The sequence below is a fragment of the Streptomyces sp. NPDC102278 genome (assembly GCF_044766345.1).
In the GTDB taxonomy this organism is placed as follows: Bacteria; Actinomycetota; Actinomycetes; order Streptomycetales; family Streptomycetaceae; genus Streptomyces.
Map to the genome: position 1 here is coordinate 1 of NZ_JBIWLV010000025.1, position 55,953 is coordinate 55,953.

At 71.4% G+C, this 55,953-nt stretch carries 53 protein-coding genes and 1 pseudogene; 20 read left to right on the top strand and 34 right to left on the bottom strand.

Going from position 1 to position 55,953, the window contains the following annotated elements; all coding sequences use genetic code 11:
* Positions 1-166 (top strand): annotated as a pseudogene (locus ACIRO3_RS33945) (2-oxoacid:ferredoxin oxidoreductase subunit beta); the annotation flags it as partial.
* Positions 167-208: 42 nt separating this feature from the next.
* Here ACIRO3_RS33945 and ACIRO3_RS33950 read toward each other — a convergent pair.
* The 6 genes from ACIRO3_RS33950 to ACIRO3_RS33975 form a co-directional block, all read right to left on the bottom strand.
* A complete protein-coding gene (locus ACIRO3_RS33950; RefSeq protein ID WP_404143259.1) occupies positions 209-1,174 on the bottom strand; it encodes an SRPBCC family protein in 966 nt (321 codons plus the stop codon).
* Positions 1,175-1,262: 88 nt separating this feature from the next.
* The gene (locus ACIRO3_RS33955) at positions 1,263-1,526 is read right to left on the bottom strand and encodes an actinorhodin polyketide synthase (protein ID WP_361787351.1); all 264 of its coding nucleotides are present in this window, start codon (positions 1,524-1,526) and stop codon (positions 1,263-1,265) included.
* 314 nt (positions 1,527-1,840) lie between these two features.
* Positions 1,841-2,662 (bottom strand): AfsR/SARP family transcriptional regulator, encoded by an 822-nt coding sequence (locus ACIRO3_RS33960; protein ID WP_361787354.1) that lies wholly within the window; start codon positions 2,660-2,662, stop codon positions 1,841-1,843.
* Between the two features lie 296 nt (positions 2,663-2,958).
* Positions 2,959-3,783 (bottom strand): BTAD domain-containing putative transcriptional regulator, encoded by an 825-nt coding sequence (locus ACIRO3_RS33965; RefSeq protein WP_404143261.1) that lies wholly within the window; start codon positions 3,781-3,783, stop codon positions 2,959-2,961.
* Positions 3,784-4,039: 256 nt separating this feature from the next.
* Positions 4,040-4,708, bottom strand: a complete 669-nt coding sequence (locus ACIRO3_RS33970) for a ScbR family autoregulator-binding transcription factor (RefSeq protein ID WP_404143263.1) — start codon at positions 4,706-4,708, stop codon at positions 4,040-4,042.
* Between the two features lie 105 nt (positions 4,709-4,813).
* Positions 4,814-5,488, bottom strand: a complete 675-nt coding sequence (locus tag ACIRO3_RS33975; RefSeq protein WP_404143265.1) for a ScbR family autoregulator-binding transcription factor — start codon at positions 5,486-5,488, stop codon at positions 4,814-4,816.
* 414 nt (positions 5,489-5,902) lie between these two features.
* On the opposite strand from ACIRO3_RS33975, the gene ACIRO3_RS33980 reads away from it, so the two are divergent.
* Entirely contained in the window at positions 5,903-6,895 is a 993-nt protein-coding gene (locus tag ACIRO3_RS33980) for a ScbA/BarX family gamma-butyrolactone biosynthesis protein (protein ID WP_404143266.1), read from the top strand.
* Between the two features lie 31 nt (positions 6,896-6,926).
* Here the strand turns inward: ACIRO3_RS33980 and ACIRO3_RS33985 are convergent, their stop codons facing one another.
* The gene (locus ACIRO3_RS33985) at positions 6,927-7,895 is read right to left on the bottom strand and encodes an NAD-dependent epimerase/dehydratase family protein (RefSeq protein WP_404143267.1); all 969 of its coding nucleotides are present in this window, start codon (positions 7,893-7,895) and stop codon (positions 6,927-6,929) included.
* A 141-nt stretch (positions 7,896-8,036) separates the two neighbouring features.
* On the opposite strand from ACIRO3_RS33985, the gene ACIRO3_RS33990 reads away from it, so the two are divergent.
* Positions 8,037-8,516 carry a GNAT family N-acetyltransferase gene (locus ACIRO3_RS33990; protein WP_404143269.1) on the top strand — a complete coding sequence of 160 codons (480 nt, stop codon included), beginning with the start codon at positions 8,037-8,039 and terminating at the stop codon, positions 8,514-8,516.
* 41 nt (positions 8,517-8,557) lie between these two features.
* Here the strand turns inward: ACIRO3_RS33990 and ACIRO3_RS33995 are convergent, their stop codons facing one another.
* The 4 genes from ACIRO3_RS33995 to ACIRO3_RS34010 form a co-directional block, all read right to left on the bottom strand.
* Positions 8,558-9,553 carry an AraC family transcriptional regulator gene (locus tag ACIRO3_RS33995; protein ID WP_404143271.1) on the bottom strand — a complete coding sequence of 332 codons (996 nt, stop codon included), beginning with the start codon at positions 9,551-9,553 and terminating at the stop codon, positions 8,558-8,560.
* Between the two features lie 25 nt (positions 9,554-9,578).
* A complete protein-coding gene (locus ACIRO3_RS34000; RefSeq protein WP_404143272.1) occupies positions 9,579-10,439 on the bottom strand; it encodes an NAD(P)H-binding protein in 861 nt (286 codons plus the stop codon).
* Between the two features lie 89 nt (positions 10,440-10,528).
* Positions 10,529-10,741 (bottom strand): DUF4287 domain-containing protein, encoded by a 213-nt coding sequence (locus tag ACIRO3_RS34005; RefSeq protein WP_404143274.1) that lies wholly within the window; start codon positions 10,739-10,741, stop codon positions 10,529-10,531.
* 57 nt (positions 10,742-10,798) lie between these two features.
* On the bottom strand, positions 10,799-11,395 hold the full coding sequence (locus tag ACIRO3_RS34010) for a dihydrofolate reductase family protein (protein WP_404143276.1): 597 nt from the start codon (positions 11,393-11,395) through the stop codon (positions 10,799-10,801).
* A gap of 407 nt (positions 11,396-11,802) precedes the next feature.
* Between ACIRO3_RS34010 and ACIRO3_RS34015 the strand changes: the two genes are divergently transcribed.
* Positions 11,803-12,348: a flavoprotein gene (locus ACIRO3_RS34015; RefSeq protein ID WP_404143277.1), complete on the top strand. Its 546-nt coding sequence runs from the start codon at positions 11,803-11,805 to the stop codon at positions 12,346-12,348.
* A gap of 62 nt (positions 12,349-12,410) precedes the next feature.
* Here the strand turns inward: ACIRO3_RS34015 and ACIRO3_RS34020 are convergent, their stop codons facing one another.
* The 6 genes from ACIRO3_RS34020 to ACIRO3_RS34045 all read right to left on the bottom strand — a co-directional run bounded on the left by ACIRO3_RS34020 (position 12,411) and on the right by ACIRO3_RS34045 (position 18,141).
* Complete coding sequence (locus ACIRO3_RS34020; protein ID WP_404143279.1) at positions 12,411-12,917, bottom strand: DinB family protein; 507 nt, start codon at positions 12,915-12,917, stop codon at positions 12,411-12,413.
* A 41-nt stretch (positions 12,918-12,958) separates the two neighbouring features.
* A complete protein-coding gene (locus ACIRO3_RS34025; protein ID WP_404143281.1) occupies positions 12,959-14,146 on the bottom strand; it encodes an epoxide hydrolase family protein in 1,188 nt (395 codons plus the stop codon).
* Between the two features lie 347 nt (positions 14,147-14,493).
* Complete coding sequence (locus ACIRO3_RS34030) at positions 14,494-15,315, bottom strand: BTAD domain-containing putative transcriptional regulator (RefSeq protein WP_404143283.1); 822 nt, start codon at positions 15,313-15,315, stop codon at positions 14,494-14,496.
* Between the two features lie 97 nt (positions 15,316-15,412).
* A complete protein-coding gene (locus tag ACIRO3_RS34035; RefSeq protein ID WP_404143285.1) occupies positions 15,413-16,234 on the bottom strand; it encodes a TetR family transcriptional regulator in 822 nt (273 codons plus the stop codon).
* A gap of 224 nt (positions 16,235-16,458) precedes the next feature.
* Entirely contained in the window at positions 16,459-17,310 is an 852-nt protein-coding gene (locus tag ACIRO3_RS34040; protein ID WP_366148657.1) for an AfsR/SARP family transcriptional regulator, read from the bottom strand.
* A 237-nt stretch (positions 17,311-17,547) separates the two neighbouring features.
* Positions 17,548-18,141 carry a ScbR family autoregulator-binding transcription factor gene (locus ACIRO3_RS34045; RefSeq protein ID WP_361785107.1) on the bottom strand — a complete coding sequence of 198 codons (594 nt, stop codon included), beginning with the start codon at positions 18,139-18,141 and terminating at the stop codon, positions 17,548-17,550.
* A gap of 300 nt (positions 18,142-18,441) precedes the next feature.
* Between ACIRO3_RS34045 and ACIRO3_RS34050 the strand changes: the two genes are divergently transcribed.
* The gene (locus ACIRO3_RS34050) at positions 18,442-19,218 is read left to right on the top strand and encodes a glucose 1-dehydrogenase (RefSeq protein WP_361785198.1); all 777 of its coding nucleotides are present in this window, start codon (positions 18,442-18,444) and stop codon (positions 19,216-19,218) included.
* Positions 19,219-19,357: 139 nt separating this feature from the next.
* Here ACIRO3_RS34050 and ACIRO3_RS34055 read toward each other — a convergent pair whose 3' ends face one another.
* On the bottom strand, positions 19,358-19,906 hold the full coding sequence (locus tag ACIRO3_RS34055; RefSeq protein WP_404143288.1) for a GNAT family N-acetyltransferase: 549 nt from the start codon (positions 19,904-19,906) through the stop codon (positions 19,358-19,360).
* A 128-nt stretch (positions 19,907-20,034) separates the two neighbouring features.
* Positions 20,035-20,796, bottom strand: a complete 762-nt coding sequence (locus tag ACIRO3_RS34060; RefSeq protein ID WP_404143290.1) for a TetR/AcrR family transcriptional regulator — start codon at positions 20,794-20,796, stop codon at positions 20,035-20,037.
* Between the two features lie 144 nt (positions 20,797-20,940).
* Between ACIRO3_RS34060 and ACIRO3_RS34065 the strand changes: the two genes are divergently transcribed.
* From ACIRO3_RS34065 to tpg, 6 genes are all read left to right on the top strand, one after another.
* A complete protein-coding gene (locus ACIRO3_RS34065) occupies positions 20,941-22,173 on the top strand; it encodes an FAD-dependent monooxygenase (protein WP_404143292.1) in 1,233 nt (410 codons plus the stop codon).
* Between the two features lie 177 nt (positions 22,174-22,350).
* Positions 22,351-23,025 (top strand): ScbR family autoregulator-binding transcription factor, encoded by a 675-nt coding sequence (locus ACIRO3_RS34070; protein WP_404143294.1) that lies wholly within the window; start codon positions 22,351-22,353, stop codon positions 23,023-23,025.
* Between the two features lie 179 nt (positions 23,026-23,204).
* Positions 23,205-24,482 carry a ParA family protein gene (locus ACIRO3_RS34075; RefSeq protein WP_404143296.1) on the top strand — a complete coding sequence of 426 codons (1,278 nt, stop codon included), beginning with the start codon at positions 23,205-23,207 and terminating at the stop codon, positions 24,480-24,482.
* Complete coding sequence (locus ACIRO3_RS34080; RefSeq protein ID WP_404143297.1) at positions 24,479-25,441, top strand: ParB/RepB/Spo0J family partition protein; 963 nt, start codon at positions 24,479-24,481, stop codon at positions 25,439-25,441. The genes ACIRO3_RS34075 and ACIRO3_RS34080 overlap by 4 nt, the downstream gene beginning before the upstream one ends.
* 128 nt (positions 25,442-25,569) lie before the next feature.
* On the top strand, positions 25,570-27,747 hold the full coding sequence (tap, locus tag ACIRO3_RS34085; protein WP_404143299.1) for a telomere-associated protein Tap: 2,178 nt from the start codon (positions 25,570-25,572) through the stop codon (positions 27,745-27,747).
* A gap of 5 nt (positions 27,748-27,752) precedes the next feature.
* A complete protein-coding gene (gene tpg, locus ACIRO3_RS34090) occupies positions 27,753-28,316 on the top strand; it encodes a telomere-protecting terminal protein Tpg (protein ID WP_404143300.1) in 564 nt (187 codons plus the stop codon).
* A 197-nt stretch (positions 28,317-28,513) separates the two neighbouring features.
* Here tpg and ACIRO3_RS34095 read toward each other — a convergent pair whose 3' ends face one another.
* From ACIRO3_RS34095 to ACIRO3_RS34105, 3 genes are all read right to left on the bottom strand, one after another.
* Entirely contained in the window at positions 28,514-28,891 is a 378-nt protein-coding gene (locus ACIRO3_RS34095; RefSeq protein ID WP_267801927.1) for a DUF6009 family protein, read from the bottom strand.
* Positions 28,892-29,070: 179 nt separating this feature from the next.
* Entirely contained in the window at positions 29,071-30,645 is a 1,575-nt protein-coding gene (locus ACIRO3_RS34100) for a phage/plasmid primase, P4 family (RefSeq protein WP_361785135.1), read from the bottom strand.
* Complete coding sequence (locus ACIRO3_RS34105) at positions 30,642-31,670, bottom strand: bifunctional DNA primase/polymerase (protein ID WP_404143357.1); 1,029 nt, start codon at positions 31,668-31,670, stop codon at positions 30,642-30,644. Before ACIRO3_RS34105 ends, ACIRO3_RS34100 begins: the two co-directional genes overlap by 4 nt.
* A 1,790-nt stretch (positions 31,671-33,460) precedes the next feature.
* Between ACIRO3_RS34105 and ACIRO3_RS34110 the strand changes: the two genes are divergently transcribed.
* The 6 genes from ACIRO3_RS34110 (at position 33,461) to ACIRO3_RS34135 (ending at position 39,489) form a co-directional block, all read left to right on the top strand.
* Positions 33,461-34,564, top strand: coding sequence for a bifunctional DNA primase/polymerase (locus ACIRO3_RS34110; RefSeq protein ID WP_404143302.1), 1,104 nt, complete (start codon positions 33,461-33,463; stop codon positions 34,562-34,564).
* Entirely contained in the window at positions 34,561-36,078 is a 1,518-nt protein-coding gene (locus ACIRO3_RS34115; protein WP_361785138.1) for a phage/plasmid primase, P4 family, read from the top strand. Before ACIRO3_RS34110 ends, ACIRO3_RS34115 begins: the two co-directional genes overlap by 4 nt.
* Positions 36,075-36,446 (top strand): DUF6009 family protein, encoded by a 372-nt coding sequence (locus ACIRO3_RS34120; RefSeq protein WP_404143304.1) that lies wholly within the window; start codon positions 36,075-36,077, stop codon positions 36,444-36,446. Before ACIRO3_RS34115 ends, ACIRO3_RS34120 begins: the two co-directional genes overlap by 4 nt.
* A gap of 312 nt (positions 36,447-36,758) precedes the next feature.
* Complete coding sequence (locus tag ACIRO3_RS34125) at positions 36,759-37,943, top strand: ParA family protein (RefSeq protein ID WP_404143306.1); 1,185 nt, start codon at positions 36,759-36,761, stop codon at positions 37,941-37,943.
* A complete protein-coding gene (locus ACIRO3_RS34130) occupies positions 37,940-39,022 on the top strand; it encodes a ParB/RepB/Spo0J family partition protein (RefSeq protein ID WP_404143308.1) in 1,083 nt (360 codons plus the stop codon). Before ACIRO3_RS34125 ends, ACIRO3_RS34130 begins: the two co-directional genes overlap by 4 nt.
* Before the next feature lie 329 nt (positions 39,023-39,351).
* Complete coding sequence (locus ACIRO3_RS34135) at positions 39,352-39,489, top strand: hypothetical protein (RefSeq protein WP_404143310.1); 138 nt, start codon at positions 39,352-39,354, stop codon at positions 39,487-39,489.
* A 362-nt stretch (positions 39,490-39,851) separates the two neighbouring features.
* Here ACIRO3_RS34135 and ACIRO3_RS34140 read toward each other — a convergent pair whose 3' ends face one another.
* Positions 39,852-40,445 carry a hypothetical protein gene (locus tag ACIRO3_RS34140; RefSeq protein WP_404143312.1) on the bottom strand — a complete coding sequence of 198 codons (594 nt, stop codon included), beginning with the start codon at positions 40,443-40,445 and terminating at the stop codon, positions 39,852-39,854.
* 511 nt (positions 40,446-40,956) lie between these two features.
* Here ACIRO3_RS34140 and ACIRO3_RS34145 point away from each other — a divergent pair.
* Positions 40,957-41,160 (top strand): cold-shock protein, encoded by a 204-nt coding sequence (locus ACIRO3_RS34145; protein ID WP_267801583.1) that lies wholly within the window; start codon positions 40,957-40,959, stop codon positions 41,158-41,160.
* On the opposite strand, the gene ACIRO3_RS34150 is transcribed toward ACIRO3_RS34145, so the two are convergent.
* From ACIRO3_RS34150 to ACIRO3_RS34160, 3 genes are read right to left on the bottom strand one after another with little or no spacing between them, the layout of a single operon-like run.
* Positions 41,147-41,386: a hypothetical protein gene (locus ACIRO3_RS34150; protein WP_404143314.1), complete on the bottom strand. Its 240-nt coding sequence runs from the start codon at positions 41,384-41,386 to the stop codon at positions 41,147-41,149. The genes ACIRO3_RS34145 and ACIRO3_RS34150 overlap by 14 nt on opposite strands.
* Entirely contained in the window at positions 41,383-41,763 is a 381-nt protein-coding gene (locus ACIRO3_RS34155; protein ID WP_404143316.1) for a hypothetical protein, read from the bottom strand. Before ACIRO3_RS34155 ends, ACIRO3_RS34150 begins: the two co-directional genes overlap by 4 nt.
* Positions 41,760-42,263: a hypothetical protein gene (locus ACIRO3_RS34160; protein ID WP_404143318.1), complete on the bottom strand. Its 504-nt coding sequence runs from the start codon at positions 42,261-42,263 to the stop codon at positions 41,760-41,762. The genes ACIRO3_RS34155 and ACIRO3_RS34160 overlap by 4 nt, the downstream gene beginning before the upstream one ends.
* Before the next feature lie 162 nt (positions 42,264-42,425).
* Between ACIRO3_RS34160 and ACIRO3_RS34165 the strand changes: the two genes are divergently transcribed.
* Both ACIRO3_RS34165 and ACIRO3_RS34170 read left to right on the top strand, forming a co-directional pair.
* Positions 42,426-43,604: an ALF repeat-containing protein gene (locus ACIRO3_RS34165; protein ID WP_404143320.1), complete on the top strand. Its 1,179-nt coding sequence runs from the start codon at positions 42,426-42,428 to the stop codon at positions 43,602-43,604.
* 257 nt (positions 43,605-43,861) lie between these two features.
* Complete coding sequence (locus ACIRO3_RS34170; protein ID WP_404143322.1) at positions 43,862-44,785, top strand: CDP-diacylglycerol diphosphatase; 924 nt, start codon at positions 43,862-43,864, stop codon at positions 44,783-44,785.
* Positions 44,786-44,914: 129 nt separating this feature from the next.
* On the opposite strand, the gene ACIRO3_RS34175 is transcribed toward ACIRO3_RS34170, so the two are convergent.
* From ACIRO3_RS34175 to ACIRO3_RS34210, 8 genes are all read right to left on the bottom strand, one after another.
* Positions 44,915-46,456 (bottom strand): NADase-type glycan-binding domain-containing protein, encoded by a 1,542-nt coding sequence (locus ACIRO3_RS34175; protein WP_404143323.1) that lies wholly within the window; start codon positions 46,454-46,456, stop codon positions 44,915-44,917.
* Positions 46,453-47,025, bottom strand: a complete 573-nt coding sequence (locus ACIRO3_RS34180) for a phage tail protein (protein ID WP_404143324.1) — start codon at positions 47,023-47,025, stop codon at positions 46,453-46,455. Before ACIRO3_RS34180 ends, ACIRO3_RS34175 begins: the two co-directional genes overlap by 4 nt.
* Positions 47,022-48,980 (bottom strand): putative baseplate assembly protein, encoded by a 1,959-nt coding sequence (locus ACIRO3_RS34185; protein WP_404143325.1) that lies wholly within the window; start codon positions 48,978-48,980, stop codon positions 47,022-47,024. The genes ACIRO3_RS34180 and ACIRO3_RS34185 overlap by 4 nt, the downstream gene beginning before the upstream one ends.
* Entirely contained in the window at positions 48,980-49,411 is a 432-nt protein-coding gene (locus tag ACIRO3_RS34190) for a GPW/gp25 family protein (protein ID WP_361785183.1), read from the bottom strand. The genes ACIRO3_RS34185 and ACIRO3_RS34190 overlap by 1 nt, the downstream gene beginning before the upstream one ends.
* 61 nt (positions 49,412-49,472) lie before the next feature.
* Positions 49,473-51,389, bottom strand: coding sequence for a VgrG-related protein (locus ACIRO3_RS34195; protein WP_404143327.1), 1,917 nt, complete (start codon positions 51,387-51,389; stop codon positions 49,473-49,475).
* On the bottom strand, positions 51,389-52,114 hold the full coding sequence (locus ACIRO3_RS34200; protein WP_404143329.1) for a LysM peptidoglycan-binding domain-containing protein: 726 nt from the start codon (positions 52,112-52,114) through the stop codon (positions 51,389-51,391). The genes ACIRO3_RS34195 and ACIRO3_RS34200 overlap by 1 nt, the downstream gene beginning before the upstream one ends.
* Positions 52,115-52,145: 31 nt before the next feature.
* The gene (locus ACIRO3_RS34205; protein ID WP_404143331.1) at positions 52,146-52,568 is read right to left on the bottom strand and encodes a phage tail protein; all 423 of its coding nucleotides are present in this window, start codon (positions 52,566-52,568) and stop codon (positions 52,146-52,148) included.
* A gap of 166 nt (positions 52,569-52,734) precedes the next feature.
* A complete protein-coding gene (locus ACIRO3_RS34210) occupies positions 52,735-53,436 on the bottom strand; it encodes a hypothetical protein (protein ID WP_404143333.1) in 702 nt (233 codons plus the stop codon).
* Positions 53,437-55,953: the final 2,517 nt, after the last annotated feature.

Here is a 55,953-nt window from a genome sequence, read left to right on the forward strand (position 1 = left end):
CGACACCCTCCACCACACCCCCATCGGAGTCCTGCGCAGCGTCGAACGACCCGTCTACGACACCCTCATGGCCGACCAACTCGACACCGCGATCGCGCAGCAGGGCAAGGCGGACCTCTCCGGCCTCCTCGCCGGCAACGACACCTGGACGGTCCTGGGCGGCTGACCGGTGCGCACGGGCGCCGGACCTCCGCTCGCGGTCCGGCGCTCAGAGCGCCCGCAGGCCCCTGACCGAGGTCAGCGCGTAGGCGCGGGCCTGCTCGAAGGTGGCCGCGCTCTCCCGGGCCAGGGTCTCGCGGACGTACCGGCGCGCCTGCGACAGGTCGGCGTCGGGGCCGAGGACGCGTTCCACCCCGCGCTCGTCCAGCAGCACGTGGTGCAGGGAGAGCACGGTGACTCCCGTCTCGTCCGGGACGACCGACCACTCCCCCGTGTGCGCGGCCAGCAGGGCCGACGGCACGGTCTCCTTGTAGACGGTGCGGCCGGCCGCCGGGAACGACACCCGTACGGACTCCGTCGTGTGGACGGAGCCGTCGGCGGTCAGCGTGTGGACGGTGGCGCGCTGCACCCCCGGGCGGTCCTCGACGACGTCGGCCCCCGCGATGTGCGGTACGCGGCCGGGCCAGGAGGCCACGTCGTACAGGAAGGCACCGACCGGTTCGCCCGGCCCGTCGAACCGTACGGAGTCCTCGAAGCTCATCGTCAGCGCGTCGAGCCGCTCCCAGCGCTCGGCGGCCTCGCGCATCCGGTCGAGCATGGCGCGAGCGCCGCGTTCGACGTCGGCGCGGGCCCGCTCGACGTCGGAGCCCCGGTTGCCGGCGACGGTGAAGTCCTGTTCCAGGGTCAGCCGCGACCAGCCCGGGGCGAGCTGCCGTACCGTCCAACTGCCGCCCGCGGAGGTGACGGGAGCGGCGGGGACCTCTTGGCGGAAGTCGATCCGCCGCCGTTCGGGATCCAGGGTCCGCCGCCACAACGACGATCGCACGGTCCCGTCGCGGGTGTCCCACAGGGAGAACCGTTCCCGGCTGCCGTCGAAGTCCCACGGCTCGACATGGACGGTGTCGGGTACCAGCAGCGGCCACTGGGCGGTGTCGGCCACCAGCGCGTACAGGACGCCGGCCGGTGCGGCCGCGTCCACCGCGTGTGACATCCGGTGCACTCGTTCGACAGACATCAGACACCCTCTCTCAAAGCTTGATGCAGAGCCTGTCCGTATCCGCAGGAAGCTTCCTGGACTCCGGGTGGAGTTCCGGGGCGCGGTCTCAGACCGCGGCGCGGGAACCCAGCACGTGGTTGACCAGGTCGAGGTAGCGGCGCGGGGTGTCGGCGTACTCCACGGCCTCCTCGTCGAAGGCGATGTCGAACCTCTGCTCCAGGTAGCCGGTGGTCTGCAGGACGGAAAGGCAGTCGTAGCCGAGCTCCACCCAGTACAGGTCGCGGACGTCGTCGTCCAGCTCGACGCCCTCCTCCTCACCTCCCCAGGCGCGCAGGATCCGCGTCAGATCGGTGAGTTCCAGCCGGTCCATGGGTGTACCCCTCTCCTCGTCCGCGAGCACGCGAACGCGTCCCGGGTCCCCCGAGCCTGACCACCCTCCCTGGAGCACGACTCAACGCCCGCCCGGACCACTCCGGCCCCGCGTTTGAGGCGCGGGGCCCGTCCAATCCAGCCCCGCCGGCGTTTGAGGCGCGGGGTCCGGCCAATCCAGCCCCGCCGGCGTTTGAGGCGCGGGGTCCGGGGCGGAGCCCCGCAACCCGGCGGGCGGCGGCCGGCCCACCCGCACTGCACCGCGCCACCCGCACCGCGCCACCCGCACCGCGCCACCGCACAACCCCCGGAGGCCTACGCCGCGTACAGGTCGAACGTCGAAGACCTCCGCGGCCCCGCCACCACGTCCAACGCCGGGTCCACCTTCAGCATCGCCTGGTGCAGCCGTTGCAGCTGCTGCGACGGCTCCACGCCCAGTTCGTCGATGAGCCGCGTCCGCAGCCGCCGGAAGACGTCCAGCGCCCTCGCCTGCCGCCCCGACCGGTACAGCGCGACCATCGCCTGCGAGTGCAGGCCCTCGTGCTGCGGGTGTCGGGCGATCAGTTCGGTGAGTTCGGCGAGGAGTTCCGTGTGCCGTCCCAGCCGCAGGTCGACGTCGATCCGTCGTTCGGTGGTGACGAGCCGGCTCTCGGCGAGTCGCAGGACCTCGATGTCGAGGATCGGGCCCACCCGTACGTCGACCAGCGCCGGCCCCTGCCACAGGGCGAGCGCCTTGCGCAGCAGGTCCGCCGCGGTCTCGTCGTCGCCCTCGTCGAAGGCGCTCTGGCCGCCGGCCACGAGGGTCTCGTAGGTGTGGACGTCCACGGACTCCGGGGGGATCTGGAGCAGGTATCCGCCGTGCCGGGTCGCGAGGATGTCCTTCGCCGAGCCGGGGGCCCCCGGCCCCATGGCCGTGCCCAGCCTGCGGCGCAGTTGGAGGATGTACGTCTGCAAGGTGGTGAGCGCGCTCTGTGGCAGGTCGGTGCCCCAGATCTCCTCCATGAGGGTCGGCACGGGCATCACCCGGCCCGGGTAGAGCGCGAGAAGCGCCAGGATCTGACACGGCTTGCCCGCCGTGGGAACGATCGATCCTCCGTTGACCTCGGCACTCAAAGGTCCCAGAACCTGAATCTTCACGGTCTCCCGTCTCCCCTCCGCAATTCGTCGCGCCACACTCGGATTTCAGCATTCGACCCGGTAACGGTAACGGCGCCCCCGGCCATGTCCCCGAATTCTTGAGCCTGCATCGAGCAGCCCTCCGCACTGGTGCTTTGTCGGACGGGTTTCTGCTGGTGGGAGCCCCTTAACCAGTGGTGATGACCCTTTTCCGGGGGCTCCCGTGGCAGTTTTTCCGCGGTGGTGTCCGGTCTTTTTCACAGTGGGGGTCCGGCGGCCGTGGGGAAATGAGCGCGCAAAGACCGTGCGATGACCCGTCAGCCCACCGGTGCCAGTCGCCTGCGGGGCGTCTCGGTGGATTCCAGGGGGCGTTCGGGCCCGGTCATCAGGATCGAGCGCTGGAGCCGGCGCAGGGCGGCCGAGGGCTCTATGCCGAGCTCGCGCACCAGGGTGGTGCGCAGCCGCTGGTAGACGCTGAGGGCCTCGCCGCGGCGGCCGGAGCGGTGGAGGGCCAGCATGAACTGCCCGTGCAGGTTCTCGTGAGTGCGGTACCGACTCACCAACACCGTCAACTCCGCCAACAACTCACGATGGCGACCCAACCGCAGATCCGCCTCGATCCGCTGATCCAACGCACACAACCGCGTCTCCTCCAACCGACGGATCTCCATGTCCAACTGCACCCCACCCTGAACATCCGCGAACGCCGGCCCCGACCACAACGCCAACGCCTCCCTCAACAACCGCGCACCACCAGGATGATCACCGGCATCCACCGCCCGATACCCCATCCCAGACAACCGCTCGAACTCCCGCACATCACTCGTCCCACCACCACTGCTCAACAAGTAACCCCCCGGCAACGTCACCAACACGTCCTTCGGAGTCCGGGTGGCGTCCTCGCCGCCGGCGAGCGCCGTGGCGATGAGCGCGCGGAGCTGGAGGATGTACGTCTGCAGCGTGGTGCGGGCGCTGCGCGGCGGTCGCTCGCCCCACAGTTCCTCGATCAGCGCGGCGACGGGGACCGTCTGGTCGGCGTGCAGCGCCAGGAGCGCGAGCACCTGACGGGGTTTGGCCGCGGTCGGCGTGATGGAGATCCCGTTCTCCCGTACGTCCAGTGCGCCCAGTACATCGATGTCCACGCCGTACTCCCCTGCTTCGTTGGATGAGCCCTCGACTTTCACCGGAATGAGCAAAAAACAGCATCAGCGGTTTGTCAATACCAAACCGGCCGGGCCGTTTTTTTGGGAACATGCGCCATGGGCACCCCAGCACAGCACCTGACCTGCGCATTTGCCAGAAAATAGCGGCTCTGGAGAGCCGCCGGCGTACGCAAAAAACACCCCTCAGAAACCTTCCTGAGGGGTGCTTCAAGACCGGAACAGACCATTCAGTTTGCTAGTCGCGGACGCCGCTCGGAACGGCACCGGCCACGCACATCGTGTCCGAACCGTCGGCGCGCAGCACTCCGAGCGAGCCGTCCGCGGCGATCCGGGGCAGCATCAGGGCCCAGTAGCGGGCGAGCGAGGGCTCCGCGAGCCATGCCCCCTCGTCGGCCCCGAGGGCCTCGAAGCCGACGATCGCCGCCACCACGGCGGCCGTCGCGTCCTGCGCCGAGACGCCGTCGGCCAGTTCCCCGTTCCGGGCGGCGGTACGGAACATCGCCTCGACCCAGCGCTGCCACTGGCGGCGCACGCCACACGTGCCGGCCCCCGCGTCGCGGCCGGTTCCGGCCGTCACGCAGAGCCCGAATCCCGCGCTGACCACGGGATCGTGCGCCAAGAGGGCCATCAGGTCGTGCGTCGAGTCGACGAGCGCCTGGAGCGCGTTCCCCCCTGCCAGTCGGGACACCGTGATCACGCGCACGGATGCCGCGGCGCGGTCCACCACCGCCTCGGCCAAGGCCGTCTTGCTGCCGAAGTGGAAGTGCAGGCCGCCGGCGCTGACTCCGGCCCGTTTGCTGATCGCGCCGATCGAGGCGGTGGCGAAACCCTCCTCGACGAACACCTCCGCGGCGGCGCGGACCAGAACCTCACGCGTGCGGGCAGCACGTTCCTGCTTGACCATGCGATCTCCACAAACCGCCTCGGCGGTTTGCCCAGGGGGGTACACAGCATCGCAGGCACGATCCGACGCCTCGACGGAGCCGTGCCCGAGAAACGCTGGAGCGAGTCAGGAGGCGACCTGGCCGCCGGCCACCTCCGCGGCCTCCAACCGTTCCATCTCGGCCACCACCTCGGCCCCGCGGGTCCGCCCCATCTCCAGCCGGGCCAGGACCGCGGGCGTCGCGATGCTCGGATAGACGTGCTCGAAGAGCACCGAGACCCGGTGTTCGATGTCCTCGCGGTTGACGAGCGTCTGCGAGTAGATCTGGACCCCGGTCCAGCAGGCGGAGAGGGTCCAGGCCGTCTCCGCCGTGTTGACGTGCGGCAACAACTCGCCGCGCGCCTTGGCCTGGATCAGCATCCCCTCGGTCACCTTGATCCAGCCGGGGACGGATCCGCCTCCGAAGATCTCCCGCATGTCGGGCCCGAGCGAGAGCCGCGCACCGGCGCTCAGCATGGGGTCGCGCTGCATGCGATGGGCCATCACCATCGACGTGTCGACGAGTTCCTGCAGCTTGCTCTGGCGCGGTGGTACGCCCCCCTCGGCGAATTGCTCGTCGAGGACTCCTCGCGCCAGATCCTGCTTGGACGAGAAGTGGAAGTACAACGCACCCTTGGTCACGCCGGCACGGGTGAGGATGTCCGCGATGGTCGCAGCCTCATATCCGCGCTCGTCGAAGACCGAGGCCGCCGCTTCCAAGATCGCACGACGCGTGCGTACTGCACGCTCTTGACGTGCCACGATGCCTCCGATGTCCACGGGCCCACACGGACGGAACCCTTCGGGTTCCGCTCCCCCCACGTAAAACCAACCAGAAGGTCCGTATTTTATCAAGACGGAAACAATAAACCGTGACCTTCTGGCCACCGCAGTCAAGTCCGTCTCAGGGAACGGAAGAAGTTCTCGCGTTCGTCGAGCGCGCGCACGATCAACTTCGCTGAGCAGCCAAGAATGAACAGGCTGTAACAGCCCTTTGCAAACCATCCACCCGGTTTGTTTTAACCTATCGGTGATACCGACACCCTCACATCGGCCCCGTGGCGACATCTGCGCCAAGTGGAGGCCAGAACATCCTTGCAAACAAAACCGGAGAGTACGTATCTTACGACTTCAAGTGCTCGTCCCATCCGTCAACTCGGCTCTGCGGAGAGGTCCATGACCCTGCTCACGTTCGAGAACAACACCCCCGCGCCGTCCATGAAGGAAGCCGGCGTGCGGCGGACGACGCGCTGTGACGAGCTTCCCCGGCTCACTAGCACCGTCCCCCGGGAGTACGTGCATCGCAGCTCGGTGGCGGAGGTGTTCCTGACCGGCTACGAGCGGATCGGTGACGACACCTTCCTGCTGACCGGCCAGTGGCCGCGGGCCCATACTTTCTTCATCAGCGCGGACGGTACCGGACACGACCTCGTCCAAGTGGGGGAGACCGTCCGTCAGGCCGGCCTTTTACTGTGCCACGCGGAGTACGGGGTGCCCCTGGGACACAACGTGCTGCTGTGGAGCCTGGGCTTCAAGGCCGACCTGGAACAGTTGCTGATCGGCGCCGGCCCGACCGACCTGGAACTCATCGCCACCTGCCGGGACTTCGGCTGGAAGGGCAACCGGTTCTCCGGTTTCCTGGAGGTGAGCGTCCGCCGGGACGGACGGATCGCGGCCACCGGCTCCGGGCTCTTCAGTTTCGTTCCCCCGGCGGTCTACCGCCGGCTGCGCGGTGAGTACGGGAGGCTTTCCACTGCCGCTCCCGCGCAGCTCCCGCCGCGTCCGGCCCCGATCCAGCCGGCGACGGCGGGCCGGTTGCTGCCCTTCGACGTGGTCCTCGCCCCGGGCGACCGGCCCGGCCGCTGGTTGCTCTCGCCGGACCTGACGCACCCGATCCTCTTCGAGCACGCCAACGACCACCACCCGGGCATGGTCCTGGTGGAGGCGGCCCGGCAGGCCGCCTGCGGGACGCTCCACACCCGTTCCTTCAGACCCACGGCGGTGGAGTCCTCGTTCCACAACTACGCGGAACTGGACGCCCCGTGCTGGATCGACACCGAGGTCCCCCACTCCATGGATCCCGGCGTCCGCACCGTGCACGTCACCGGACGCCAGGGCGACGCCCGGATATTCGAGGCGACCGTCACCGGAACCATAGCCTCCGACTGATTCGGCCCCTTCGGCCGGGAGCCGCGGCCGGTCATCGGGCCGAGTTCTCCCGGTACCACGGCGCGTACCGGGCGAACCCCTGCGGCAGCCCCGGTCCGGGCTCCGCGCCGACCAGCTTCCACAAGCGGCTGCCGTCGTACCAGTGATCGACCGCCAGCAGCGAGATCCTGCGGCGGGTGACCGGGTCGCCCGCCGCACCCAGCCGTTCGCACGCCTCCTCCAGGGTGATGTCCCGTTCCGGCAGCGGCACCCCGAGGGCCTGCCCCACGGTGGTGACCAGTTCCCGGGCGGACACCGGCTCCGGGTGGCAGGCGTGCAGTACCTGTCCCGCGAGCCTTCCGGGCAGCCGGGCCAGATCCGCCAGCGCGTCCGCCAAGGCGTCCGCGGAGATCATCGAGAGCCGTGCGCGCCCCCCGTCCACCCAGTACGGCAGGCGCCCCATCAGGTCGACCAACGCGGGAACCATCCAGGTGTCGCCGCGTCCGTAGACCAGGTGGGGCCGCACCACGACGCCCCCCGCCGCGAGGACCAGGCGCTCGCCCTCCAGACGTGTGACGCTGGTCGCGGAGACCGGTTCCTCGGCCAACAGGCCCTCGGCTTCGCCCCGGTGCGGTCCGTCCCGGTAGACGGCGGCGGTGCCGAGGTGCACAAAGCGGCCTACGCCGGCCCGCGCGGCCTCGTCCAGCAGGGCGCGGGTGCCCTCGGTGTTGACCGTCCGACACTCCTCCTCGGTGCCGCCGATCCGGGCCGCGAGGTGCACGACGGTGGTGACGCCCTCGCAGATGCCGCGCAGGGACGCCGGGTCCGTCAGATCGCCGGTCACCGTCTCGATCCCGGGCGCCCCGTCGAAGGTGTGGCCCGCGAGCGTCCGCCGGTGGGTGAGCAGCCGCAACGCGGGACCGGCCGGACCCTCCCGGCCGCTCCGGTCGTCCGAGCCGCCCACAGGGGCCGTCAGGCGGGCCGTCACATGGGATCCGATGAAACCGGTGCCGCCCGTCACGAGGATCCGTTCGGGTATCAACGCCGGCCTTTCGTCGCGAAGTACGGGAGGTGCGGGAAGTGGAGGAGCGGTCCGCACTTACTGTCTTATCAGCATTCCGCTCTCGCCGACCATCGCCCTGGCGGAAAGTAGGCTGAGACGATGAACAGCTCAACTCCCCGCCTGGTGCCGGTCACCCCGGAAAACTTCGAAGCGGTGTGCGCGATCCGGCTTCACCCGCACCAGGAGCACCTCGTGTCACCTGTCCTGAAATCGTTGGCGGAGGCGTACGTGTACGGCGCGAGCGCCTGGCCGCGGGCCATCGTGGACCGCCGGGACGACGGTGCGGAGGAAGTGGTCGGCTTCGTCATGGCCTTCTTCGACATCTCCTGGGGCGGCGACGCCAACGACCGTCGCTCCGGCATCTGGCGCCTGAACGTCTCCGCCGAACACCAGGGGCGGGGATACGGCCGCTTCGCGGTCCGGGCCGTCGCCGACGAGATCCGCGGCCTCGGCGGCACCCGTGCGTACGTCTCCTGGAACCCGGCCGAGCACACCCCCGAGCCCTTCTACCTCGGCCTGGGCTTCACGCTCACGGGCGAACTGAGCGGCACCCAGCGCGTCGGCGTCCTCCCCCTCTGACGGACGCCGGGACCGGGCTCCGCAGACCCCGAAGGCCGCCGCTACTCCCGCAGGACCACGGTCAGCGGCCGCGCCTCCTTCGGGGCCGCGGCAACCGGGGCCCTGCCGGCACGGAACTCCTGCGGGCTCACCCCCCGCACCCGTTTGAAGGCCGTGGACAGCGCGAACGCGCTCCCGTAGCCGACCCGGCGGGCCACCGTCGCCACCGTGGCCTCCGGGTCACGCAGCAGGTCCGCCGCCCACGCGATCCGCCAACCCGTCAGGTAGGCGACGGGCGGTTCCCCGACGAGCTCCGTGAAGCGGCGGGCCAGCGAGGCCCGGGACACCCCCGCCTTCAGCGCCAGCTCCTCGACCGTCCAGCCGTGCGCCGGATCCTCGTGCAGCAGGCGCAGGGCCGGCCCGACGACCGGATCGCCCTGCGCCCGGTACCAGGCCGGGGACCCCGATCCCGGGTCGGCGAGCCAGGCCCGCAAGACCCCGATCAGCAGCAGGTCCAACAGCCGGTCGAGAACGATCTCCTGCCCCGGCTCGTCCCTGGAGATCTCCGAGGCCAGCAGCGCGACCAGCGTGGCGTCCGCGGCGCCCGCCGGGCGGACCAGCACCGTCGGCAGCGCGCTCAACAACCTGCGCCCGATCTCGCTCGGCGCTTGGTAGGTGCCGCTGAGCATCACCGTCGAGTCGGCGTCCCGCGGCGCCTCGCCCCAGGTGCGCACGCCCAGCGCCATGGTGTCGGTGACGTCCTCGCCCGCCTCGGTGTTGCAGCGCTGGTCCGGGCCGACGGTGATCTGTACCGGCGTGTCCGGCGCGTCCGCGACGGTGTACGGCGCCGGCCCCCGTACGACCACCAGGTCACCGGGGCCGATCGCGACGGGCTCGCCGTCGTCGGGCAGCAACCAGGCCGAGCCCCGGGTCAGCGTCATCACCGAGAGCGGGGCCCGGTCCTCCACGCGCAGGGACCACGGAGGATTGAGAACGGACTTCAGGAGGAAGGCCCCCCGGGCCTTGGGCCCTTCGAGGAGACCGGTCAGCGTGTCCATGAGCCCCATCCTCCCCCGCGCGCCCTCACACGTCCCAGACCCCGGTGGCGGCCGCCTCCCGGGCGAAGTCCGCGAAGTCCCTGGGCCCCCGGCCCAGTACCTCCTCGACCCCGTGCACCAGGTGCGCGTTGCGCCCGTCGAGGATCAGGGTGAACAGCTCGGCGAAGTCCTCCGGCAGGTCGTGGGCCCGCAGGACCGCGCGGTAGTCCGCGTCCGAGACGGGCACGTACGTGATCTCGCGACCGGTGGCCTTCGACAGCTCCGCGGCGACGTCGGAGAAACTCAGCAGCCGCGGGCCGGACAGCTCGTACGTCCTGCCGATGTGCCGGTCGTCGGTGAGCGCGGCCACCACCACGTCCGCGATGTCCTCGGTGTCCACGAAGGGTTCGACGGCGTCCCCGGTCGGCAGGGCGATCTCCCCGGCCAGCACGGGCTCCAGGAAGAAGCTCTCGTCGAAGTTCTGGTTGAACCAGCTGGCCCGGACGACGGTCCAGTCGGCGCCGGAGGCCTTGAGGTTGTCCTCACTGCGCTCGGCCGCCTGCTCGCCCCGCCCGGACAGCAGCACCAACCGGCGCGCACCGGCCGCGACGGCCGCCTCGGCGAACGCGCCGACCTGCTCGGCCGCCCCCGGGAAGGCGAGGTCGGGGTAGTAGGTGACGTACACCCGGTCGACGCCCTCCAGCGCCGCGCCCCAGCCCGCGGGCTCGTGCCAGTCGAAGGCGGGCTCCGCGGTGCGCGATCCGATCCGGACCGGACGGCCCTGCGCCCGCAGCTTCTCGGCGACGCGCCGGCCGGTCTTGCCGTTGCCCCCGATGACGAGGGTGAGGGGCGCGTCCTGCGTGTCCTGCGTGTTCGCGGGGTTCTCGGCGTTCCGTGTCGTTGTCATGTGACCAGTCAACCGCCGGCCGCCGAGACGGAACATAGCCGAAAAGCTCAGCTCCATACGCGAGCGTCCAAACCGCTCGGCTCAACGCCTCATTTGCCGGCATCCTCGGCGAGGGTGTGCGCCACGAGGGCGTTGGCGTGGCCGTGGCCCAGACCGTGCTCGGTCTTGAGCCGGCTGACCAGCTCCATGTGCCGGGTGAGGGGCGAGGAGCGGATGATTGCCTTCCACTCCGAGATCGGGCGGCCGTGCTTCTTCTCGATGGAGGGGAAGTAGCTCGCGGGGCCCTTGACCGCTTCGGTCATGTCGGGGGTTCCTTCCGTACGCAGGTGGGTGAGCGGATGGACGGGTCGGTACCGGCCTCAGCCCCCGGTCACCGGCCGGTAGGTGCACACGTTGACGCCTGCGGCGCTGGTGACCGTGGAGACCAACTCCAGCGTCCGCAGACCGCCGTCGTCCGGGAAGATCGACTTACCACCGCCGAGCAGCACCGGCATGATCATGAGCCGCAGTTCGTCGACCAAGCCCTCGCCCAGCAGGGTGCGGACGAGGGTGGGGCTTCCCATGACCACCAGGTCGCCGCCCTCGGTCCCGCGCAGCTCCCGTATGCGGGCGACCGCCTCACCGCCGGGGATGCGCGTGGTGTTCCCCCAGGCCGGCTCGGGGTCGCCGAGCGTCTCGGACACGACGTACTTGCGGATCGCGTTCATCCGGTCGGCGAACGGGTCCCCCGCCCGCTCCGGCCACGCGGCCGCCATGGTCTGCCACGTGCGTCGCCCGAACAGCAGCGCCTCGGCCCCGCCCATCGCGTCGGAGAAGGCACCGCCGACCACCTCCGGGTCGAAGAACGGGTGCGACCAACCGCCGTGCGCGAACCCGCCGTCGCCGTCCTCGCCGGCCCCGCCGGGTGCCTGCACGACACCGTCCAGGCTGATGAACTCGCTGACCACGATGCGCATGTGACTCGCTCCCTCGTCGACCGCCGGTGCCCGACGGTCCCACCCTCAGATGTGGACGGCGTCCACATCTGCACGTTCCGCAGCCTACAAGGGAATGTGCACACCGTCCACATTCTTGTCGCGCCACGTCACAGAGACAGACGAACCCGCCACCCGAAACTCATCGCTCCCGCGAGAATCCCTTGACCTCAAGCAGACTTGAGGTATGAAGCTGATCCACATGACCGCGCAATCCACGCCCCACGCGGCGGACATCGAAGCGATCGGCCGACCCGTCGCCACCGTCGAGCACTCCCAGCGGAACAAGGACCCCGAGGGCGCCGCGTCCCCGGCGTTCTTTGTCTTCTCGGCGATGACTTTCACACCTCAAGTCCGCTTGAGGTGGAGGAATATGATCACATGGCGGTATGACGAGGACTCTGTATCTGCTCTGTTCCGCCGCCCCGCCCGTCTTCGACGTGGCCCACGTGATCGAGAACGCCCAGTCGCGCGGTTGGGACGTCTGCCTCGGTCTGACCCCGACGGCCGCGCACTGGGTGTCCGAGAGCCTCGACGGACTCGCCGCCCTGACCGGAAACCCGGTGCGCTGGCAGTACAAGCTGCCCGGGGATCCGGACGTGTGGCCCGCGGCCGACGCCGTGCTGTTCGCCCCGGTCACCTTCAATTCGCTCAACGCCTGGGCGCTCGGGCTCACCGACCGGTTCGTGGCCGGGATCGCCGCCGAGGCCATCGGCAAGGGCATCCCCGTCGTCGCCATGCCCTGCACGAACGCCGCGCTCGCGGCGCACCCGCGGTTCGACCTCTCGCTGGCAGAGCTGCGGGGGGCGGGCGTGGAACTCCTCCACGGCGAGGGCGGCCACGTTCCCGGTCCGCCGGACGAGGACGCCCCGACACACTTCCCCTGGGCCGTGGCCCTGGACGCCGTGGACCGCCAGGGCACCCCGGCGCCGTAGCCGCCGGCCCCGTAGCCCCGGCCGCTCGCCGCTCGCCGCTCGCCGCTCGCCGTTGAACCCGACTACTCCCCCGTGGCCCCGTCGATCGTCTCGCGCAGCAGGTCGGCGTGCCCGTTGTGGCGGGCGTACTCCTCGATCATGTGGGCCAGGACGTAGTGCAGGGAGTAGGCCTGATCCTCGTGGTGGCCCCGCGCGTCGAGGGACTCGGCCGCCGCCACGATCGCGCGGGAGCGCTCGCAGGTCTCCTCCCAGATGCGGAACGACTCCGCCGGGTCCGCGTCCTCGACGTGGAAGTCCGTCCACTCACCGGCCTCGTTCTCCGGAAAGTAGCGGCGTACGTCCTCGGAGTTGATGACATTGCGGAACCAGCTCCGCTCGACTTCCGCCAGATGACGCACCAGCCCGAGCAGACTCAGCGCGGACGGCGCGACCGCCCTGCGGCGCAGCTGTTCGTCCGTCAGTCCCGCACACTTCATCATCAGCGTGTCCCGCTGCCCCTGCAGGACGCTGGTGAGCGTGGCACGTTCGTCGCCGGTCAGGACCGGTCGGGTCCTCTGTTCGTCGTTCATCGGGCGATCATCACAGTCCCGCTCCCCGCCCGCCGACCGTTTCACATGCCGGATGCCGTCCTCAGCTCCCGGAAGAAGGCCCGTACGTCCGCCACCAGCAGATCGGGCACCTCCATGGCGGGGAAGTGGCCGCCCTTGTCGTACGAGGTCCAGCGCACGATGTGGTCGGTGCGTTCGGCGATGTGCCGCAGCGGGATGAAGTTGTCCCGGGGGAAATCGGCGAGTGCGGTCGGGGTCCGCGACACCTCGGGCGGCTGCCCGAAGTAGTCGGCGTGGGCGCGCTCGTAGTAGATCCGGGCGGCGGAACCGACGGTGCCCGTCAACCAATACAGCATGACGTTCGTCAGCATCCGGTCGCGGTCCACGGGGGTCCGCGGATCACTCCACTCGGCGAACTTCTCCCCGATCCAGGCGAGCAGCCCGACGGGTGAGTCGTTCAACGCGTACGCGAGGGTCTGCGGCCGGGTCGCCTGGATGTCGGCGTACCCCTGGCGCTCCCGCGCCCACCCCCGGTACCGCTCCCAGGACGCCAGCGTCCGCTGTCGCTCGGCGGGTTCCAGCGCGGCCAGTTCCTCCGGCGTGGGTTCGGAGGTCGCCCCGGCGCCGGGCAGCAGGTTCAGATGGACGCCGACCACGTTCCCGGGCCGCAGCCGCCCCAACTCCCGTGAGACCGCGGCGCCCCAGTCGCCGCCCTGCACCCCGTACCGCTCGTACCCGAGCCGCTCCATCAGGGTCCCGAAGGCGCGCGCCACCCGCTGGAACTCCCAGCCCGGCTCGGTGGTCGGCCCCGACAGGGCGAACCCGGGGATGTGGGGCAGCACCAGGTGGAAGGCGTCGGCTGGGTCCCCGCCGTGCGCCCGCGGATCGGTCAACGGGCCGGCGACCCGCTGGAACTCCACGAACGACCCGGGCCAGCCGTGGGTCATCAGCAGGGGTGTCGCGTGCGGCTCGGGCGAGCGGAGGTACGCGAAGTGGACGGTGGCCCCGTCGATCCGGGTGGTGTACTGCGCCCATCCGTTGATCCGCGCCTCGGCGGCCCGCCAGTCGTACTCCTCACGCCAGTACCGGACGAGTTCCCGCACCTCGGACAACGGCATGCCGTACGCCCGCCCGACCCCGCTCAACTCATCGGGCCACCGCACTCGCGCCAACCGCCCGCGAAGGTCGTCCAACTCCCCTTCGCCCACATCCAGCCGAAACTCCCGAAACCCCTGCCCAAGCTCACCCATCCCCCCACCCTGCCACGCCCCCCGGGCCCGGACCCACCATCCAGCCCCGCCGAGGCGACCTGGGCCCACTATCCAGCCCCGCCGCAGCACCGGCACCGGCACCCGGGCCCACTCACAGCCCCGCCGGCGTTTGAGGCGCGGGGTCCGGGGCGGAGCCCCGGAAAGCCGAACGCAGTCCGGGCCGCACACACCCCGCCGCCACACTCGCACCACCCCGCCGCCACCCACCCCAGCCAGGGCACCCACCAGGGGGCACCGGCCACGGCACCGGCACCGGCACCGGCACCGGCACCGGCACCGGCACCGGCACCGGCACCCGCCACAAAACCTCCCGGCCAGGGAAACGGCTACGCCGCGTACAGGTCGAACGTCGACCCCCGCCTCGCCCCCGCCGCCACGTCCAACGCCGGATCCACCGCCAGCATCGCCTGGTGCAAGCGCTGCAACTGCGGCGACGGCTCCACCCCCAGGTCGTCGATCAGCCGGTTCCGCAACCGCCGGTACACGTCCAGGGCCGCCGCCTGCCGGCCCGAGCGGTAGAGCGCCACCATGACCTGCGAGTGCAACCCTTCGTGCTGCGGGTGCCGCGCCGTCAGTTCGGTGAGTTCCACCAGGAGTTCCGTGTGGCGACCCAACCTCAGGTCGACGTCGATCCGCCGCTCGACCGTGACCAACCGGCTCTCTTCCAGCCGCATGACCTCGATCTCCAGGATCGGGCCGAGCCGTACGTCGACCAGCGCCGGCCCGTTCCACAGCGCGAGCGCCTCCCGCAGCATGGCCGCGGACCCCTCGTCGTCGCCGGCCTCGAACGCCCTCTGCCCCCGGGCGAGGAGGCTGTCGTAGGTGTACACGTCCACCGCCTCCGGCGGCACCTGGAGCACGTACCCCCCGTGCCGCGTGGCGAGCACTTCCTTCGCCCTGCCCGGCCGTCCCGGCCCCATGGCGGTGCCCAGTCGGCGACGCAGCTGCAGGATGTACGACTGGAGTGTGGTCAGCGCGCTCTGCGGGAGATCGTGACCCCAGATCTCCTCCATGAGCGTGGGTACGGGAATCACACGCCCCGGCTGCAGCGAGAAGAGCGCCAGGATCTGGCGCGGCTTGCCGGCAGTCGGAACGATCGAGCCCCCGTTAACCTCGGCACTCAACGGACCCAGAACCTGAATTTTCACGGTCTCCCCTCCACTTCGCGAACCCGAAACCGAACCTGAACCTGCACCCGTACCTGAACCCGCACCCGTACCTGAACCCGCACCCGCACCCGACTCTTCACGCCCGGCTCAACCCCACGCCTTCCAGGCACCGCTCGTCCGCGGTGCCCTCCTCGCCCCAGGTCCGGTACTCCCCGGCCCGCGCCTCCCCCACCAGGCTCGGCAGGAGCAGCCCCCACAGGGCGGCCACCTTGCCCTTCAACTCCCGGTACGACAGCCCGGTCCCGGACAGCACCTCGATCCCGCAGACGGCGGCCGCCACCAGCGCCTCCGCGCCCTCCCACCGACCGCCGGCACCACCACTGCGGGCCGCGCCGACCACATCAGCCGTACCGACCACGTCCGCCGTACCGACCACGTCCGCCGTACCGACCACGTCCGCCGTACCGACCACGTCCGCCGTACCGACCACGTCCGCCCTGCCTGCCCCTGCGGCCCCGCCCGAGAAGCCCGCCAACTCCCCCGCGTCCCGGGCCATCCGCAGCAGCCGGTAGACCACCGACAGCCATGCCTCCTGGAAGTCCACCACCGCCGGTTGCTGCCCCGCGCACTCCTTGGTGATCCGGAAGCTCGCCGGAATCGCCGGGTCCTCGTGCAGGGTGCGCGCCAGCCAGTGCGTCGTGCCGATCAGCGCCTGCAACGGTGAGTCCCCGGCCTCCCGTAATCCTCGTACCGCCTCGTGCAACAGCCCACAGCCCCACTGCTGCACCGCGTCCGCCAGCTCGTCCTTCGAGGCGAAGTGGAAGTACAGCGCCCCCTTCGTGACCCCGGCCGCACCCGCGATCTCACCGAGCGTCGCATTGGCATAGCCGTTCCGATGGAACATCTCGGCCCCGGCGAAGAGCAGCCGCCTACGCGTCCGCTCCGACCTCTCCTGCACCGCTCGTCTCCTCTCACCCGAGCCGGTCCGCGGCGGCACCGCACGTGCCGCCCTCGTCCGACCCCACCAGCCCCCGCTCAGCCCCAGCCCCGCTCGACCCGCCACGCAACCCACCCGGGTGACCCACTCACGCGCCCACCCCCACGCGCGATCGCCACCCACACGCGACCGCCACCCACGCGCCCGCGACCACTCACGCGCCCGTCCCCACGGGTGCGCCGCGCTCAGACCCGTACGAGCCGCTCCACCCGCGTACTCCCGACGGCCCCCGGCCCGGCGCCGGCGCCGACAGCGGCCGTCGCCCCTCCCTCGGGCCCTGCCATCAGGATCGACCGCTGGAGTCTGCGCAGCGCTCCGGACGGCTCCAACCCCAGGTCCCGTACGAGCGTCGTGCGCAGCCGCTGGTACACGTCCAGCGCTTCGCCGCGGCGGCCGGAGCGGTGGAGGGCCAGCATGAACTGCCCGTGCAGGTTCTCGTGAGTGCGGTACCGACTCACCAACACCGTCAACTCCGCCAACAACTCACGATGGCGACCCAACCGCAGATCCGCCTCGATCCGCTGATCCAACGCACACAACCGCGTCTCCTCCAACCGACGGATCTCCATGTCCAACTGCACCCCACCCTGAACATCCGCGAACGCCGGCCCCGACCACAACGCCAACGCCTCCCTCAACAACCGCGCACCACCAGGATGATCACCGGCATCCACCGCCCGATACCCCATCCCAGACAACCGCTCGAACTCCCGCACATCACTCGTCCCACCACCACTGCTCAACAGATAACCCCCCGGCAACGTCACCAACACGTCCTTCGGAGTCCGCGTCCCGTCGCCGCCCTCCAGGGCGGTCGCGATCAGCGCGCGCAACTGCAGTACGTAGGTCTGCAGCGTGGTGCGGGCGCTGCGCGGCGGCAGGCCGCCCCACAGTTCCTCGATCAGTGCCGACACGGGCACCACCTGATCGGCATGGAGGGCCAAGAGGGCCAGGACCTGCCGGGGCTTGGGGGCGGTCGGCGTGATGGAGATCCCGTTCTCCCGCACGGCCAGTGCGCCCAGTACATCGATGTCCACGTCGTACTCCCCTGTCCTTGGATGAGTCGCAAGAGTCAGTAAAAAACAGGACCGGCGGTTTGTCAATGAACTTCCCACCGCACCAGTTTCAGGCCGGCGACGCCCCAGGCTCACTCAAGAGACCTATCTGACCTGCGAGTTCATCGCTCATTCAGGAGTGGAGCAACAACGTCGCCCCCTGACCCACCCCCCGACAGGACACCAAAAGCCTCGAATCGGGCCCATCAAACAGACCGTTTAGTCTTCTTCCGGCCTCTCCCCCGCCAGCAACCTCGGCAGAACCAACCCCCAGATCCGCGCGAGGGTCTGGGGCGCCACCCACTCCGGCTCGGCCGCGCCCAACACCTCCAGCCCGACGGTCGAGGCCACCACCGCCCGCGCCGCGTCCTGCGAGGACACCCCCTCGGCGAGCATCCCGCCCCGTTCGGCCGCCCCCAGCAACTCCTCCACCCACAAGCGCCATCGCCCCCGCAGGTCCACCCGACTCGCGTGGGAGGAGTCGGCCGACAGCGCGAAACCGGCCCGCACCACGACGTCCTGCGCGAGCAGTTCCATCAGCTCGGCCGTCGAATCGACCAACACCCGCACCGGATCGCCCGCCGACCAGGGCGCGTCGGTGATCCGACCGACCGCGTCCGCCGCCCGCTCCTCGACGGCCCGGGCGATCTCGGCCTTGCTCGCGAAGTGGAAGTGCAGGCCGCCGGCAGTCACCCCGGCCCGGCGACTGATCGCCGAGACCAACGCCGCCGCGAACCCCTCCTCCGCGAAGACCTGCGCGGCAGCACGCACCAACGTTTCGCGCGTGCGAGCCGCACGCTCCTTCTTGACCATGGAGGCTCCACACACCGCACTCGCCGCATTCATCGCACCCTCGATGTACACAAAGGGTCACGAGATCTTGGTGCCACGGTCGGTGGGTGCGCTGGAGGTTGGCCGGACTCGTACCGGAGTGAACAACTCCGGCCGGCTGGAGCGGCTCCACCCACCCTCCGAACAGGGCACACGCGAACCTCTGCCCCGACCCGGCCTCCCCAAGCCTCCAACCAGCGCAATCCGCGGTCGGGGCCGGTTGGTGGAACCTGCACTCCGCCCCCTCCCGCCGTCCGTGCACGTGCTACGGTCGCGGACGTGATGACGGGGGACGACAGCAGTCGGTTTTTGGCTGGGAAATCAGCACTGATCACGGGAGCGAGCGCCGGTATCGGGGCAGCCGCCGCCCGTGTGTTCTGTCGTGAGGGCGCCTCCGTGACCCTCGTGTCCCGCCGCGAGGACCCACTGGCCGCGCTCACCGACGAACTGCGCGACGCCGGCCACCAAGTCCAGTACGTCGTCGCCGACGTCCGTGATTCCCAGGACGTGGCCCGCGCCGTCGAGGCAGCCGTCACCAGGTTCGGCCGGCTGGACGCCGCCTTCAACAACGCGGGTGTCGGCGCGCTTCCGGCGCCCATGCACGTACTCGACGAGGACGTCTACGACACCATCATGGACACCAACGTCCGCGGCGTCTGGAACTGCATGCGCCACGAGATCCGCGCCATGCTGACCACCGGTGGCGGCTCGATCGTCAACAACAGCAGCACCGCCGGTCTGGTCGCCACCCCCGTCGCGGCCCCCTACGTCGCCTCGAAGCACGCGGTCGTCGGCATGACGAAGGCAGCGGCGTGCGAGTACGCGCCCCACGGCATCCGCATCAACGCGATCGCGCCCGGCTCCACCCGCAGCGAGATGATCGACACCTGGCTCCAGCAGAACCCCGAGGTGGAACAGATGCTCCTGAACTCGGCGCCGCTGCCGCGTATCGCGGAGCCCCAGGAGATCGCGGAAGCCGCGGCCTGGCTCTGCAGCGACCGCGCCTCGTTCGTGGTCGGCACCACCCTCTCGGTGGACGGCGGCTGGACCACCCGCTGACGCCGCACCACCCGACGACGCAGCCAAGGCCCTGAAAGCCGCTGTCCGGAAGGCGCCCCGACAGCCAGAGGCATTAACGCCGTTAACGCCGTTAACGGCGCGGCGTTCGACGGCAGTCTCGTGGCTGTCGACCCTGAGCTCAACCGGACGGCGGGACCGAGGACCACACGCCGAACCACTGCTCGGCGCCGAATTCCTCGAACCGCTCCACCTCGGTGAACCCCAGTTTCACCGCGACACGTACCGAGCGATCGTTGGCGGCCTGCGTACAGAGCACCAACGGCTCGCCGGGAAACGCGTCGGCGAACCAGCCGAGCGCCGCCGTGCATGCCTCCAGGGCGTACCCACGTCCCCATGCCTCCGGCAGGAGCATGTAGCTGAGCTCGGCCTCCGCGGCATCAGGACGGACGTGCCCGGGACGCTCAGCGTCCCGCCGGTCGAGCGTGACGATGCCGATCATCGCCCCGTCGTGATCGACCACGAACACGCCGGGGCGCCGCCCGGGCACTTCGGGCACTGCGTTCTCAAGCTCAGCACGTGGTCGGGGGCCACCGAGGTACGTCCGCACCTCCGCCGAGGCGAACAGGTCGATGAACGCCGCACGGTCCCGGGCCACAGACGCGCGGAGTACGAGCCGCTCGGTCCGCAAGGGGGCGGGCGGCCAGACAACGGGCCCCGGCTCAGCCATGACGGACAACCTACCCGACACCCCCGACGGGATCCCCGACCCCGACCCCGCGCGGCACCACCGCCCCGGCCCGCGCCCGGCCCTCCCCCTCCCCGCCCCGGCCCCCTCCCCGGCCGCGCCCACCCGCCTCAGCCTCGCGTCCGCCGTTCCACCAACAACCCCACGCCGTCGAAGATCCGCTCCAGCCCGAACTCCAGCGCCTGGTCCTGCCCCCCGTGTTCCGCGACCGAGGTCAGTGCGGCGTTCAACGCCGGGTAGCGCTCACCGTGCTCGCGCATCACCTCGCCCAGCAGCTTCCCCAGTTCCGCGTCCGGCCCGCCCCGCCCGCCCGGCCCATCCGGGCCGCCCGTCCCACCGCCCGCGGCTCGCTCCTGCTCGGCGATTCCCCGTACGTGCCCGGACATCAGCACCACCGTGTCCATGGCCTCGGCCCCGCTCAGCCCGCACCCGTCGAGCGCGACGAGGGCCCGCTCCATCCAGCCGATCTCCCTCGGCCCCATCACCCGCGCCCCCACGGTCGCCTCCAGCAACCACGGGTGTTCCCGGAAACCGGCGAGCAGGCCCCGCGCCCAGACGCCGAGCTTCCCGCGCCATCCGTCGGCGTCCGCCAACGCCTCGTCCAGCAGAACCGGTTCGGGCATCGCCGATTCCACCATCAGCGCGACCAGTTCCGACTTCCCCGGCACGTACCGGTAGAGGGCCATCTTGGTGACCCCCAGTTCCCCGGCCACCAGTTGCATCGACACACCGCCCAGCCCCTGCGCGTCCGCGATCCCGACGCCCGCCGCCGCGATGCCCTCCAGCGTCAGGCCGCGCTTCGGCCCGCGTGCGGGTTTCGCCGGCGGCCCCCACAGCAGTCGTACCGCCGCACCCCACTGTTCGCCGGACATCGCCATCCCCTTGCGCTCGCACGAAAACTGCGTCTACCGTACACGGAGCGAACAGTATCCACCGGACGCAGTATTCAGCAGACGCAGTCTCTGCCGGGCACACCATGTCCCCGGCACGCAGATGTGCGCGCCCAAGGAGATCCCATGCCCCGACACCCGCAGCACCCCGTGACGGTCCTCATCTCGGGCGCGAGCATCGCCGGACCCGCCCTCGCCTACTGGCTGGGCCGCCACGGCTTCCGCCCCACCGTCGTCGAGATCGCCCCGGCCCTCCGCCAAGGCGGCCAGGCCGTCGACTTCCGTGGCGACACCCACCGCACCGTCCTGGAACGCATGGGCGTCCTGGACACCCTTCGCCGCATCCAGACCGGCGGCAGCCCCATGACCTTCGTCGACCAGGACGACAAGGAACTCCTCCACCTGCCGGCCGAGTTCGCCGGCGGGGACATCGAAGTACTCCGCGGCGACCTCTCGCGCGTGCTGTACGAAGCCTCACGACCCACCACCGAGTACGTCTTCGGCGACTCGGTCACCCGCCTCGCCGAGACCTCCACCGGGGTGCACGTCACCTTCGACCACTCCCCGCCCCGCACCTTCGACCTCGTCATCGGCGCCGACGGCCTCCACTCCAACATCCGCCGGCTCGCCTTCGGTCCGGAAGAGAAGCACGTCAGGCACCTCGGCTACTACGCCGCCTCCTGGGCCCTCCCCACCCGCCTGGACCTCCCCCGCCCCGGCAGCACCGGCTACAACGCTCCGGGCCGACTGGCGTCCGCGAGCGCCGACGGCGCGTTCTTCGTCTTCGCCTCGCCGGCCGTCCCGTACGACCGCCACGACCTCCGCGCCCAGAAGGAACTCGTCACCCGCGCCTTCAGCTCCCTCCCCTGGAAGACCCACGAGCTGCTCGCCACCCTCCACGAAACCCCGGAGCTCTACTTCGACTCGATCAGCCGGGCCGACGTCGACACCTGGTCCACCGGCAGGGTGGCCCTCGTGGGAGACGCCGCCTGTGGTGCGACGATCGGCGGAATGGGGACCGGTACCGGGATCGTGGCCGCGTACGTCCTGGCCTCCGAACTCGCCCGTACCCCCGGTGATCATCAGGCCGCCTTCGCCCGCTACGAGTCCCTGGTCCGCCCGTACGCCGAGGGGTGCCAACGCGGCGGTGACCGTACGGGGCCCTTCCTGGCCCCCGCCACCCGTCTCGGCCTGCGCTTGCGCAACACGGTGCTCAGCCGACCCCGCTGCCTGGCCTGGATGCTGAAACAGGGCCAGAAGGTCAGCACCCTCGCACTCCCGGAGAGCCTCGCCCTCCCGGAGAGCCTCGCCCTCCCGGAGAGCCTCGCGCGCACGCAGGCGGGCGCGCACACACCCTGACCACCGGAGGGCCTCACTCCACTTAACGGCGTTAACGGCGTTAACGCCGTTAACCGATATCCGCCCCACAGGCCGTCAGCCCCGCCCCGCAGAAAAGTACTTGCCGACTGGTTTTTTTTGCCCCCACCCCACTACATTGGCCGGACAGCCGCCCGGACATCATCAGGAGACACGCACGTGGCCAGGGTCAGACAGGAACGTGCCGAGGTCACCCGACAGGCGATCCTCGACGGTGCGGCCATCGCTTTCGACGACGCCGGCTTCCACGGCACCAGCCTGAGCGACGTCGTCAAGCACGCCGGAGTCACCAAGGGCGCCCTCTACTTCCACTTCCAGTCGAAGGAAGCCCTCGCCCGCACCCTGATGGACGAGCAGTTCCAGGTGTCCGACGACCTCCCGGCCATCGAGAACCCCGGCCTCCAGACCGCCATCGACGTGACCCACCAGATGGCTCACGGCCTGCGCACCAACGTCCGCATCCGCGCGGGCATCCGTCTGGTCATCGAGTTCGGTTCGTTCACGCACCCGGACGCGACCCCGTACAACACGTGGGTGGACACCGCCCACAGCCTGCTGACGCCGGCCCAGCAGGCGGGCGACGTCCTCCCCGCGCTGGACGTCACGGATCTCTCGACCCTCCTCATCGGGTCGTTCACCGGCATCCAGGTCACCTCGTACGTCCGCACCACCCGCGAGGACCTGCACGCCCGGATCGCCGACCTGTGGACGTTCCTCCTCCCCGGGATCGCGCCCGCGCACCGCATTTCCGCATTCGACCCGGCCGGCTCGCCCGAGTGCCGGGCCCAACTCGGTCTCCCGAGCCCGGACTCCCCTGCGGAGCAGATCGGCTGACGACGTATCCAGGGCGGCCTCACATGCGCCGTGGCGAACCACGGGGGTGCTCGCCACGGCGTTTGCGAGGCCGTCCTGTCACGTACCAGGGCTCAAAAATCGCCTCTGCGTAGGGTTTCGTTAGCAAAACCCAAGCGTGGTGCTCACCAACACCCTGGAACGTTAGTAAAGTCCCTCTCATGACTTCACCCTCGTCCCAGAGCGACCGAGAGAAGGTCGTCTCCAAGCTCCCCCCGTGGCTGCGCCAGGAACTGAAGATCCGCACCGCTCAACTGCGGGTCGACATCCAGGACGCCGTCCACGAGGGCATCGCCCACTGGAGCGCCCTCGCCTCGTCACCCTCCTCCGTCGACACCTCCGGTGCCGAGTCGTTCTCCACCTGGCTGCCCGCCGGTCAGTGGGAATCCTTCCGTACCGACTCCAAGCACCGCGGGGTCTCCCTCATCCAGGGCCTCGCCCAAGCCGTCCGCCTCTGGCTGGAGATGAACCCGGCCCCCACGGTCAAGCGGCCCTCCGTCGTTCGACGCATCGTCGTCTGCAACCAGAAGGGCGGCGTCGGCAAGACCGCCGTCACCGCCGGCACGGCGGAAGCCCTCGCCGAGGACCCCGCCTCCCTCCACCCGGTCCGCGTCGCCCGCCAACTGGCCCGCCGCTCCCCGGCCCAGGTCGACCAAGAAGCCACCTACGAGGACCAGCAGCCGCTGCCGACCACCCCCCTCGACCTCGAAGACCTCCCGGGTCTGGGCATGCGCGTCCTGCTCGTCGACTTCGACCCGCAGGGCCACCTCACCAAGCAGCTCGGTCAACAGCCGCTCCCCATCGGCGGCGACAGCCTGACCTGCCACATGGCCGGCGAGGCCAAGGGCCCGCTCGCCGACCTGATCGTCCCCATCCCGGACGAGCGCTTCGGCGACCGGCTGCACATCCTGCCCGCCTGCACCGACGCCTTCCTCCTCGACGTCCGACTCTCCACCGTCCGCGCCCGCGAGGCCGCTCTCGAACGCGCCCTCGCCCCCGTCGAGGCCGACTACGACGTCATCCTCATCGACTGCCCCCCGAGCCTCGGCCTCAGCATGGACGCGGCCATCTACTACGGACGACGTCGCGACGCCGAACAGCCCGGAGCCTCCGGCGCCCTGATCGTCGTACAGGCCGAGGACTCCTCGGCCGACGCCTACGACCTGCTCACCTCGCAGATCAACGACCTCCGCGACGACCTCAGCCTCGACATCGACTACCTCGGCCTCGTCGTGAACCTCTACGACGGCCGCCGCGGCTACATCGCGACCTCGTCCCTCCAGGCCTGGATGGACATAAAGGATCCGCGCGTCGTCGCCATCGTCCCCGACCTCAAGGAACAGCGCGAGGCCGTACGGGTCAAGCAGCCCCTGTTCGTCTACTCACCCAAGGGCGACCAGGCGGTCGCCCTGCGCGCGCTCGCCAGGGAGATCTCATGAGCAAGGCCGACAAACTCGGAGTCTCGGCGTCCTTCGCCCGAGCCCAGCCGGCCGGCGTCAGCTCCCGCCGGGCCGCGATCGCGGAAGCCACGGGCGCCCCCACCTCCGGGGTCGTCCCGCCCTCCGAGGTACCCATCGAGGCGCTGGCACACAACCCGTTCAACCTCCGCGAGGACCTGACGGAACTGGACGAGCTGGCCCAGTCCCTGGTCTCCCGCGGCCAACTCCAGCCCCTCGCGGTCGCCACCCGCATGGCGTTCATGGAGGCCCATCCGGGCCAGACCGACGGCCTCGGGCGCGCGCCGTACGTGGTGATCGACGGGAACCGGCGCCTCGCGGCAGCGCAGCTGGCCGGCCTCAAGACCATGCACATCCACGTCAACGACGCCCTGTCCGCTTCGGCGGCGGACATCCTCGAATCCGCGCTGATCGCCAACGTCCACCGGGTCGACGTGGCCCCCATGGACCAGGCGCGCGCCCTCCAGGAACTCGTCGACGTCCACGGTTCGCAGGCCCAGGTGGCCAAGCGGCTCGGCAAGACGCCGGCCTGGGTCTCCCAACGCCTGTCGCTGCTCAACCTCACCCCTTCCCTCCAGGAGAAGGTGGAGACGGGCGAACTCAAGGTGGAACCGGCCCGCCGCATCGGCCGCCTCCCCCACGAGGAGCAGGCAGCGGCGGCGAACGACGCCGTGAGCGCCGTCAATCCCCCGCGCCAGCGCACCCGTGCGACCCCGACCCCCGTTAACGGCGTTAACGCCGTTAACGCCGTGACGCCTCCCGCGCCGTCCGCACCCCCCGCAGCCGCCGCCCCCGCCATCCCCGTCGCTTCCGCCATCCCCGCCTCCCCCCGCATCACGATCTCCACGAACTCCCCGGAGACCATCGCGGACGCCCTCACCGCCCACCTCACCCCCGACGACCTCAAGGCCGTCACCGAGCTGCTGATGACCCGTATCTGAGGCCGCACCCACGCCGGGGGCGCTGACGCCGTTAACGCCGTTAACGCCGTTAACGCCGTTAACGCCCCCACGTGCGTTTCACGTGCGTTCAGAGGTGCGATTCACCTAAGCTGCCCCTGGAGGCCCCCATGAGCGAGATGAACGAGTTGAACGACCACACGGAACAGACGACGCTCTTCGCGGCAGTCGACGCCCTGCTCGAAGAAGCCGCGCAGGACCCGCTCCCGCACCCCGACGAGCGGAAGCGACTGCGCGAGGCAGCCGGTCTGAGTCAGGACCAGATCGGCAAGGCACTCGGCGTCCGCCGTGAAACGGTCACCTCCTGGGAAACCGGCCGCACCGCCCCTCGCCCACCCAAGCGTGCCGCCTACGCCCGGCTCCTCGAAGGCCTCTCCGCCCTCCACCCCGTTAACGGCGTTAACGCCGTTAACGCCGTTAACGCTCCCCCGCCCCCAGCCACCCCACCAACCGTGCCGACCCCGGCAACCCCCCCGGCAACCACGCCGCCCCCGACGGTCGCCGCCCCCGCCGCCCCCGTTAACGCCGTTAACGCCGTTAACGCCGTTAACGCCGAACCTCCCACCCCCGCACCGGCGCGGACCCGAGCACGCGCGGCGACACCGCGCCCACTTCCCGTCGAGGGCAACGGCCCCCTCGCCGTCCTCGACGGCACCGGCCACGCGCACACCGCCGGCGGTCAGGTCCTCGACCACCCCACCGCCAACCTGCCCGCGCTCATCACCTGGGCCCTCGGCCCCGACGCCGACCTCCGCTCGCCCCGCCTCCACCGCAACGGGAAGGACGGCGACCCCCTCCTCGTCCTCACCGCGGCCGCCACCGAAGCCCTCGGGCTGCCTCTCGTCCTCGACGACCGCCGAGCCCTGCGCCTCCCGGACAACCACCCGGTCATCAAGCTCCTCGGCAAGCACAAGTGGCAGCTCACCCGCCGCGGCTTCGGCCCCTGGCCCCGCATCTACCGCCCGGCCGGCCCGACCACCGGTCGCCAGTGCGTCCAACTCGCGGTCCTCCCCTGGGGCGCCCTCGACCCCCGCGCCTGGGGTGAGGGGACCGCCGACCTCCCGGCTCCCGAACTGGCCGCGCTGCTCACCACCTACGCCACGCGCGTCCTCACCCCCCGCGGCTCCACCGCCGTCTCGGGCCTGGAGCTCATGACGGCCCTGCGCCCGCCCACCCGCGCGGCCCGCAACCCCGTCACCCACGCCTGGGAATCCGCGCCCGTGGCGGGATCCCTCACCGGCCCCGTCGACCCGGCTCCCCCGGAAGCCCCCGACGAGCACCCGGTGGTCGCCGCGCTCTACCCGCGCGCCCACCAACGCACCCCGGACCAGGTCCTCGACGAAGAGGCCTACGACTGGATCCGCGACCCGGAACTCCTCACCGACGCCGAGTGCACCCGCACCCACGCCGTCGGCATCGACGTCAACATGGCCTTCGCCGCGGCCGCCAACCGGCTCCTGGTCGGCCTGGGCCCCGCGATCCACGCGAAGAACCCGCCCTTCGACCCCAAGACCCCCGGCTGCTGGCTCGCGGACCTCTCCTCACTCACCCTGGACCCGCGCCTTCCCAGCCCCTTCACCCCGCACGGCAAACCCCCCACCGGCCCCGCCTGGTACGCGACGCCGACCCTCGCCTACGCCCGCGAGCTCGGCCACCCCGTCCACGCCACCGAAGCCTGGCTGCGCCCCGACAACGGCCCGTACCTGGACGCCTGGTACGGCCGTCTCAGGGACGCGTACGTCGCCACGATGGCGGACCTCGGCGTCACCTCGGACCTCGCCGAACCCGAGTTCCTCGCCGCGATGGCGGTCCACAAAGAACAGGACCCCGCGCTCACGGCGGTCCTCGCCGCCATCAAGTCCACCGTCAAGGGGGGCATCGGCAAGCTCCGCGAGCGTCCCCAGGGCGCCGGCTACCGGCCCGGCGAACCCTGGCCCGCCCTGGAACGCCCCACCTGGCGCCCCGACATCCGCGCCGCGGTCATCGCCACGGCCCGCGTCAACATGCACCGCAAGATGAACAAGCTCGCCACGGCATCCGGTCAGTACCCCATCGCCGTCCTGTCCGACTGCGCGGTGTACCTCTCGGACGGCCCCAGCCCCCTCGACTTCCTCCCCCGCGCCCCCGACGGCAAGCCCCTGCCCGGCGGCTTCCGCCTCGGCGTCAGCCCGGGCATGGTAAAGCACGAGGGCACCCAGCCCCTCCTGTGGGCCGTGCGGATGCTCGACGAACGCCTGAACCCAGCCCGCCACATCAAGGGCCACGACGCCGCGGTTGACGGAGAGTAGAAGAGATGCCCACCCCGACCGACATCGACGACAGCCTCACTCGCGCCGACGAGCAGCACTTCACCCGCTCCGTCCCCAAGTCCCCGCAGGCCCGGATGAGGTTCCTGGTCAAAGCCGCCAAGTCCACGAAAGCCGCCGCGGTGCTCCTCGGCGTCTCCCCCCGAACCGTCGAGCGCTACGTCAAGGGACAGATCAAAACCCCGCGCCCCGAACTGGCCTCCCGGCTCGAAGCGGAGGTACGCAAGCGCTGGCAGCCCCTGGTCCGCAGGCGCGCCCGGAACAAGGCGGCCCGCACCACCGGCCTGGTCATCGAGACCCGCGCCCGCTTCGGCTTCACCGCGGCCCCGGGCACCACCGACGACGGCCGCATGCGCCGCATCACCCAGCACCTGCCCCCGGAGTACGCCTCCCGGCTCTTCGCGGCCCAGGACGCCGGCGCCTCCGAGGCCCAGCTCCGCGCCATCGCCGCGGAAGGCCTCCAGGAGGTCTACTTCAAGGACAACGGCGCCCGCGCCACGAGCCTCCTGGTCGAGTTCACCGACATCGACTACGTCGATTTCGCCTTCTAGACGATCTACTCCGCAGGGTCCCAAGGGACTGAAGGGACTGAAATTCGCCATTGCCCTCAGCGTGTTTCAGCCACCGGGCGTCCGGGGTGAGACAAGGCCGGGCCCCGAAAAGCCTCAGGTCAGGGCGGTGCGCGCCAGCGGGCGGGGCTTGGCGCGGCTTGCATCACGCCAAAGGAGACGGACCGGAGGGACCGAAGTCAGGCAACGGTGGGCGCGGACAGCCCCCGCTGTGAGCGTTCGGTCTTCCGTCCCACCTGCCTGGGCTCGATCGTGCGCGGATCGACGGCCTCGCCCGGAGCGCCTTCCCGGTACAGACCCTCGGGCTCGGCGTCCCGGTCGTGCGGCAGGAGGTAGAACACACGCCGCTTCTGCAGGCCGCTGTCGGGGTCGGCTTCCGCCGTCTCGCCGAGTTCGGTGAAACCGATCATGCGGCCGTCGCGGTGGTAGCGCGGCTTGCCCCGGCGGCGGGGAGTCTTGTCCAGGGCCTGTCGGACGTAGTCGAGCTCTTCAGGGTCCTCCAGCCACACCACTTTGACCTCGTGGGCGAGATCGCTGGCTGTCAGTAGCGAGCTCATGGCCTGAGTCCTTCCTCGTTCACGTCGGCCCTCCGGGCCCCTGGTCTCTCCGCGCCGCTCGCGGCGCCGATGCCGATATGCGACAGGACCGCGAGGGTCTCCGTCGGTGGGTGGGTGTGTTCATCGTCCTTGTCCATCGTAGGGGTGCCCGTCCCGAGGCGGCGGCACACGTCGGCCAGTCACGTCGTGCTTGCCCTGATCGCGTCACGCGGAACCTGCTCCTCGTCGGCCAGGAGGGCGAGCCCCGGGTAGAACTTCTGGCCGTTCGAACGGAGCATTTCGTTGGGCGAGGCGACGCCCGCCTCGGCTCGGATACGTGTGGCGAACGCTCGCGTGGTGGCGGGGCGCAGGCCCTCCCCATCAAGACACCAGGCACTGTAGGCGCGGTAGAGGGCTCCCTGCTCGACCTTCAGGTCACGGGGTTCGGCGAGGTGCGCGCCGGTGGTGCAGCATTCCGCGAGGAACCGCCCGATGTGGTCCTCGGTCGTGGCGTAGGCCTGCGTGGCGGCGCGCACGACGTTGGGGCCGGTCAGGGGCGGTTTGCCGGCGAGGTAGGCCTTGGCGCCCTGGATCATCCAGTGGAGGATCCCCGGCCCCTCCTCCTGCACGAGCGCCTCCGCGAGGTTGTCGATCTTCCGATGGTCGGGCACGACCTTCTCGAAGGGGATCAGCCGGATCCGGCGCCAGAACGCGTGGCCTCCGGTACCCACCTCCGGGCGGTGGTTGCCCAGGAGCCACAGCTTGTGGGTCGGTTCGAAGCTGAAGAAGTCCTGCCGCATGCGGCGGGCCTTGAGGCGATCGCCACCGGTGAGGAGTTTGACACGCGCCTCGTCGAACTTGTCATGGGGCTTGAGTTCGCTGCACACGAACAGGCGTCGTCCGTGGAGTTCGGTCAGCTCGGTGGAGTGCTCGTTGAACTTGCCGCGTTCCATGAGGAAGCCGGGCGGCGCCACGTCCGCGTAGTCGCCGAGGATCTTGATGACGACGTCGAGGAGGGCCGACTTGCCGTTCGCGCCGACTCCGTAGAGGAAGGGCAGCACCTGCCCGCCGACGTCACCGGTGATGGAGTAGCCGAGCAGGAGATGAAGAAAGTGGATCATCTCCTTGCCCTTGTCGTCGTCGCCGAAGGTCTGCTTGAGGAAGGTGTGGAACCTCGGCGTGGGCATGGCCTCGGGCGCCAGATGCGTGGCGCGGGAGTGCAGGTCCCGGGTCGGGTTGGGCTTGTGCAGGTCGCCGGTACGAAGGTCCACGACCCCGGCCGGCGTGCACAGCGCGTACTTGTCGCCGTCCAGGGTGTCCGGGTCCAGGGCCAGTTCGGGCGAGGCCTTGGCCTGCGTGAGCATGGCCTTCACACCAGAGGTCGACATGGTGCGCTTGCGGTGCTGGGCCAGTTCCCGATCGGTGAAGACGCCCCGGGGGTCGTGGGCGGGCAGGTCCTCCGCCATGTCCCCGGCGGCCCAGATCGCGGCCTTCTCGCCGCCGGTGCGCTTCCACCGGTACTCGTCCCAGACGTACCAGCCCAGGCCTTCGACGTGCCGGAACCGGTTGTGGTGGAGGTAGGCGAAGAGTTTGGCGTTGCCCCGGTCGGTCAGGTTGTGCAGGAGGCCCGCCTGGATGAAGTCGGCGCCCGCGCCGGGAGCTCCGCTCTGCTGAGCGGGCAGCCGCCGGCCCGGGGTGGCGGTGTCCGTGGTGAACGCGGCGAGCTGTTCCGCCGCTGCCTGGGCGTTGAACCCCGTGCTTCCAGCGCTGCTCATGGGCGTCCCTTGGGGTGGATCGGTCGATCGCTTCCGGCGCGCAGCCCTGTTTCGACGATGAGTGCGATGCGGCGTGACTGGTGGGGTCTGGCGTGCTCCGCGGCTTCCAGAAGCGACTGTCGGGCCTCCGCCTCGCTGAAGTGCCCGGCCGCCGCCAAGCCTCCGGCGGTGAAGGCGGCCCGGTTGAGTTTCTCGCTGAACGCGGTTCCCTCGCGGCTCGCTGCGCAGGAACGGACCTCGTCAAGGAGGGCTCCCAGCACGCGCTGTCCGTCCTGTCGTCGGCTGCGGGGGGCCGGGGAGGCCTGCGCTCGCGCACGGGGCTTCGCCGGAGCGGGCGGGGTCTCGATGCGGTGGCCGGTCCGGACGAGTTCGGCGGTGAGCCACAGGGGCAGGGCCGCAGGCACGCGGGCCCCGGACAGCGGCTCGTACACGCCCGCGGTCGTGCGCGTCGACGGGGCGACGATGTAACCGCCGACGGCGCGGACGTCGACCTGCCAGGCGAGCGCCACCTTCGCACTCGACCCACTGGAGCAGCGGAAGCGGGGCTCGCCCTGGGGTGCCCGGTACCAGATGTGCATGCCTCCCGACGGCGTACGGACACGCAACGTCGAGGGGTCCTCGCAGGGGTTGGGCGCGGACCTGTACGCGGCCAGGAGCGCGAGCGTGTCGTATCCGCTGCCCAGCCCGGTCAGGTCCACCCGCTCGTCGATGGGAATGCCCGGCAGCAGCGACCGGCGGTCCGGCACCGGCGCCCCGTGGGCGTCGACGTCGACGACGACGAGCCCCGCGGGTCCGCAGGAGACCCCGATGCCGGGTTCCGGGTTCCTCCCCCACCACCGGCGCACCGTGTCGGGGTCCGTGGTCGCCGCGTGGAAACCGTGGCACCAACCTCCCCGGGGGTGGCAGGGGCACTCCTGGGGCGCGTGCCGGCCGGTCGGGCAGTCGGGGCAGTTCGGTACGGGTGTCTTGGTCCCCGGGGCCAGGGGGTGCACCGGGTAGCCCCGCAGGGCCATCCAGAGCGCCACGTCCAGTGCTGTCCCGCCGCGCACGTCTTGTGGCGGGTTCTCGGAATGGACGGGCACTGGCTCTTCCTTGACGCGGTGTGAGGAACGGTTGTTGCCGTCCCGGTGCTGCTCCCTGGAGTGCGCTCTCACCTGCAGTTCAGGGACCAGAGGGACTGAAGATTCACTATCGCGGAGGTTACCCCAGAGTCCGTGGAGACTCAGGTTGATTTTGCCGCTGTATTGAGACTTCAGTCCCTTCAGTCCCTCAGTACCTGGAGTTTTAGGCAGGTTCGTCCGGAAAAAATCCTGCCCTGGAGCCGAACGACTTCCGGGCGTGTCGCAGCTGTTCACCCGGGGTGTGCGCTCACGGCTCGTCCCGTCCTCCAGTCGGACTCAGGTCGACCTCCTGCCATCAGCCCCTGCCGGTCGGGCCGGCCCTCGATACGCAGCGGAACGGCTTGCCGTGGGGGTCAGGTGCGGGTCAGGTACTGAAGCGCCTGGACTCCGGTTCAGTCCCTACCTGTTCAGTCCCTGGGAAAAACCGCAGCTCAGAGAGGTTGAGATCTGCTCAAAGGGACTGAAGGGACTCAAAGTTGGTACTTCCACTTCTCATGCGTGTGGGTGTATGCGCAGGTGCAAGCAAGAGGTTCCTGTATTCCTGGGTGGCTCATAACTGGGAAATTGAGTCCCTCCAGTCCCTGAACGACGAGGGGAGGGCCGCTGACCAGCAGGTTTATGCAGTGACTGAAGGGACAGGGACCGAAGGGGTTCCACCCGCGTTCAGTACCTGTTCCGGGGGGAGCGGGTACCGAGGGAGGGGGTCCTCCAGGCTTCCCCCCGCACCCACTCCCGCGTCCGCCCCGGGGGCCCACCCTTCGACCCTTGACCCCAAGAGGGACTCCAGGGCCCTGGAGAGCCCCTGTGCGGGCCTGCGTCCGGTCGACCCGCACTCCGGGCCGTCAGGGGGGCTCCGGCGGCCGTAGCGGCCCTGTGAGCCCCTCGACGCGGTTCCTGGACGGTTCCTGACCGGCGCTCACCGAGGGGATGGCTCCGGTGGCGCCTGTCGCCCGAGGGCTTGAACGCACCGCGCCTCCTCGCACCGCACCCGGGGCGCCATCCGGCGAAGACCCGGCCCGCCGGATGCCGCCGGCCAAGGGCCCGTTCGGGCACTCCGGTCGCTGCCTGAGCGGCCCGCGTCTTCCGAAGGGCCTGCCCGGTTGGGTCCCTCCACTTCCTCCGCACGTTCAGTCCCTTCCCGACACGACCCGCATAGACGCAGGTCACGGCGTTGCCCAGGGGGTAGATCCAGGGTCCGAAGGGACTGAAGGGACTGGAATATCAAATTCCGTTCATCCGTTCGCTTCGGGCGACTCCGGGGTGGCCGGCAGGGCGATTCACCGGGGGCCGTACCGGAAGCGACCCTGACGAAGTTCAGTCGCTGGCTTCAGTCGCTCCAGGAAAGTGCAGGTCAGAGCCCCTCCAAGCACTCGGACAGCGACTGAAGCGACTCAACTTCCGGTATATGAGGACATTCGTGTGTGCACGTGTGCGTCATATATAGGGGGCTTCAGTCGCTTCAGTCGCTGTTGGTGCTGCTGCAAGTCTGTGACCTGGACCTTTTCTGAGAGCGACTCAAGCGACTGAAGACGTTGAGTCGCTCCGTCCCTCTCTTCGGTCGCTGCCGGGCAGGCCCGTGACCGCGCAGCGACACGCCGAGTCAGCTAGCCGCGACACGCTGCGCCCGCTTGCCCGTCAACTTCGCTAGGCTGTGTTCGTTGTTGAGTCGCTTCAGTCGCTGTGAGAGGAAGTGCATGCCCGCTGAGCTGCGGTTTTCTCGCAGCGACTCAGGGCAGCCCACCCCTGAGCGCTCAGTCGCCGGCCTGAGACTGGCTCGGTGGTGTGCCAGCAACGGCTGGCCGGTCCACCCGTTGGCGCCCGGCCGTAAAACGCCCACAGCCAACTGCCACGACTGTGGTGAGCAAGGCCATACCCACACCAACTGCCCCTGCCTGCCGGCCGGTCGCTGGTGCCACGGCTTCCACGCGGCAACCCTGGACTACTCCCGCATCGAGCAGTGGTGGACCACCAACCCGTCGCTGGGTGTCGGCGTCGCCTGCGGCCCCGCGGACATCGTCGTCATCGACATCGACGCCCACGAGAGCGAACTCCCCCACCGGGACAGGCTCCTCCCCGGGATCCCCGTCGGTGACGCCGTCGACCTGCGGGGCCTGCGTACGGGCTTCCACTCGCTGGCCGTACTGGCCGCGCTGCGCGGCGAGAACTCCCCCGCGGACGACGAGTCGACGCTGCGCGTACGGACGCCCTCGGGCGGCATGCACGTCTGGTACCGGGCGACCGACGGACGTCGGTGGCAGTGCTCCACCGGGTCCGGCAAGAGGGCCCTCGCCTGGCAGGTCGACATCCGGGCCCACGGCGGGTACATCATCGCGCCCGGCACCAGCACGTCCGCCGGGACCTACAAGCCGCTGGGACAGGTACGACAGCCCGCCCCGCTGCCCGCGTGGCTCGCCCAGGAACTCCAGCGCACCGGACACCTGCCCGCCGCTCACATCCCGGCCCCCCGCCCCGTCCCCCCACGGGCCCGCCAGGCCGTGCTCGCGGCCGGCGGGGGCCAGGACAAGACCTCACGCCTGCTGACGGCCCTGCTCGCCGACGTCGTGTCCTGTGCGCAGTTCGCCGAGGGGGCCGGCTTCACGGAGAAGCTGAACAGGGCCGCCTACACCCTGGGAGGGCTCGTCGCGGCCGGCCATCTCAGTGACTCCGACGCGCAGGAGGCTCTGCGGGAAGCCGCCGGGGCGGCCCGTCCCGGGCAAGAGCAGCGCTCCGGCCAGATCATCCGCAGCGGCATGGCCGCCGGCGCCCAGCGCCCCCTGCACCTTGGAGGCCGCCGGTGAGCCCCGCACCCGAGACCCACGGCTTCCTCTTCGATTTCGACCCCGAGGCCGTCGCCGCACAGATCCTCGCCCAGACTCCCCCGCCTCCCCTGCCCGCACAGGGCGGCGAGCAGGCGCACCTGGATCACGCGACCTCCGCCGGGCTCCTCCCCGACACCCTGAGCGACCGGGGCAACGCCAAACTCTTCGTACGGCTGTACGCGGGGGACTACCGCCACGTCCCCGGCCTGGGCTGGTACCGCTGGGACACCACCCGCTGGCAGGTCGACGAGGACGACACCGTCGTCTGGGCGGCGGGAGACCTCGCCGAGGCCATCGCCACGACCGACCCCCGCGGAATCCACAGCAACCAGTCCCTGCAGAAGCACCGCCGCCGCGCTCTGAGCACCTCCGGCGTGAACGCCATGCTCACCCAGGCGAAGTCCGCCCCCGGCATGGTCCTTCGGGCCGAACTCCTCGATGCCGATCCCTACGCGCTGTGCACCCCCGCAGGCATCGTCGACCTCCACACCGGGCTCCTGCGCGCACCCCAGCCCGACAAGGACTTCCACTCCCGCTCGACGTCCACCGGACCCAAGCAGCAGCCCACCCCCCGCTGGGAACGGTTCCTCACCGACACCTTCGGAGCGGACACCGAGGGCCGGGAGATGATCGACTTCCTCCACCTCATGCTGGGCTACTCCATCACCGGCGACGTCGGCGCCCAGGTCATGCCCTTCCTCTTCGGTGCGGGCAAGAACGGCAAGTCCGTCCTCCTCGACGTCCTCATGAAGCTTCTGGGCGACTACGCGGACGCGGCACCGCCCGGATTCCTGATGGCCCGCGCCTTCGACGGCCACCCCACCGAACTCGCCGAGCTCCACGGCCGACGAGTCATCGTCTGCTCCGAGGTCAAGCCCGGAGACAAGTTCGACGAGGCCCGGGTCAAGCTCCTCACCGGCGGCGACCGGATCAAGGCGCGCCGGATGCGTCAGGACTTCTTCTCCTTCGCGCCCACGCACAAACTCTGGCTCATCGGCAACCACCGACCCGAGGTCGGTACCGGCGGCTTCGCGTTCTGGCGCCGCATGCGCCTGGTCCCCTTCGAGAAGGTCGTCTCCGACGACCGGAAGATCGACAACCTCGCCGACATCCTCGTCACCGAGGAGGGCCCCGGCATCCTCGCCTGGCTCATCGACGGCGCACGTCGGTACCTCGCCGGCGAAAAGGACCTCACCGGCCCAGCCCCCGTCCGCATCGCGACGACGGCGTACGCGGAAACCGAAGACCACACCGGCCGGTTCTTCGAGGAATGCTGCACTTTCCACGCCGACCACCGAGCCGAACAGGCTCGCCTCTACAGCGTCTACCGCACCTGGTGCCAGAATGAGGGCGCGCCGACCGTTTCCTCCCGCGCCTTCGCGGCGCGGGCCCGCGAACTCGTGGGCCTGGCCTCACCCAAAGAAATGATCTTGTCCAACTCGAAGAAGTACTACCCCGGCATCGGACTGCTCGCAGAGGAGGAGAACGCGTGAGCTCGCTCATCTCCGACGACGAGATCCAGCACGAAGTCGACCTGATCTGGCTCGAAGACGTCACGGAACTCGACTACGTCCGCCAGTCCCTCGACCGGCTCCCCACCCGCCGGGGCAAGCCCGCCTACCACCGCGACGGCCGCCTCGTCGGCTACGCCCAACTCGGTCCGCAGGCCAAGCCCTCCAGGTCCAGCGGCACGTTCCGCCGCCGTGTCTTCTGGCTCCTGCCGCACGACCGCGACACCGTTCCGGACGGTCTGTACGCCTCCGGAGCCCCGGCGGAAGCCGTGGACCCCACCACACTGGTGGCCGGGAGCAAGGGCCGTAAGACCGAACGCTCGGAGAGGCCGGCGCAGGCAGCGAACTAGCGTGTGCGCGTCTCCCGACGGACCGTCGGGAGACGCGCATGTCCGTTCCTGAGTCGCTTCAGTCGCTGCTTTTCGGCCCGCACTGCTCTGAGCTGCGGTGATGTGAAAGCGACTGAAGCGAGATCGAGCACAACGGCCCGTCGGCCGCGACAACGCCCTGCCGCCGACCCTGCTTCCGTGCTGCGTGAACGCGCCGATCGACCATCGGCCCGTCAACGACGTGAGCACCGGTGGAGGAACTAACGCTGGAATCAGGCAAAACGCGCCTAACGTACCGTCTGAAATCATTCAGACGGCAGTATGCTGCCGTCCATGTCATCTCCCCTCCCGGGGGGTGAGCGGGAGAAGCTCGTCTCCAAGCTGCCCGCCCACCTCCAGCAAGCACTCAAGGTCCGCGCGGCGCAGCTCCAGACCGACATGCAGGACGCCGTCACCAACGGCATCAACGCCTGGCGGAACTGCACCGACGAACTTCCCCACGTCAACACGGCGGGCGCCGACTCGTTCGGCACCTACCTCCCCGAAGGCCTCTACGAGGACTTCAAGGCCGACTGCCGCGAGCGTGGCGTCTCCTACATCCAGGGGCTGGCCCAGTCCGTGGTGCTCTGGCTCGCCGACAACCCCGATGAAGCGGCGGAAACCACCCGGCGCATCATCGTCTGCAACCAGAAGGGCGGAGTCGGCAAGACCGCTGTCTCCGCGGGTCTCGCCCAGGCCCTCGCGGAAGACCCGACCGCCGTCGGCGCCGCCGCCAACGCGGCGATCGGAGGCCTGCGGGTCCTCCTCGTCGACTACGACCCGCAAGGCCACCTCACCCACCAGCTCGGCCTCACCGCCATCCCGGCCGGCGAGGAAAGCCTCATCACCCACATGCTGCACCGTGACCAGGCCAAGCACGCGCTGCTCGACCTGACGGTCGCCATAGAGGGTGACCGGTTCGGCGACCGACTGCGGATCCTGCCCGCCGCGTTCGACGCGTTCCTCCTGGACTCGGGCCTCACCACGTTCCGGGGGCTGCGCCACGCCGCACTCGAGCGTGCCCTCGCCCCCCTCGAAGAGCACTTCGACGTCATCGTCCTGGACGCTCCGCCCAGCCTCGGCCTCGCCATGGACGCCGCCCTCACCTACGGTCGCCGGCGGGACGGTGAGAAGCCCGGCTCGTCCGGCCTCGTCGTTCCCGTCGAGGCCGAGGACACCTCCGCCCAGGCGTACGGGATGCTCATCCAGCAGATCGACTCCGTGTCGCAGGACTTCGACGTCGTCATCGAGCAGCTGGGTCTCGTCGTCAACAAGTTCGACAGCCGCCGCGGCTACATCGCGACCTCGTCGCTGGACAAGTGGAAGTCGCTCGGTACTCCCCCGGTCCTCGCCGTCGTCCCCGACGTCAAGGAGCAGCGTGAAGCCGTACGCAAGCAGCGTCCGCTCCTCGACTACGCGCCCGACTGCGAGCAGTCCCACCAGATGAGGAAGATCGCCCGAGGGGTGAAACTCCTGTGAGCAAGGCGGACATGCTGGGGGACTCCCCCACCTTCAACGCGGTCGCCCAGCCCATGAGCAGCCGCGCGGCCTCCTTCGCGCGGTTCTCCGGACAGGACCTCCCCCCGGCCGACGCCGCCCAGGCAGGTCAGGCCGGGACGCTCCGGGTCGCCCTGGACGCTCTCGCGCACAACCCCTACAACCCGCGTGAGGAACTCAGGGCCGTCGAAGACCTCGCGGACAGCCTCACGTCCCGAGGCGTCATCCAACCCCTCACCGTGGTGACCCGGCAGGCCTTCCTCGCCGCGCACCCCGGCCAGGAGGACGAGGTCGGAACGGCGGCGTACATCGTCGTGGACGGCAACCGGCGCCTCGCCGCCGCGAACCTCGCCGGCCTGGACGACGTACCCGTCCACCTCGACGACTCCCTGGCCGAGGACGCCGACACGCTCCTGGAAACCGCCCTCACAGCGGCCATCCAGCACGAGAGCCTCGACCCGCTCGACGAAGCCAAGGCGCTGGAGCGCCTCGTCCAAGTCCACGGGTCCCAGCGCGCCGTCGCCCGGGCCCTGGGCAAGTCCAGCCCGTGGGTCACCCAGCGCATCGCCCTGCTCAAGCTCACGCCCGAGCTTCAGAAGCAGGTCGAGGACCGCACCCTCCCGGTCGAGATCGCCCGCAACGTCGGCCAGTTGCCCGCGCAGCAGCAGCAACCGGCCGCGGAAGGGGCCCTCGCCAAGCGCGCCGCCGGCAAGGCGCGCAAGAAGAGCACCCCGGGTGCTAACGCCGTTAGCACCCCCGACCCGGCTGCCGGTGCCAACGGCGTTAGCACCCCCGGCCCGGCTTCCGCACCGGCTCTCGTTCCGGCTCTCGTTCCGGCTTCCGTACCGGCTTCCGTACCGGCGTCCGCTGTTGCCGGAAGCGGGGAGCCGGGGGAGCCGGGGGAGCAGCACGTCGTACAACCCGAGAGGCCGGAGCCCGCCGTGCTGCGGATCCCCTGGCACGACGGCAACGCGGTGGCCGATCTCGTCCTCGAGGAGATGGCCGAAGCGCAGCGTGCTGTGCTCCTCGAACGCCTTCTGGCCGCCCACGGCGAGAAATGACCGGTCGCCGGTTCTGCAGGCGCGTCGAGGCGGGGGTGCTAACGGCGTTAGCACCCCCGCCTCGACCCGTCATCGTCCGGTCGGGACAGGATGGTCGGCATCACAGACCATCCTCATCCTCATCGCCAGGCGACCGAACGCATCATCGGTCGTCCGCTGAACCAGACATGGCCGGCGGGCGCCTTGGAGCCAGGCAGCCGGGTCACCGTCGTTCGCGACCTGAATGGGGGCGAGCCCTGGCAGGTCGAATTCCCCGCAACGATCGATGCCATGGGCGCTGCCGAGCCCAATGAACATGCGCAGGCGCTCGGTGGCGAGTTGCTGTACTGGTGGCCTTCGACGAGCCCCAGTACGACAGCGAGGGAGACGGCCCTTACCGCAAGGCCCAGATCTGGGGCCGATACCTGAAGCCCTCGGTGGACGGCGGCCGAGAGCAACGGGCCCGGCTGCTCGGAACCGCTGACTGACCGGGTCCGCCGACAAGCCGGCCAGGGCCCCCGGCAGCCAAGCCCAAGCCCTCCCGTCTTCACGTGCCGCCGGGGGAGTGGTGCCAGTACAACCGCCGCCCTCGTCCACTCGGCGCGGCTTTCAGCGGTTCTGCGTCGACTGGGAGCGAGGGAAAACGGCTGTGTGGCCCGCTGAGGCCCTTTCAGGTGACGGGGGGTCGCCTCATACCGGCAGTATCGGGATCGGCGCTCTGAGAGGCCTTCCCGTGTGTCGCTTTTTCCCGATACGCGAAGAAATTTCCTGGGCGGCGGAACACGCCGACGCCCTCGGGAGCACGAGGGCGTCCGAGGGCGGGCGGTTCAGTTCTGTTCGCGGTACGGGGTCAGTTCTGCTTGGCCGTGCGGCGGCGCAGGACGACGAACCCGGCTCCGGCCGCGCCGAGGGCCAGGGTGCTCGCGCCGCCCGCGATCAGGGCGGAGTTCTCCTGCGCGATCTCGGCGTCGGCCGCGACACCACCCTTGGGCAGTACCGAGGTCTGCGCGACGTTGTGGGTGGAGAGCGTGGGAGTGGAGACCGCGGGGGCGGGCTTGGTCGCGACGGCCGGCTTGGCCGCGGGGGTGGGCTTGGCGGTGGCGGTCGGCTTCGCGGTGGGCTCGGCGGCGCAGCCCTTGAGGGGCTTGGGGAAGGAGACGCCCTCCCACGGGATCTGACCGCCTATGACGCGCATCTGGAACTGGGGCGTCTTGGGGTCGTCGCTGTCCTTGATGCGGGCGCCCCCGGCGAGACCGGTGCGGTTGGTGGTGGTGAGCGTGGTCAGCGTCCAGGCCGTCTTGGCGTCGATGAGCCGGGCGGCCGGTCCCGAGGTGCCGTTGGGGAGACGCAGGCTGACCCCTTCGAAGGGGGTGCCCGTGTTCCAGGTGACGGTGCAGCCCTCACGGGTCTCGGTGCCGCCTGCGTGGCGGCTGCCGATCGGCATGCCGCTCTCGGTGTGGAGGTCCAGGTAGTACCAGCCCTGGCCCTTCTTCCACAGGTCGCCCTTGGAGGCGTCGGCCAGGATGGGGTGTCCGACGAGTTCCCCCGTCGTTGTCTTGGTCGTTGCCTCGTCCTGCGCCGGCGTGGGTGCCTGGACCGGGGCGGCGGCGCCGTTGGGGGCATCGGCGGCCTGGGGGAGTCGGCGGCGAAGGCGGCGCCCGGGGCGAGGAACGCTCCTGCGAGGGCGGCGGTGGCAACTGCGGCGCGCAGGATGGTGCGGCGGCGGGAGCGGGTGTCCCCGACGCCCGCGTGGGGCGCCGACCGAAGTCCCTCGTCGAAATGATCCTTGCTCTCTGGTGACGGGCGGCTTCGCCGTGTAACTTCTGCTCCAGCTGTCGTGGTTCGCAGTATCTGCCCGCGCCCTGGCGTGGGTGTTCGGCTGTGCAGTGCCGGACCAGGGCGATCACCTCCGGGTCCGCGCGGTGCGGATCCGACATTGACTGGAAGGCATGAACATGGCCAGCGGAACCGTGAAGTGGTTCAACGCCGAAAAGGGCTTCGGCTTCATCGCGCAGGACGGCGGCGGACCGGACGTCTTCGCGCATTACTCCAACATCAACTCCACCGGCTACCGCGAGCTCCAGGAAGGCCAGGCCGTGACCTTCGACATCACGCAGGGCCAGAAGGGCCCGCAGGCGGAGAACATCACCACCGCCTGACCCGGCCGTCGACGGCTCCGCCCCGGAACACGAACTCCGGGGCGGAGCCGGACCGGGACCGGCCCGTTCTCGGCCTCAGGGCCCGGACGAGCATTTCCTGCCAGTAGGCGGCGGACTCGGCCGCTCCCGTGCCCTCTCGGGCCCAGTACGTCTCGTTGAGCCCGGCGGGGCCCGTGATGTTCTTCCAGATCCCGTCCGCACCCGCCCGGCCCGCCTCAGCGATCACCCGCCGGTTCTCCGCCTGCTCGGCCAGCCAGGTACCGCGCGCGTCGGCGGCCTGTTCGGCCACGGCGTGCCAGCGGCCTGCGCCTCGGCCTTGGCCTTCGCGACGTCGGCCGCGTTCTTCAATGCCGCCCCGGCGTCGGCCGCCTTCCGCAGCAACAGGGACAGCGCGTGGTGGCGGTGGGTCTCGCCGTCCGTGACCCGCAGTCGGTAGCCCTCCAGTCCGAGGGTCGCGCCGCCGGACCGGCCGTGCCCGAAGAACTCCGACACGTCCGCGTCGGTCGCCCCGGGCCGCACGGCCCACCGCGCCGGCACCCTGACCTCCACCCCGGGGTCCGTCGCGGCCAGGGACCGTACGAAGTCCCTTTGCCTGGACGTCACTTCCCGCTGATGGGCGGCGTCAGCGGCCCGGACATCACAGTCACGCTGCCGCGCCTGCTCGTAGCCGGTGCGGACGAACACCGCCCGGTCGGTCCGTGCCCCTGATCGCAGAAGAACCTGTTGCGCGTACGGGTGTCGCGCAGCCGCTCCTTTGCCAGGTCGAAGCCGCCGCCGGGGGCAGGCCAGGCCACGATCGCCTCGTCGCCCAGAGTGCTGCGCAGGGCGCTCCACGCCGAGGTGCGGAACTCTGCGGAGAGCCCCGACTTGGCGATGCGCAGGACCTCCTCGCGCGCGCCCTGGGCCGCCGGGGCCCGGACGGAGCCTCGACGGAGGAGGCCGCGACGGAGTCCCGGGGCGACGACGCCGGCCCCGTCCATCCTGCAGTCGTCCAGGGAGGTGGAGTTGTCGGGGGAGGCGTCCAGGCAGAGACGGCCGTCCGACGTCTCCAGCTGGACAGCGCGGTGAACGGGACTGCTCCCGCCGGACGGATTCCTCGACATCAGGCACCCGTGCTCCGCCGCCGCTCCGGCTCGCGCAGCGCGCGGCTCGCGCGGCTCCGGGCATGGCCGGCCGGCCTCCTGCGACCAATCCCGGTGTGCCGTACAACCATCGGCGGATCCTGCGAGTCTCGTGCCCTGTAAGAACATTTCCAGGGGGTTTTCGTGAAGTTGTCCCGCATCGCCGCAGCGGTCACCACCGCCGCTCTCGCTCCGGTCGTCCTCATCGCGTCGCCGGCGTTCGCCGCCGGCTCGGACACGCCGGCTGCCGGCAACCCGCCGGCCCCGACCGCGCCTGACCAGCCCGCGTCGGACCAGCCCGCGCCCGACCAGGCGGAGGAGGATCGCAAGACCATCCTCGCCATCATCGCCGACCCGATGGCCAGCGGACGCATGAAGGAAGCCGGTCACGAGGCCATCGCCGCCGGGCCGGCGGCCATGCGCAAGTTCATCGAGACGGACCAGCACGGGATCCGTCTCACCGACTATCGAATCCATGTCATCCGCCTCCTGAACGGCGCCGGCCCCGGCCTGCGGGAAGGCATCACGAAGCTCATCGCCGACCACCACACGACTCTGGCGCAGCTGCGCCACTTCTACGAGGTCACCCAGCACGAGCTGCGCGACGAGGACAACCAGGTCGACATCTCCCGGCTGATCGGCACCGGCGGGCCCGGTGTGAAGGAAGCGGGCAAGAAGGCGCTCAAGGGCACCCCCGCCGACCGCACGGCCTTCCTCAAGACGGGGCAGTACCTCGCGCAGGCCTCGGACGACCGGTTCGAGCTGGCCCGCATCGACGAGGCGTGGGACGGCCCCATCCTGAGCGAGGCGATCAGCGAGCTCCTCAGGGGCACCCCGACCCCGGCCCAGCTGCGCGAGTTCCTCGAAGTGACCCAGCACCAGCTGCGGGACCAGGACAACCGCGCCTCCATCGCCAAGATCATCGACGGTGGCGGCCCGGAACTGGTCAAGGCGGGCCGCGCCGCGCTGGCGGGCACCCCCGCCGACCGCGTCGCGTTCCTGACGACCGGCCGATACGAGGCCAGTGCCCGGGACAAGAAGGCGCAGGACCAGAACAAGGACCAGCCCGGCAAGGACCAGCCCGGCAAGGACCAGCCCGGCAAGGACCAGAACAAGCCCGACACCAAGCCCGGCACGGGCACCGGCACCGGTGCGAACGTCGGCAACACCGCCGCCACCCCTCACGGCGGCAGCGGCACACCCCTCGCCGCCACCGGCGCCGGTGACGCGGCGCTGATCGCGGGCGGCGCGGGCACCGCGCTCGTCGTCGGCGCGGGCTTCCTGCTCGCCGCGCGGATGCGCCGCTCAGGCTCCGCAGGCTGACCCGTACCGCACCACCCGGCGGGGGCCGGCCGCGCTCTGCCGCGGTCGGCCCCCGCTGCGTCGTCCCGGGCCCTCACGCCGTTCGCCGCCCCCGAAATCACCACCCGCCCATTTACCGCTCGCAATACACGGGGAGCGGCCGTAATGGCGGATGAAGGTGATGCTCACTCATTCAGTCGATGGGCAACCTGATCGCCGCCGTTTACCCTGTGAGCGGTTCAGCGAGGGGTCAAAGTCATCGCCAGGGGAGAGCACGCATGAATGACCGAAAGAATTCCGGCGAGTTGCCTCGGCGTCAATTCCTGGCGTTCTCCGGTGCCATGGGTGCGGCGACATTCCTGGCCGGTACGGGAGGCATCGGGGACGCGGTCGCGGCGGCCGCCCCGGTACACGGGGATACCCTGTCCGGCCGGTGTCCCACGCCCCCTCCCGGCGCCGGCCAGAGCCCCTGCCCTCCCGCACAGCTCCAGCCCGTCTGCGGCAGGCCCACCGACAACGACCCGCTGTGGAACGACGTCCAGTACTGCACGCGCGGAACGCTCCCGCCGCCGCCGCAGAACCCGCCCTCCTGCCTGAGGACGACCCCGGACTACGTCGTGCTGCACGGCAGGCCCGAGAACCAACACAACTACCTGCTGTCGCCCAGTTGTCGGATCACGGGTATCGAATGCCCCTCGCTCACGACATCCGGGGCGGAGAACTACTGGAACGACGCATGGGAGAACGCGAGGAGCGGGGGGAGCGTCCCCGTTCAATACCCCAATATCGGCTTGGGGATCAACTCGCAGAATGCCCGGCGCTTCAACCAGTTGCACCTTCACATGGCCGGCGTCCGGGCGAGCACGCAGAGGCGGCTGCAGGACCTCGAATCGATGGGCCGCATCGCCACCCAACCCGCCCAATGGGGTGCCCAGGCCCATCAGGTGCCCATCTCGGGCCCTCAGGGCACGGGGGATCGCACGTACCGGGCGCTCAGGCTGCCCAACCTCGGGCAGAACCTCTTCGCGCTGTTGTCCCGGTACCTCGTGGTGCCGTACGGGCTGAACATGGCGAACCAGACGCTGATCGTGGTGCCGAAGATGACAGCGGCCGGATTCGCCGGGACCTTCTACGTCCTCAGCAGCGACAATTCGCTCCACGACGGCACGAGCACCTGCGACTACCTGCTGGAGTACAGCTGAGTCCGTCCCGAGGAGGGACACCCCGACGGCGGCCACGGACCCCTCGGGTGCCGTCGACCGCCACTGACCCGTCGCGCGCCGCCACCGACCCGCCGCGATCCGCCGGCGATCCGCCGGCGGTGCGCCCGGTCAGCGGTTGGCGTTCGACGGGCCGAAGAACTCGATCTCCGTGATGGCGACCTGTTTGTCGGCGGAGACCGCGTGCGACGACTCGATGGTGAAGCGGACCTTCGTGACCTCGCCGACGCGGAACGGACGCCGCTGGCCGCCCGCCCCCTGATCCAGGGTCAGCCGGCGCGTGGTGACCTTGCCGTCCTTCCCGGTGATCGTCGCCGTGACGCGGTGCGGCAGGGCGGACTCGCCGATCTTCTCGGCCCGCGCGGAGACGCCCGGGGTGATGATCAGGTCCAGCAGCCGGGTCGGCTCGCTGAAGGTGGCCTCGATCCACTCGCCCTGGCCGGACGCGGAGACCCCGGGCCCCCACCAGGTGTTGCTGCGCTTGTCGAAGGCCAGCTCCGGCTTGTGGCCGGGATACGAGCGGGAGGCCGCGAGCCGGTCCGGGGCGACCGGGGCGCGCTTGGCGAAGTGGTCCCGGGTTGCCTGCACGCCGTCGGGAAGGTACACGAGACCGAGGATCGCCAGGGTGACGACGACGGCGAGGATGATCCAGGTGCCGATGCGGTCGAAGACGCGGCGCAGCCGGGGACGGTCGCCCGCCCACGGCGTCTCGCGGCGCCGCCCGGCGAAGAGCCGGCGCCACCAGGGTGCCCGCCTCGCTGCGGCGGCCTCGCCGGTCTCGGCCAGCGGCATCGCGCAGCGCACGCAGTAGTGGCGGTCGGGACGGTTGGGGGTCGAGCACCACCGGCACGGCGGGCCGCCCGCGATGCCGGGCTGCTGCCCGGGGGCGCGCACGGCGGGCCGGTCGGCGTCCGGCCTGCCGGGCAGGACGGGCGCGGCGGCCGACTGGGCGGGGTGCGGCGCCTGCGGGTCTGCCACGGGCACCAGGAGGGAGCGTGCCCGGTCGGACATGGTGTCGCTCAGCGCGTGCGGGGCCGGGTTCCGGGCGGCGGGCACGGGCTCGGTGGGTGCGGTGTCCTGCGGCGACGGGGTGTCCTGCGGCGACGCGGTGCTCGGGCGCGCCGGAGCGGGTCCGGGCACCCCGTCGCCGTCGGCGGTGCGGGCCGTACCGGCCGGCCCGGCGCCCCCCGGCTCGTCCGGCTGTGCCGAGTGCCCGGGCCGCCCGGGCCGATCCGACTCACCGGCACGCCGGGTCGCCTCGGCGGGTCCGGGCGCGCCGGTCGCTGCCGCGGCCCCGGACGCTCCCGCACCGTCGGCCGCGTCCCGCGTTCCCGTGACCTGCGAACCCCCGAAGCCCTCCAGGCCTTCCGGCTCCGCCGGACCCGACGCCGGCCCCCGCGAACCGCCGGGGGCGGACGTCGCGGCGGGCCCGGTGGCGCGGCCGGCGGCCCGCGCCGCCCGTTCCGCACGGGCGGCGTCCATGGCGCCGGCGGTCGTACGGGCGTGCTCGGGCGTAGCGGCGTGCTCGGACGGGCTCGCGGGTCGAGCGGCGCGGGCGCCCTGGTCCCAGCTCAGCACGGCGCCGCACGCGTCGCAGAAGGACTGGCCCGGTTCTGCGCGCGTTCCGCACTCGGCGCAGTTCTGCGTGCTCATGTTTCCGGGGTCCTTTCGGTGGCGGTCACCTCGACCGTGTAGGGCATGTGGGCGGGGCGGGCGGCGGCGACGAGGGAGTCCAGCCGGTGGACGTCGGCCTGAGTCGGGTCGGGCAGCCGGAGGGTGACGTGCAGACGGGGGCGCGGGGCGCCCGGGAAGGGGCCCAGCGGGCGCGCGTTCCAGTCGGCGCCGCCGCTCTCGGCGATCTCGGGTGCCACGCCGAACGCCAGACGTACCGCCTCCGCGAGGCCGCGGCGGGTGCCGCGGATCCGGTGCAGCGCGACGGCCGCCGCGACGGCGGCCCGCAGCCGGGGCTCGGGTTCCCCGCCGTCGGTCTCGGCGCCCACCCAGGTGCCGAGCCACCGGGCGAAGTCGATCGGGGTCAGCGCCGGGTCGAAGTAGGTGTCCAGGCAGTCCAGGACGTTCAGGACGGGCGCGAGGACGTCGTCGAGTCCGCCGACGAACCGTTGGGCCAGGTCGTCGTCGGCGAAGACGGCGGGGAGCATCGTGCCCAGCGGGAGCGAGGAGCCGAGGCCGTCGACGGAGCCCCGGTAGGGGGTGGCCGTCATCCGCCGTCCCCGATCACCCGGACGCGGTGGTCGAAGGAGAAGACCAGCGAGGGCCGTTCCAGGTCGATGCGGTCGGTCGGGTCGCCGCGCTTGCCGGTGAGGGGATCGGCGGGGTGCAGGACGACCTCGTCGACGAGTTCCACGCCGGGGACGCGCTGGAGGACCGCGAACACCTCGCCGGTCTGGACGGGCCGGCCGAAGGGCCAGCCCTGGCCGTCCGCGCCGCCGGTCAGCGGATCGAGGTGACGGTAGAGCGCGTCGTGCGCCTGGCGGCGCACCCGGTCGGTGTCGACGCCGCGGAAGGCGTGCACCGTGGCGACGACGGTGACGCCCTGGTAGTACGGCGGGCCGACGGCCAGCCGGGTGCCGATGAGACGGCGCTCGTCCAAGTGGCGCGTGATCCGGCCCAACAGGGCGTCGCCGGGCACGAGTTGCTCGAAACGCAGCCGCCCGCCCGGGTCGGGGACGGCCTGGGGGACGACCAGGACACGGACCGCGTAGGCGCCGTGCTCGCCTTCCTCGCCCTCCAGGCAGGTGATGCGCGCGGTTTCGGGCGCGGCGCGGCGCGCGAGCTCCTCGTAGTCGCGCAAGGTGACGGCGCGGTCCTGGGCGCGGAGCGTGATCGGCGCCCGCAACTTGGCCTCCTCGACCGTCTCGCCGTCGACACCACCGCGCGCCGCCTCACGGTTGACGACCTCGGCGACGTACGGGATGGAGGTGCGCAGCACCTGGACGGCGCCCCGCGCCACGTTGCCGCCGCGTCCGCCTCCGGTGCGGTAGCGGTGGGCGCGGACGACGGCGCCCTTGGGGGCGACGGCGCCGTACTGGCGCAGTGTCCCGTCCGGTTCGCGCACGGCCGGGCCGAAGGCGATCTCGCCGGTGGCGGCGTCCAGGGTGACGTGGTGGTCGCCCGGCCGGGAGGCGGCGAAGTGCGGTACCACCCGCCAGTCCTGCCAGCCGTCGTCGTCGGCGCTCTGCAGGATCAGCGGCGGATCGTCGGCGACGACCGGGGCGTGGGTGAGCCGCAGCCGTTGACCGGGCAGCCCGGTGGCCTCGCCGAGGGCCTCGTCGTGGACGGTCTCGGCGTGCACGGCGCGGGTGGTGCCGCCGATGGTGTACGCCTCGACGGAACGGATGCTCGGCGAGGTGGTGTAGAAGGGCTGGCCCGGCAGCGGGTCGGTGACGCGGCACCGGACCCAACCGGCCTCGTGCCCGCCGTTGCGCGAGAGCACGTGACCGGCGGGCAGGTGCAGGACGACGTCACCGGGCCGGTTGAGACCGCCGGTACCGTCCCGGTCCACCTCGCAGGACTGCCAACCGTCCTCCGTCCAGGCCTCCCACCGCAACGGCGGCTGACGGGGGTCGACACCCACGCCGTCGACGCGGCTGTCGAGCTCCAGCGCGAGCGCGCAGTGCGGGGCGGCCGCGCTCAGACCGAGGAGCATGCAGTCGCCGGGGCTCGGGGCCTCGGTGAAGCACAGCACGTCCTTGCCCTCGACGAGGTCCGTGGTGCGGTCCACGACGGGCTGCCCGTGGTGCTGCACCACCACGTGGGACAGCGCGCACGGGACGACGGCCAGGTCGCGCTCGGTGGCGAAGACGACGGCGTCCTCCCGCTCGGTGCGCAGCGTGGCGACCTCGGCGCCGGCCGGGACCAGGATCACGTCCTCCTGGGGCGCGGACAGCCAGAAGGTGACGTCGGTGCGCGCCGCGGACGGCGGGAAGAGGGTGATGCCCACCAGGTCGAGGAAGGCGAGGTGGTTCTTCTCCGGGACGCGGTTGAGCCGGTAGACGATCTGGTCCGCCATGTGCGCGACCGTCTCGACGAGCGTGACGCCGGGGTCGGAGACGTTGTGGTCGGTCCACTCCGGGGCGCGCTGCTGGATGTAGCGCTTGGCGTCGTCGACGAACTGCTGGAAGCGCCGGTCGTCGAGATTGGGGGAGGGCAGGGACATCAGCGGTCGCTTTCCGGGGCGCCCGGCGCGCCCGGCTCGTCGTGGGAGGGGATGACGTAGAAGGGGAAGACGAGGCTGCGCGGGTTGTTGGTCCCGCGGATGGAGTACCGGACGTCGATGAACAGGACGCTCTGGTCGCCGCCCGCGGAGACCTCCACGTCGTGGACCTCGATCCTGGGCTCCCAGCGGTCCAGGCTCACGTACACCTCGTGCTGGATGCGTCCCGCGGTCTGCTCGTTGACCGGGGCGAAGACGAGGTCGTGGATGGCGCAGCCGAACTCCGGGCGCATCGGACGCTCGCCCGGGGCGGTGGCCAGGACGAGCCGGATGGCCTCCTCGATCTCGCGCTCGCCACTGACCAGCGCGATGCCCCCGGTGGGTCCGATGCGCATCGGGAACGCCCAGCCGGAGCCGATGAACTGTTCGGCCATCAGTGGGCCACCTGCCTTTTCCTTCTGCCGCCGGCACGGGCGCGCCGGTGCGTTCGTCCGGTCATGCGGGGAGGGGGTACTTCACGGTGTTGACGAAGACCAGACCCTGGAGGTCGAGCCGGACGGCGCGGATGCCGACGTTGGCGATGGAGTTGACCTGCACCGTGCCGCCGGAGGAGATCATGGTGGCGCCCAGGGCCTTCAGGTTGAGCGCGCCCATCGCGTCGATGGTGAGGGCACCCGCCAGCGACTTGATGTTGACGAGGCCCCGGCCCTGGATGTCGAGGAGCCCGCCGCTCTTGATGGTGAGCCGGCGCCGGGCGCTGAGCGTCAGGTCGGTTCCCGCCTCGATGGACACCGAACGGCCGCCCTTGATGGTCACCGACCCCGAACTGTCGACGGTGATCTCGGTCTTGGTGCGGTCGAGGTTGATGGTCAGCCGGTCGTCTCCGCTGGCGATGCGGACACCCTGCCTGCGCCCGCCGGTCCGCTGACTGAGCAGGTCGACGCGGTTGCCCTGCCGGTCGGACACGGTGTGCCGGGCGGCCTTCCTCTTCAGCCCGTCGTGCAGGGGCACGTCGGCGACCCGGGTCGGCACGTCCCGGCCGTTGTAGAGACCGCCGATCACGAACGGGTGGTCCAGCGCCCCCCGGTCGAAGCCGACCAGCACCTCGTCGCCGACGTCCATGGGGAAGACACCACCGCCGCCCACGCCGCCGGACTGCACGCTGCGCGCCCAGTCGCTCACGTACGTGTCGTCCAGCCACGGGAACTGGAGTTTGACCCGCCCCTGCTTCAACGGGTCCTGCACGTCGGTGACGATGGCGTTCGCGACACCGGGCAGTCGGGCGGCGCTCGTGGTGTCCGCGCCGCCCCCGCCCGACGCCAGCCCGTAGAGGGAGCGCCACTGGCGCCCGCTCACCGTGATCCACGACTCGTAGTGCCTGCCGTCGCCGAAGACGTGCCGCACCGAGGTGACGGTGTACTTGCCCTCGAAGGGCTTGCCCACGTCCCCGAGGGCCACGGGCACCCCCGGCCGCAGCTCGGGATTGCCGTACACGGCGACCTCCAGCTCCGCGAACGACGAGGTGACGTCGGCGGCGAGGGCCTTGGCGGCGTTCTGGACCTCGTCCTGCCGGTCGTACGGCGTGGCGGTCTCGACGAGCCGCGCCGACGCGAACTTCCCGGCCGCCTGACCCGGGGTGAGGCCGATGGAGATGCCCGGATCGGTGGCGGCCGGGGCCGTCTCGACGATCTTCTTCTTGGTGGTCACGTTCCAACCGCGCGACTCCACCGTGCCGACCTGGTCGGAGGCGGTGACCGCCGCCCGCAGCCGCAGGATGTCGTGGCCGGCCTGCAGCACGAAGGGGCTCTTGTCACCGTCGGTCTGCGGGGACGGCCCACCGGCCGACGGGGTCGGCGTGACGAACCGGAACTTCCCCTTCGCGTCCAGGGACATCACCATGTTGCTCTCGTCGGCGAGCCGGGAGAGGAAGTCCCAGTCCGTGACGTTGGACTGGCTGAGGAAGCCGTACGTGCCCTTCGTCGGCTGGATCCGGCCGATCGGCACCCCGTCCAGGGCGGCGAGCTTGCGGGCGATGTCGGAGGCCTTCTGGTTGCGGTAGGCGGCCACACGACGCCGGCGCATCATCCGGTGCCCGAGGTCGTAGCCGCGGATCACGGTGAAACTGCCGGTGCCGTCGTAGTCGGCCTCCAACGCGGTGACCTCACCGGTCAACAAGGGCTTGCCACCGCCCTGGCCGTCGGCGATCGGCGTGAGGACCACCCGCGTGCCGAACGTGACGCCGAGCTTGCCGAGGACCAGACGGTACGGATCGCGGAAGGTCAGCCGGAACGCGGCGGGCACGCCGACGCCCTGATCGACCCAACCCTCCACGAGCAGCGGGGCGATGTCGTCGGGCAGCTTCGCGGAGCCGATCCGCACCTGCATGATGCTGGAGAACGCGGGCTGCACCATCAGCGCGACACCTCCTCGGGCGCGGGAAGCACCAGTTCGGTGCCCGTCGGCAACCGGGACGGGTCGTCGATGCCGTTGATCTCGGCGATCGCCCGCCAGACGGTGGCCGTGCCGTACTCCCGCCACGCCAGCGACTGCAGCGAGTCGCCGGCCACGACCCGGTGCACGCGCTGGGCGGTGAGCGCACCGGACGTCGGGTTCTGGCCCTTGGTCTTCCCCGGGATCTCCACCAGGTGCACCTGACAGGTGGCACGGATGGGCACGCCCGTGGTGCCGAAGAGGCTGTACGACGCCTCGACGGAACTCACGTACGCGACGAAACGGGCCGTGGAGAACGACCCCCACTCGAACACCACCCACGGCGGCGACGGCTGGTCGGCGGCGATGCTCTTCGCCGTGACCTCGCAACAGCCCAACAGCGACTCGACCTTCTTCAGCACCGTGTTGCCGGTCGGCGCGGTCGACGAGTCCAGGAAGACCTCCAGGGTCATCTCGCGCGGCTCGGCGCCCATGAACTCCGGCTTGGAGCCGTCGCGCACGGCCATCGTCGGCGTCGCCTTCCACTGCGCGCGCCGACTCAGCGACAGCTGCGCCGGATTGAACTCGAAGCCGAACGTCCGCATCAGCGCCCCGGGCGTCGTGCTCGTCCCGATCGGGGGCTCGTGGATCGCCAACGTCGCCCGCACCAGGCTCTTGCCGGCGCCCCTGCTGCTGCTCTTCGCCATGGATGTGCCTCCTTTCCGCTCCGCCGCGCCGTCAGTCCGTGAACCCGTGGTGGGCGATCTCCAGGACCTCCGTGGCCACGGCGGGACTCGCGGGGTCGAGGGTGGGCCCCTGCCAGCTCACGGGCAGCACGTCGATGAGCCCCCATCGGGCCACCAGCGACCCGTCGGCCCGCAGCGCCGCGATCTGGGCGGTGGGCCGCTTGATCCCCGTCTGGACCGACGAGATCCACTTGGCGACCTTCGCGGTGTCCGGCGTGAGCGGCCGGGTCAGCCGAATGGTGGAGAACGTGACCCGGGTGGGCAACTGCCACACGAAGCCGTTGTTGCCGCCCTCCTGTCGGTGCTCGACCTCCACCTGGGACGACAGGCCTGCGCACCCGTTGAAGTATCCGAGGCTCTCACCGTCGATGGTGAGGGTGAACCAGATGGTGGACCCGGGGTCCTGGCGGGGCATCCGAGGTGGCCTTCCTGTCGTTCTGCGGTGGTGTCGGGCGGTGACCGGTCACCGGTGGCCGGCGCGGGTCCGGGCGGTCCGGGCGGTCGGGGCGGTCCGTCGGCGGGTCCGTCGGCGGGTCCGTCCACGTACGTAGGGACTGCGGTTCGGGGAACCGCGTGGCCGGTCAGGCGCGCGGATCGCGGAGTCTGCCGATCCGCTCGCGGTCCATGCGCAGTTCGGCACGGACGAGGCGGGTGACCCGGTCGATGATCCGGTGCACCAGCTCGTCCAACTGGAACTCGGTCAACTCCCGCGGATCGAACCCGCCCGCGGGGACCGCGGTGTACTCGGGCGGCGGGTCCCCCTGGGAGACCGACGTGCCGGCGGCCGCGGGAGGCTCGGACGGTGGCGTTGGCGGCGGCGGTGTGGTCGGCGGTGACGGTGTGGTCGGCGGCGCGTGCTGCGACGACGGCCGCAGGTGCCCCCACGTCGAGGCCATGGTGGCCGCCGCGGCGGACGCGAGCGCACCGATGGACCTGCCCGAGCCCGAGCCCGAGCCGGAGCCGGAGCCGAACGAGGGAAGACGCTGGACCGTGGGCCCGAACGCCGTCGCACTCGCGGACGGTGCCCCGGCCGCCGGGCCCGCGGCCAACGCCAAAGGCGCCGCCGCGGGGGGCGGGGTCAGCGGCGCCACGGGGAGCGGACCGCGCGCGGTGGCGTCCGCGCCGTGCGGGGAGGGCCGGCGCAGGGGAACGCCCCGCACGGGCAAAGCCCGTTGGACGGGGAGGGCGCCGGCCGTACGGGGAGGAGCCGGGGTGGGCCGGGCGGCGGGCGCGGGCGGCGGCAGGGCCGGCGGCGGCTGGGTCATCGGGGGCGGCTGGGTCACCGGGGGAGGGGCGAGCGGGGGAGTGGCCGCGGCCGGTGTGGCCGGTGCGGTCGGTGTGGCCGGTGTGGCTGGTGTGGTCGAGGCCGAGGCCCGCTGGATCGGCGGGGGAGCGGGCGTGCCCGCGAGCGGGGCGCCGAGCGGGGAGCGTCGCCGCGCGGCGGTCGGCGCGGCAGCGGAGGGGCGCGGGGCGTCGGGCGTGCGGGCGGCGGTCGGGGCCGTGCCATGGCCAAAGCCGGGCGTCGGGGCGGTCGGTGACGCGGCCCCCGGTGCGGGCGCGGGGCGCGCCGGGGACGGAAGGGGCGCACCGAGCCCCGCACGGGGAGCGGCGACGCGGCGCTCCAGCGGCGCCACAGGCGCGGAGCCGGTGGAGGTACGGGTACCGGTGGTCGGGGTCGCGGTCGGGGTCCGGCGCTCCGGTACGGGCCCAGGGGCCACGGACCCGTGCCGAGGCCCCGTACCGCCGGCGGCCGACGGGGGTACGGCCGCGGAGTCGCGGGGGACGACGGGCACCGGTGGCCCGGCGGGCGCGGACGGACGGGTCGTGGAGCGTTGCACCGGAGGCGACGCCATGGCCGACGGGGCGGCCGGGGCGACAGCGGGGGATTGGACTGCCTGCGGCTGCTGCGGGCTCGACGCCCGGCGCGGGACCGAGGGGTCGGCGGGCCGGTCCGTGCGCGCAGACACGGGAACGGGTCCGGCGGGTGAACCCGCCACCGGGGCGGCCGGGGCCACGGTGCGCCGGACCGGCGGAGTGCCGGGAACGTGCGTCGCCCCGGGAACGCCGGATCGGGGCGGGGCGTCCGGAGCCGGTCGGGGCGTCGCCGGGGCGCCCGCGCCTCGCGCGTCGCGCGGCGCGGTCGTCGGCCGGTCGGCGGGGACGGCGGGGCGTTCCTGCGGGGGAGCGGCGTACGTCGCCGGCGCGCCCGGACCGGCCGCCGGAGCACTGCTCTTGGTGGGCGGTGACGGCGAAGGCGAAGGCGAAGGCGCGGGAGTGGGAGTGGGCGCGGGTGCGGGTGCGTGGGACTGGACGTTCCGCTGGACGGTGGGCCGGGCGGCCGTACCGTCGGGCACGGTGGAGGAGCGACGATCCTCGACGGGAGCGGGAGCGGGAGCGGGCACACCGGGCACGGGTGCCGATCGCTGAACGCGCGCGCCGGTCCCGGACGTTGCCGCCGTCGTACCCCCGGTCGAGGCGGACGTCGGAGCCGGGGAGGCCGGTGTCACCTCCCGCGCGGGGCCGGACGCATCGGTCGCGGGCGAGTTCTCCCCCGCGCTGGACGGAGTCGCGCCCCTCTCCCGGGAGCCGAACGCACCAGGACGCCGCTCGGACATCCGCGGCGCCGGAGCGGGCGGGGGCCCCGGAGCGGGCGCGGGCCCCGCGCCCGCCGGCGCACCGCCGGGCGGGTCCGTACGCGGCGACTTCGCGGCGGGCGAGGTGCCCCGCCGGGGCACCGCACGCTGCACGGTGGCCGCCGCCTCGGATCCCGACGCCCCACGCGCGCCCGGCATGTCGGTGCGCGGCGCGGAACTCTCCGGCCCGCGCACCGCCTGCCGCTGTACCGGTGCGCCAAGTCCCGCGCGCCCGGCGGCCGGACCCGTGCGCTGCGCGGACGGGGGACGCGGCGGGGTGTCCCGTACCGGGCCGCCCTGCACCGGACGGTTCCGCAGGGGACGGGCGACCTGCGGGTCGCCCACGGGCGCGGCCGGAACTCCGAGGTCACCCGGGGGCGACGAAGGGGCCGGGGGCGACGAAGGGGCCGGGGACGAAGGGGCGGGGGACGGCGAAGGGGCCGGAGAGGAAGGGGCCGCGGCCGGAACGCCGGGGTCACCCGGGGACGACGAAGGAGTCGGGGACGGCGAAGGGGCCGGGGACGGCGAAGGGGCGGGGGACGGCGAAGAGGCCGGAGAGGAAGGGGCCGCGGCCGGAACTCCGAGGTCACCCGGGGACGACGAAGGGGTCGGGGCCGGCGAAGGGGCCGGGGACGAAGGGGCCCGGGCGTCCCCGGCGACGGACGGCCTGCCGGCGCGGGGAGTCGCGGCCCGCTGCACAGGGGGCACGGCGCTCGGGGCGGCGGCGGACGCGCCGAAGCCGCCCCCGGCGGCATCGGCCGGCGGGGACGCGGGGCCCGGCACCGGAAGGGTGGTCCGGCGCGTCGCGGGCAGGGTCCGCCGATCGGCCGCCGGCGCGGCCGGTGCCTTGGCCAGGAGCTGCCGCGTCCGGGGCACCGCCGGCGGTACGGGCGTCACCTGGACGCCACGGCTCGCGGCCGGGGCCGTCGCCGATTCCCGCGCCGACGTCGGCGCCAGGCCCGGCGCCAGGCCCGGCGCCAGGCCCGGCGCCAGGCCCGGCGCCAGGCCCGGCGCCAGGCCCGGCGCCTGAGTCCGGGTCCGCGTCTGCGACGGGGCCGGCCGGCCGCCGCCCGAGCGCGCCGGTACCCGAAGTGCCGGGGCTGCGCCCACTGCCGGCACGCCCACCGCCGGCACGGACCCGACGGCCCGGCCCCCCTCGCGTACCGA

Bases quoted from the DNA above. Each gene is read 5' to 3' on its own strand.
- ACIRO3_RS33950 (WP_404143259.1), bottom strand. From the start codon at position 1,174: ATGTCTGTCGAACGAGTGCACCGGATGTCACACGCGGTGGACGCGGCC.
- ACIRO3_RS33955 (WP_361787351.1), bottom strand. From the start codon at position 1,526: ATGGACCGGCTGGAACTCACCGATCTGACGCGGATCCTGCGCGCCTGG.
- ACIRO3_RS33970 (WP_404143263.1), bottom strand. From the start codon at position 4,708: ATGGTCAAGCAGGAACGTGCTGCCCGCACGCGTGAGGTTCTGGTCCGC.
- ACIRO3_RS33980 (WP_404143266.1), top strand. From the start codon at position 5,903: ATGACCCTGCTCACGTTCGAGAACAACACCCCCGCGCCGTCCATGAAG.
- ACIRO3_RS33990 (WP_404143269.1), top strand. From the start codon at position 8,037: ATGAACAGCTCAACTCCCCGCCTGGTGCCGGTCACCCCGGAAAACTTC.
- ACIRO3_RS33995 (WP_404143271.1), bottom strand. From the start codon at position 9,553: ATGGACACGCTGACCGGTCTCCTCGAAGGGCCCAAGGCCCGGGGGGCC.
- ACIRO3_RS34000 (WP_404143272.1), bottom strand. From the start codon at position 10,439: ATGACAACGACACGGAACGCCGAGAACCCCGCGAACACGCAGGACACG.
- ACIRO3_RS34005 (WP_404143274.1), bottom strand. From the start codon at position 10,741: ATGACCGAAGCGGTCAAGGGCCCCGCGAGCTACTTCCCCTCCATCGAG.
- ACIRO3_RS34010 (WP_404143276.1), bottom strand. From the start codon at position 11,395: ATGCGCATCGTGGTCAGCGAGTTCATCAGCCTGGACGGTGTCGTGCAG.
- ACIRO3_RS34015 (WP_404143277.1), top strand. From the start codon at position 11,803: ATGACGAGGACTCTGTATCTGCTCTGTTCCGCCGCCCCGCCCGTCTTC.
- ACIRO3_RS34020 (WP_404143279.1), bottom strand. From the start codon at position 12,917: ATGAACGACGAACAGAGGACCCGACCGGTCCTGACCGGCGACGAACGT.
- ACIRO3_RS34025 (WP_404143281.1), bottom strand. From the start codon at position 14,146: ATGGGTGAGCTTGGGCAGGGGTTTCGGGAGTTTCGGCTGGATGTGGGC.
- ACIRO3_RS34045 (WP_361785107.1), bottom strand. From the start codon at position 18,141: ATGGTCAAGAAGGAGCGTGCGGCTCGCACGCGCGAAACGTTGGTGCGT.
- ACIRO3_RS34050 (WP_361785198.1), top strand. From the start codon at position 18,442: ATGACGGGGGACGACAGCAGTCGGTTTTTGGCTGGGAAATCAGCACTG.
- ACIRO3_RS34055 (WP_404143288.1), bottom strand. From the start codon at position 19,906: ATGGCTGAGCCGGGGCCCGTTGTCTGGCCGCCCGCCCCCTTGCGGACC.
- ACIRO3_RS34060 (WP_404143290.1), bottom strand. From the start codon at position 20,796: ATGTCCGGCGAACAGTGGGGTGCGGCGGTACGACTGCTGTGGGGGCCG.
- ACIRO3_RS34065 (WP_404143292.1), top strand. From the start codon at position 20,941: ATGCCCCGACACCCGCAGCACCCCGTGACGGTCCTCATCTCGGGCGCG.
- ACIRO3_RS34075 (WP_404143296.1), top strand. From the start codon at position 23,205: ATGACTTCACCCTCGTCCCAGAGCGACCGAGAGAAGGTCGTCTCCAAG.
- ACIRO3_RS34080 (WP_404143297.1), top strand. From the start codon at position 24,479: ATGAGCAAGGCCGACAAACTCGGAGTCTCGGCGTCCTTCGCCCGAGCC.
- tap (WP_404143299.1), top strand. From the start codon at position 25,570: ATGAGCGAGATGAACGAGTTGAACGACCACACGGAACAGACGACGCTC.
- tpg (WP_404143300.1), top strand. From the start codon at position 27,753: ATGCCCACCCCGACCGACATCGACGACAGCCTCACTCGCGCCGACGAG.
- ACIRO3_RS34095 (WP_267801927.1), bottom strand. From the start codon at position 28,891: ATGAGCTCGCTACTGACAGCCAGCGATCTCGCCCACGAGGTCAAAGTG.
- ACIRO3_RS34100 (WP_361785135.1), bottom strand. From the start codon at position 30,645: ATGAGCAGCGCTGGAAGCACGGGGTTCAACGCCCAGGCAGCGGCGGAA.
- ACIRO3_RS34110 (WP_404143302.1), top strand. From the start codon at position 33,461: ATGCCCGCTGAGCTGCGGTTTTCTCGCAGCGACTCAGGGCAGCCCACC.
- ACIRO3_RS34125 (WP_404143306.1), top strand. From the start codon at position 36,759: ATGTCATCTCCCCTCCCGGGGGGTGAGCGGGAGAAGCTCGTCTCCAAG.
- ACIRO3_RS34140 (WP_404143312.1), bottom strand. From the start codon at position 40,445: ATGCCGATCGGCAGCCGCCACGCAGGCGGCACCGAGACCCGTGAGGGC.
- ACIRO3_RS34145 (WP_267801583.1), top strand. From the start codon at position 40,957: ATGGCCAGCGGAACCGTGAAGTGGTTCAACGCCGAAAAGGGCTTCGGC.
- ACIRO3_RS34160 (WP_404143318.1), bottom strand. From the start codon at position 42,263: ATGTCGAGGAATCCGTCCGGCGGGAGCAGTCCCGTTCACCGCGCTGTC.
- ACIRO3_RS34170 (WP_404143322.1), top strand. From the start codon at position 43,862: ATGAATGACCGAAAGAATTCCGGCGAGTTGCCTCGGCGTCAATTCCTG.
- ACIRO3_RS34175 (WP_404143323.1), bottom strand. From the start codon at position 46,456: ATGAGCACGCAGAACTGCGCCGAGTGCGGAACGCGCGCAGAACCGGGC.
- ACIRO3_RS34180 (WP_404143324.1), bottom strand. From the start codon at position 47,025: ATGACGGCCACCCCCTACCGGGGCTCCGTCGACGGCCTCGGCTCCTCG.
- ACIRO3_RS34185 (WP_404143325.1), bottom strand. From the start codon at position 48,980: ATGTCCCTGCCCTCCCCCAATCTCGACGACCGGCGCTTCCAGCAGTTC.
- ACIRO3_RS34190 (WP_361785183.1), bottom strand. From the start codon at position 49,411: ATGGCCGAACAGTTCATCGGCTCCGGCTGGGCGTTCCCGATGCGCATC.
- ACIRO3_RS34195 (WP_404143327.1), bottom strand. From the start codon at position 51,389: ATGGTGCAGCCCGCGTTCTCCAGCATCATGCAGGTGCGGATCGGCTCC.
- ACIRO3_RS34200 (WP_404143329.1), bottom strand. From the start codon at position 52,114: ATGGCGAAGAGCAGCAGCAGGGGCGCCGGCAAGAGCCTGGTGCGGGCG.
- ACIRO3_RS34205 (WP_404143331.1), bottom strand. From the start codon at position 52,568: ATGCCCCGCCAGGACCCCGGGTCCACCATCTGGTTCACCCTCACCATC.